Raw genomic sequence first — 55,087 nt, 5'->3', positions numbered from 1 at the left:
CATGGATCTTACCTGTAGCCCCGTCTCATCCTCAACTGAATTTGACTCTAAGCCTAGCTCCCCCGGCTTGTTGCTAGAGCAACTGCCTGATGGCTACTAGCTGGCGCCGCTAAAATCTCCTCCTGCCGAGCAAGCTGCTTGCCTCCCTAGCCAACAAAGAGCAAATCTGGAAAATCGGGGCAAACAGAGCGCTTGCCTCTTTAACTCCTTCCTAGCCCAGCATGAAGCGCGACTTACGGACTCCGTCCTGCTGACCCAAGAAGGCCTCCAGCTTGCTCTTGCAAGAAGACAGCTCTGCTGTCCGTCCTACCCTTGCCCGCTCTGCTTGGGCTAGCGGTGTGGGGCACCAGGGACGACGTTTATCTCTCAGATAGCTCCTCATCTCTAGAGTGGATGATTACTCTTCCCCCCTGCCAATCCAAACTCAGGGGTTTCGCTTCTGCCTCGATACCTAGCTGGGCCCAGGCGCTGACCATGGCCGCTCCTACCCCTTCTCGCTCCTCAGGCGCACAGAACGCCAGGAGGGTAGGCCCAGCCCCGCTGATCACCACTCCGTAGGCTCCTGCAGCCAGGGCTGCCTCCTGGACTGCCTTGAAACCAGGGATCAACTCCATGCGGGCCGGTTGGTGCAGCCGATCCTGCAAAGCCACCCTCAGCCAGTCCACCCGCCCCGACTGCAAGCTGCGGATGAGCAGCCCCAGATGGCTGCTGGAAAAAACGGCATCGGCCAAGCTGACGGACTTGGGCAGGATCTCGCGGGCTGCCTGAGTGGAGAGCTTGAAGTTAGGCACCGCTGCCACAATCCCAATGCGCTCGTGCCACTCCACCGGGCAGAACACCCACTGCCCTTGCTGTCCCTGCACACAGAGCTGACAGCCGCCTTGAAGGGCGGGCACCACGTTGTCGGGGTGACCTTCGAGGACAATGGCTAACTGGAGGAGGGTCTCGGAGGCTAGGTTAAGGGATCCAATGGCATTGGCTCCCAGCAGGCCGCCGACAATAGCAGTGGCAGAACTGCCCAGCCCTCGCGCCAGGGGCACGTTGAGGGTAATCTCAATTTCCACTCCCGGCACAGGCTTGTCCAGCAGCTCAAAGGCCCGGCAGAAGGCGCGATACACCAAGTTGTCCTTGCCCTGGCTGATAGGATCGCCGCCGCGGTAGTGAATGCTGAGTCCAGCAGGGATCTCGCGAAACTGGAAGTGGTTGTAGAGCTGCAGGGCTGCACCCATGCAGTCAAACCCTGGCCCCAGGTTGGCGGTAGTGGCTGGGACAATTACCTCTACTCGCTCTTTGACCAAGGGAAAGCTCCTGAGCGAACAGCGGGCACCTCACACCTACTATCCCACAGACGGTGGATCTCAGGCTCTCAGGGCCTCAATGGGATCCAGTTGCGCCGCTTTGCGGGCGGGGAAAATGCCAAAGACCAGTCCAACCCCCGTCGAGAGGGAAAAAGATATGACCACTGCCACGGGATCGACAGTCGTGGCCAAAGGGGTAAACATTCGCACTGCCACCAGGAGGCCGCTGCTGAGGAGGATCCCGGCCACTCCCCCGCTGACGGCAATCAGGATAGCCTCGGTTGCAAACTGCTGCAAAATTTGCCGACTGTCGGCCCCAATTGCCTTGCGCAAGCCAATCTCAGGGGTGCGTTCTGCCACCGAGATCAACATCACGTTCATGATCCCCACCCCACCCACCAGCAGCGAGAGCGCCGCTGTGCCGCTCAGCAGTACCCGCAGTAGAGTTAAAATCCTGGCTGCCCCATCCAGCAACACTTTCTGGTTGCGGATGACGAAGTCATCTTCTCCTATCAGTTGGTGCCGCTGGCGCAACAGGTTGCGGATCTGGAACTCGGCAGCCGGCAAATCTGCCTCGGAGCGGGCTGAGACAAAGATGGCCGTCAACTCCAGGCCATAGGGAGAGCGCCGTCCAACAAAGCGGTTGGCCACCACGTCTACCGGCAGAAACAGGCGGGCATCGTTGTTGCCAAACACTGTTGGCTTGGGGCGCAAAATGCCGACTACCTCAAAGGGCAAGTTGTTGAGCAGCAGCGTCTCTCCAATAGCGGCGGCGGGATCCAAGCCGAACAGCTCGCGGGCGGCCTCACTGCCCAGCACTACCACCGGGCGCTGCTCCTCAATGTCCGCTGGCAAGAGGAAGCGGCCCTCCTCGACCTCTAAATTCAGCACCGACAAATACTCCGGCCAGGTGCCTATGACCTCATAGCGGCGATCCACCCCGCCCCGCACAGCCCGCACATTGACCGCCAGGCTGGGGACAGCTGCCGATACCGCAGGCACTTCCGCAGCAATCGCCCGCAGGTCGTCGAGGGTAAGAGGACGGACGTTGCTGGCATCCGCTAGGCCAAAGCTGGAAGAGAAGACAATCAGCAAATTGGTGCCCAAAGCCCGAAACTGATCCACGGCCAGCTCCTGGGCAGCATGGCCAAAGCCAGCAATGGCTACCACTGCCGCGTTGCCGATGAGGATCCCCAGCATGCTCAAGCCTGTGCGCAAGCGGTGCCGTCGCACCATTTGCCAGGCCATTTTGGCTGCAACCAGAAAGCTCATGGGTGCGACCTAACTCTCCCACTTCGGCTAGGACGGCGCTCTTGTGGAAGCAAACTCTGCAGGGTTACTCCTGGCGGCAGCGCCGTAAAGACCCGATCCCCCGCCTGCAGGCCGGAGAGGATCTGGGTGATCCCTCCCTGGGTGAGGCCCGTTTCTACTGGCCGATAGACAGGCCGCTGGGTTTGCGGATCCAACAGGATTACCCCCTCTTGGCCCCCCTCCCGCAGGATGGCCACCGAGGGCACCGTGAGGGCTTGGGGTTGCTGCTCCCCGAGAAAATCCACCGAGACGTTCATGCCAATGCGCAGAAAGTCTGCCTCCTGCTCCGGCTCGATCGCGACCCGAAAGACGGTGACCTCCCGCACCACCACCGTGGCAGGGGCAATCCGCTTCACTCGTCCCCGTACCACTCGATCCGGATAGGCCAGGGATCGGATCTCCACCGGCTGTCCCACCCGCACCTGGGCAATCTGCGCCTCCGGCACCTCCGCTCGCACCTCGATCCCCTGGGCCAACGCCAGGATGGAGCTAGAGGAAGCAGCAGTAGCGTCGGAAGCTGCGGTTGTGGGAGTTACAAAGGATCCCACCTCGGCAAAGCGCTGCACCACCACACCGGAAAAGGGCGCCCGGATCTCGGCCTCAGCTAGGCGAGATTGCCGCTGGGCTAGCTCGGCTTGGGCCTGGGCAATCTGGGCTTGGATCTGCTGCAGCGTTTCTGGGCGGCTACCTAACCGCAATCGCTCCAACTCTTGTTGGGCAGCTTGCAAGTCCGCTTGCGCTTGTTCCAAGCGAGCTAGGCGTTGATCCAGCTCGCTGCGGGCTACAGCCCCCTCCTGCACCAGCCCCTGAATCCGTTCCAGCTCCTTTTGGGCCAAACTCACCTGCGCCTGCGCCGCATCCACCCTGGCCTGGGCTGCTGCGATGACCTGGGGTCGCTCGCCGGCTTGCAATTCCGCCAGGCGGGCCTGTAGCTCTTGGATGCGGGCTTGGGCTTGGCGAATGCCGCTAGTTAGATCGCCGTAGTCCATCCGGGCTAGCACCTGCCCTGCCACCACCTCATCTCCCTGATCCACCAATAGCTCCGCCAAACGGCCCGCCTCCCGAGGACCAACATTCACCTGGCGAATGGGCTGCACCTGGCCGCTTACCCGCAGCCGTTGGACTAGATCCACTACCTCGACGGGCACCGTCAACCTTTGTAGGCGCTGTACCCTCTGCTGCTGGAGGTACCGCTGAACCAAGATACCACCCCCTCCCAAGCTAGCCAGCAGCAGACCCAAGAGAATCCAGCCAGTAGGCCACCCTTTCCTAGGGGGTTCGGGCTGGAGCAGGGGTTGGTCTGCAGATTTGGCAGGGGGCAGGGATCCCGTCTGGGGCTTCACGGCGTCTCCCGCCTCTCACAAGAGCCTACAATCTAGCCTATCTAGCAAAGAGAGGGGCGCCAACGCAGTCTTGAGCTCCGGGGTCGTCCGGCCCTTCGAGACCTGTACAAAAAGCAGGGGGATTGCTACGATAGTTAGCCGCTGAGAGCGCGGGAAAGCCATGAACGCTCGCATCAACCCCGAGGCCATCCTCCGCCTTGTGGAGGCGGAATACCTGAAGCCGGACCTACCTGAGATCCACGTTGGGGATCAGGTGCGGGTGGGGGTACGCATTCAAGAAGGTGGCAAAGAGCGAGTGCAAACTTTTGAAGGCACGGTCATTGCCATGCGCCATGCGGGTCTCAACCGCACCATCACCGTGCGCAAGGTTTTCCAGGGCATTGGCGTGGAGCGCGTCTTCCCAGTTCACTCGCCGCGCATCGAGTCCATTCAGGTGCTACGGCGGGGCAAAGTGCGCCGCGCCAAGCTCTTCTACCTGAGGAAGCGAGTAGGCAAAGCCACGCGCATCAAAGCCAAGGAAGATCTCCAGGAGGAGGCCCTTTAAAGCTACAGGGAAACTTGCTAGGCTAGATAGAAAGCTAGTCTCTAGTGCGTCCTTAGTTCAGCTGGTAGAACGTCGGTCTCCAAAACCGGATGTCGGGGGTTCGAGTCCTCCAGGACGCGTTACTTAGAGCTCAAGCTGGCCTTTGCAGTGCAACCTGTATACTCTGCCAAGCTAGGCTTTACCGGCCTCTTTCTTGATCCGCTCCAATTCTGCCTGCAGCTCAGCAATCCGCTGGCGCAGTCGAGCTGCCTCTGACAGCTCAATGGCAGTGCTCCCTTCTGCCTCTGCCTCGCCCATATCTTCAATGGTGATTCTGCGGGGGCCACCGGCAGCCTTTCCCTCTTCCTTGCGGCTGACAGTGGCGGCAATAGCGTCCATGTAGGCTCGCGCCTCCTCGGCTCTCATTGCCCCCAGCTCTACCAATTCATCTACTAGAACCTGTACCTGCTTGCGCAGCTCCAGCAGGCGGTCTCTGGCATTCCCAGCCACCTTGGGGACGTTGTCGGCAACTAGCGCCGCCAGACCCATGCCGAAGTAGAAGGCCTTTTGAGCCAAGTTGGCAAGGGGATTGTCTTTTTCAGCCATAGGGTGTGCCCTGCTAGTGCCCGTGGAACCCAGCTGCGGGAAAAGGGCGACCTGGGTTGACGCGCCTGCTCAGAGCATCCCGTAGTGCTGCTATCTTCCGATCCTGACACGGTTTGGGCGTCCGAGCCGCACGGACCCAGGTCTTCCAGTAGCCTAGCATTTTTTTTCCTGCTTGGCTTGCTGTCTAGCGGTGAGCCTAGGGAGTGCCTGGGGGCTCCAAATAGACTGGGATCCGCTCTCCCGCCCTCTCGCTGCGCTGTACCTCTTCTTTCTGAGCTTGAGGGATCGCCACGGGCAAGGTAACCGGCTGAGCAACAAAACAACTGGCCACCGGCAGGGCCTGCTCCAGTTCGTCGAGGGGGCGTGGGATCACGGCCACGGCGTTTAGCTCGCCGATGCGCTCTGCCTCGTACATGCCCGCATCGATGGCAATGGCCACGTTGGAGACCGTGCCGCGAATGATGACCGTACACAAGCCGTCGCCAATGGTCTCGTAGGCGGCTAGCTGCACATCGGCTGTTTTCAGCATTGTGTCAGCAGCCCCCACCATGGCGGGGAAGCCGCGGGTCTCCAGCAGGCCCACGGCTAGGTTGCTGAGGCGGCTGTAGCCCCGACTTTGGGCCAGCTGAGACAGCTTGCTGCTAATAGGCAGCACCACCTCTAGGTTGGGCAGGGGCCTTGGGATCACCAGACTGGAGATCTCCTCCTGGTTAAACTGGCGAGCCACTTCAATCCCCTCTTCGATGGCAATGCGCACATCGGCGATGTTCCCCCGCACAATTGCCGTGCAGTAGCCGCCGGAGATCTTCTCAAAGCCAATGAGAGTCACGCCGGCCGACTTGGTCATGGCGTCGGCAACGCGGACAATGACGGGGAAGCTGCGCGTCTGAATAAGGCCCAGAGAGGTGGACATGGCACTCTACTTCCTCGATGCCAGGGTAGCTCTCAGAACCGCCCATCCCGCGAGGAGAGAACCTGACGGTGAGGGTAGATCTTGCCCAACAGCCGCTCCAGCTCGGCACGGCCTGGGATCCCGTTGAGCCTGCCTGCCCCCCTCTGTTCTTGCGCTGGCTCCGCCGCTGCTTGCTCCTGAGGGGTTACCTCTGCCTCAGAAGAAGGAGGAGGGGCCTCGGACACCCCTTGGACAGGGGCTGCGGGCAACTCTTGCACCCTCTCTGTCTCTTCTGGCTCTGTCTGGGTTACTCCAGTCGCCTCTTCCTCGCTTCCCCAGGTGGGATCCCCAAGTAGCGAGCCGGGAGGAATGACTGCCTGGCGGAGTATTGAACAGTTGAGCAGCGTGGCTTCCGAGCCAATGCAGGCATTTTCGCTGATGGTGCCTTGCCCAATCACCAGCACCCCCCTTCCCAAAGTAGCCCCCGCCTCCACAACCAGGGATCCCCCACAGGCGTGCAGGATAGAGCCCGCGCCAATACAGACGCCCCGCCCGATGTGGATACGGCAGCCGGGATTGGCGCGCAGCAGCACCCCTGGGCCGATGCTTGCCTCCTCCTCTATGTCTACCTCACCACTGACAACGTAGTGGGCTTTACCGCTCTGCGCAAGCCAGGCTTGGGACCTGAGGGAGGTGGGCAGAGTGGAAGCCAAGGTGCTTCTCATCGCTAGAGGGCTGGCTGGAAACCAACCCGGAACTTCTCAAGGGGTTTGGATAATCTGCTCCAGCACCCGCCGCTTAGATTTGGGGTCAATGCCCAGCAGGCGCACGTACTCGCCGCGATGTTCCTCTAGGCAGGCCTCCAAGGCTGCTACCACTTGGTCCAATTGCGTGGCTTCAATGGGGCTACAGCTTTGCCAAGAGGAGGTGCGAAAGCGGCGCTTGTCAGCGTGTTCAGTGCCGATGCGGTAGCCCTGGCTAAGTAGTTGCTGGACTTGCGACACCACCTCGCTACTAAGTCGCCTAGGGGTGGAGGGAGGGGAAACTGCAGCCACCGGCGCTCCTTGAGCTGCTGGCGCAGAAGTGGGCGGCTTGCCACTGGGGGTCTGGATGAGGCGCTCATAGACCCGCTTTTTCCCTTTGGGATCGATCCCCAGCAGGCGCACGTAGTGGCCCTGGTGCTCTGCCAGCGCCGCCCTCAGCTCGGCCAACACCTCTGGCCCACGGCTAGCGCGAAGGACCGGCCCGCTCTGCCAAGAGGAAGTTTTGAAGCGGCGCTCGTCGGCATATTCGTAGCCGATGCGGTAGCCCTGGGCCAGTAACCGGTGCACCTCTTCCTGCAGCTCCAAATCCGGGCTGCTGCTGTCCCCTGCCCCAGAAGCAGAAGTCGTGCTTGTCGCCGCGCCCGCCTCCGCCGGACTGCTGCCCACCTGACCTTTGGGGGTCTGAATCACCTTCTCTAGCACCCGCCGCTTGGCTTTGGGATCGATCCCCAACAGGCGCACGTACTCTCCCGCGTGCTCGGCTAGGGCTGCCCGCACAGCCGTTAGGATCTCCTGGACCGAGCCGCTGAAAGTACCCAAGGTCTGCCACGAAGAAGTGCGGTAGCGGCGAGCATCGGCCACTTCCAGGCCAACGCGGTACCCTTGGGCCACCAGGCTTTGGATCTCCTCCTCCAGACGCCATTCCCCCCTGCTGGAGCCTGGCATAGCCACCGAAAGGCGGCCAGAGGATCCCGAGGGGGTTGCGGGACCTTCTGGGGTTTGGATAATCTGCTCCAGCACCCGCCGCTTGGCTTTGGGATCGATCCCCAACAGGCGCACATACTCCCCGCGGTGGGCTGCTAGAAGAGCTTCCAGCGATTGCACCACCTCGGCCTCGTGGGTGCCGAGGATTGGGCCTTCGCTCTGCCAAGAGGAGACGCGGAAGCGGCGGGGATCAGCGTATTCCAGGCCCACCCGGTAGCCTTGGGCCAAGAGGGCGCGCACCTGCTCCACCACCTCTGGACTTAGAAGGGATCCGCTGCCGTTGTGCCCATTGGCAAGAGAGGAGGAAGAACCAGAAGCGCGGGCTTGCATCAGCTCGTTGCGAATAGGAGCAATACAGACGAGGTTCTCGCTGCAGTGGTAGCCCTCCAGCAGGGCTTGGTTAATGCCGATAACGTGCTGAGCAAACTTGGCATCGCTATCTTGGACATCCGGCAGCCGGTCGGCCTCAGCTTGGTTGGTGATGATGGAGCCGGAGCGCACATATTTGCCCGGCGGGATCTCCACATCCTGGATGAGGCAGTGCAACATGATGATGCAGCCATCTCCCACCCGCGCATTGAACACGGTGGAGCGGAAGCCGATGAAGCAGTTGTTGCCTATATAGGCTGGCCCGTGGATCAAGGCCATGTGGGCAATGGAGGTGTTCTTGCCAATCCACACCGAGTAGGGCTGGCCATCTTCCCCAATGACCCGCCCTTGCTCCAGGCCGTGGATCACCACCCCATCCTGGATATTGGAGCCGTCGCCAATGTAGAAGGGGGATCCTTCATCGGCGCGGATGGAAGTTCCAGGGGCGATGAGCACCTGAGCGCCGACGCGCACATCCCCGATGAGATTGGAAAAGGAGTGGACGTAAGCAGAGGGATGAATGGTAGGCTCCGCCAAGCGACGTGACCAGGGCGTTGGCGGCGCAGCGTAGGTTTGAGCAGGCATAACCGTGAGCCTCTAGACCCAATCAAAGAGGAAAGGGAAGGATCCCAGCTAGCGTTGCTCGCGCTTGTTGTAGACGGAGCGACCGTCAATGCTAACGGTGTCAATAATGGCCATCACCACGGCATCCAGAGGGCGGGTTTCGTTTCCCCGCGGTTGGCGAGCCGCGCTACCTTGGCTGACCAGCACCCATTCCTCGGCGCCGGCTCCCACTGGGTCAGCAGCCACAGCATAGTCCGGCTGCGGCCGGCCTTCGAGATCGACATACTGCACCACCAGGAACTTCACGCCCGTCAGGCTGGGATCCTTCTGGGTGCTGGTGACGGTACCCCGTACAATCGCAATACGCATCTAGGGACGCGTGAAGGGACGAATGGCATTGACCCCTTCGCGGAACTGGGCCACATCCTCGGTGTAGCGAATGGGCAACACGTACTCCAGGTTTTCGTGGGGACGAGCAATGATGTGCCAGGAGAGCAGCTGGCCGCCGTTGACCCGCTTCACGGCTTCGATGCCGGCAGCTACCGAGGCCTGCACCTCAGAGACATCGCCCCGCACGATCACGGTGACGCGCCCACTGCTAATTTTCTCGTAGCCCACCAAGGTGACGCGCGCTGCCTTCACCATGGCGTCGGCCGCTTCCACTACCGCTGGGAAACCCAGCGTTTCAATCATTCCAACTGCGATGGCCATAGGGACTCCTTACGCTGAGATGGGTTAACCAGCTTCCGGGCTAGGTGCGAAACTGCTCCACCGCTTCGGTGTAGCGAATGGGCAGCACGTACTCCAGGTTTTCATGCGGCCGAGCAATGATGTGGTGGGAGAGCACCTCGCCACCGCTTACCCGCTTGGCAGATTCCAAACCGGCAGCTACCGAGGCCTGCACCTCGGAGACGTCACCCCGCACGATCACAGTGACACGCCCGCTGCCAATTTTTTCGTAGCCCACCAGCGTGACACGCGCCGCCTTCACCATGGCGTCGGCTGCTTCTACTACTGCTGGAAACCCCCGCGTTTCAATCATTCCAACTGCAATAGGCATATCAACTCTCCACCCCTTTGAACGCCTAGTTCCTAAGCACCGTGAAGTTCAACCTAGCAGCTACTGTCTTGCCGATTGGCTGGCTGCTAGGATCTGGCTACTTCGTTGACCTCAAGTGAAGATCCTTCTGTCTCTGCCTCACCTGGTGATCCCTTCAGGAAAACCAACCCTGACTGACCTAGACGCTTCCTCCCCCCTTTTTGCCCAAGAAAGACCTGCTTAGCAACAGACCTCGGACTAGGTTGGGACGAGCCACTAGGAGTCATCGGGATTTCAAGGGAGCCATCGCGCAGCAAGGCAAAGCTATCAACTCTGAGCTCAACCTATCCCTTGCTGAAATCATACAGAGAATTCGGCTGAGATAGCTCAGAGCGAGGATCCCCAACCTAAGCAGAATGATATCCCCAATCACCCCGAATAAAAATCAATATTCTTAATTGGAGTGATAGCTTTTATTAAGAAAGCACGACTGTTGTTAACTGTTAACAAACAGTTCTTGACACTCCTTCTCCTCAGAGTCACCAGCTTAGCCACTCTTTCCCTGACAGCGCAGCGAAGGGGGCACCTCCAGACTATGCGCTTCCAAGAGGTCGGCTTGGCTTAGCAGCTGCCTGGGGGATCCCTGAGCCCAGACGCGGCCTTGATCCAAAAGGATCACCCAATCGCACACCTCAAGGATCAGCTCCAGATCGTGGGAGGCCAGCAGAAAGGTGTGGTCTACTTGCTGGAAAAAGGCGATTAGCTGCCGTCGCGCCCGCAGATCCAGGTTAGCGGTCGGCTCGTCGTAGAGCACCAACTGGGGCTGCATCGCCAGGATCCCAGCGATGGCAATCAGACGCTTTTCGCCACTGGAGAGGCGGTGGGGTGGGCGATTGGCTAGATGCAGGGTGCCAGTCCTCTGCAGGGCTGACTGTACGGCGGCGATAATCTCCGCTTCAGGCCAACCGAGATTGCGCGGTCCAAAGGCCACATCCTCCGCCACAGAGGCGGCAAACAGTTGGTCATCGGGATCCTGAAACACTAGCCCCACCTCGGGCCGAAATTGGCCAGGTTGCAGCGGCTCCCCAAACAACGTAATCTGCCCAGCGCGGAGGGGCAAGAGACCCGCAAGAGCAAGGAACAGGGTAGTTTTGCCGGCACCATTGGGGCCGATAACCCCCACCCGCTGGCCAACTTCAACTCTGAGATCCACCCCTTGCAGAACCAGTGGGCAACCAGGGTAGGCGACCCACAACTGGCTAACCTCCACCGCTGGCCTTGTCTTCATCAGAAAAAAACGCGGCACGGCAGCCCCAGGATCTAGCCGCCCTCCAACGTAAGACGACTACACTACTATGCAGCAAACTCTGACCCTGGTCTGCAAGCTAGCCCCCCAGCGCAGGCAGCCAAGGCCAGGGACAGAGCTACCTTCACACCTGCGGGATGGAGTTGGCTTTAGCCAAGGGAATAGTCTAGCGTTGCTCCAGATCCTTCTGGCGCCTCTGCATGGCGGCAGGGGTAAGCTGCAAGGTGGGCACGCTGGGGCTGCTTAGATCAATCTGGAGAATTTCCTCGGGCGTACACTCGCAGTAGCGGCCCAGATCCCGCATTTGGTTGAGGATTTGAATTTGCAAGGGCAGGCGGTCAGAAAGCGGCCCCAGATAAGCATTGCCCAGCTCAGTGTGTAGGGTAATCCCTCCGCCGGCGTGCCAATCCACTGCCCTGATTGGAACTTCAGACAGTTGCAGGGCTTCGAGCAGTGGCGCCCATTGCTCGGGTGGGTGGCTCTCCCAGCTCAGCACCTCCAACTCGGGCAAGGACTCAAGGAAACGGTAGGGATCCGGGGGCAGCCAGTTGCCCTCTCGATCCACCCAACCCGTTTGGTCGCCTCGGCGAGCACGGGCAATTAGCTGCCGTTCCTGCACCTGGACAACAACTCCCACTGGCAGCAACCGCCGCCGCACCTGGACGCTCTGGAAAGGGGAAGTCGGGGATCCCAGCAAGGCTTTTTCCAACGCTGCTGGCTGCACCTGCCAGATGTTTATCGGATAGGTCAGAGGCAATTGCCCCCGGATCCAGTCGGGATCCACCCAGTGGTTACCGCTGACCTGAATTTGCTCTGGTCGACGAATTTGCCAGTAGGGCCGCTGCAGGCTTTGCACCAGCAGTAGCAGGAGAGCTGTGGAACTGGCCAAGCGCCAGGATCCCTGCCAAAAACGGCGACGCCGCTCTTGGCGCAGAAGTTGCCGCCGTCGCAAAAGTTGCTCGCGGCTGGGCGGAGCAAGAGATACCACTGCCTCCCTCTTTCTTCCGGCAGGGAGCAACCTAACCGGCAATTTCCTCGACCTGATCAACCCGCAGCCAGATCGGAGGGGTGGGAACAGCTCCAAACTTAATCTGGATGTAGTCTCCCTTAATCTCCACCACTTCTCCAGCCGTGTCAAAGACGTAGTTGGGGATCATGGGATCACTGGCTTGGGCTTCCAAGCTGCCCTGCAGCTTCTCACGGATGGCTCTTACCAGGGTGCCTCGCTTGATTGCCATTGTCTTTCCCTTCGGTGCTGATTGATGGGTTGAATCTGGGCGCTAGTCCACTCGCGGCTAGCCTACTTTTTCCGTAAGCTGCGAGCCATCTCGCGGAACCTATCTAGGTCAGATCCTCCTCCGCGGCGTGAGGCCACTCCGCTGCCGCTGTTGGAGGTGGGGGAGCCCTGTTCGGCAACAGGTTCAGGAGCTTTGCTTTTTTCTTCAGTCAACTTAACCTTGCTCAAGGAAGACACCTCCTCCACCACCTCTATCTTGCTGCCAGAGCCAAAGTCTTTAAAGGTGTGCTTCACAGTTCTAGGAGTGCGCATGTATTCGATGTTGCCAAGGGTCTTGGCCTCATCCGGGTCGAGAAAGAAGGTGTTGTCTTTCTTTTTGGCCGGCTGGGAAACCGTTTCTGATAAGCTTTGGGAAGCTGCTCGACCACGAGAGCCGAAAAAGCGCCTGAAGATGCCTACCATTGTCTTTTTGCCTGCAGTGCAAGGAAAGAGGAGCCAATCTCTAGAGGCTGGGTCAGTTAGCTGCGGTTACGTAAGGTAACGCCTGGCCCACCTCTGAAACCATGTTAAGCTATCTTGGGCTAGTGCGCCTCCTACCTACAGCAAGGATTGCTTACTCAAGCGCTCAAGCTGGGAAGACCTTCCCAGGAAAGAACTTTTAACCCAATGGCCCCTTGAGGACAGCCAGCCCACTCTAGAGCCCTAGGGATCTCAGCGGCTGGTCCGTATGCTGCCAAAAAAACCGTTTTGGCTTTCTTCTAGAGATAGGCCTTAACTCTCGAAATCAGTTAAACAGCATTCGATCCAACTCAATCTGACAAAAGCTATCACTATTCAGTCCGTTGTTGAGGAAGTCCTACGAATCCGCCAATTTACCTCAAATAGCCTGCTGCGCAAGCGGCACTTTAGCATTGCTTTCCTGAACGAGGTTAGGCTTCGGGAAATTGCCCACCTCTGGCCCTAAAAACCTACAATACCAGTCTAGGTATAGGTGGTGGGTATCTAGGGGAGGCGGCGGATCCCTCTCAAGCCAAAGAGCTGCTACAAAGCCGCTGGGAAGAACCTTCACCTCTGCACCTAGTAGTGCATCTCCAGCTTGAGGAGTCTGCCTAAGCTTAGGGCAGTGCTAATGGGGCAGGTCCAGATTTTGCCAGAAGCCTCTTGGAAGCTGGCCATGAACGCAGGGGCAATCTGAGGCATGGCCGCCCTACACGTGACATACTCCCAGCGCTGAGTAGGTAGGTGCAGCGTGGGCCTCTCGCTTTAGCGGGGAGCTTTCGCAAGAGCCGTCAGCGAGCAGACCCGGGATGTCCCACCGCGTAGTTTAACTGATTCTGGCAAAGCTGTTTGCTGTAGCTGCCCTCATGATACAGCCTGTGAGGGTATAGGCCCTATGCTTAAAAAGCTCTACGCTTTTTAAAGATGCTTTCCATGCTTAAAGATGCCTAAAGTTGGGTTAAGATAGAGCTGTCACTCCTCCTGCATGACCAGGCACGCTTCACAGCTTGGAAAGCGGTGGCCAAGCAGCAGAAGAGTAAGTGCTGTTACGTTTTGAGAGGGATCCATGTTGTTTGTTTTTAACCTGGCAAAGCGTCTACAGCTTGTTCTCCTCACCCTTGTGCTCGGGATGGCTGCAGGGGCGTTTTTGTCCAACCCTGCTGCTGCTGAAACCTACACGGTCAAAATGGGCTCCGATAAGGCCCAGCTCATTTACGATCCCCCTGTCCTCACCATCCAGCAAGGGGATACTGTTCGGTGGGTCAACAACAAGGTCTATCCCCACAACATTGTTTTCGACAAAGTACCCGGTGGCGATGCGGCCCTGGCAGCCAAGCTCTCCCACAAGGCCCTGCTCACTGCTCCCAGCCAAGTGGTCGAGACGGCCTTTGTCGATGTCCCACCGGGCGAGTACACCTACTACTGCACGCCCCATCGGGGAGCCGGAATGGTTGGCAAGATCATTGTCAAGGGGTAAATCGAACTGTAGGCTAGCAACCCCGACTTCGGCCTGCTGGGGCGGAGCCCTACCCGTAGTAGTATAGAAAAAAAGCTAGCCCTCTCAAGGATGAGGGGGCTTTTTTGCGAAGAGAAGTCTAGCCGGCTTGCTCTTAGGCTGGACAGGCCCTAGCCCCTAACTGTAGTCTCCAGACGGGTTCCCCATGACCACCCCTGTCAAAAGCTACCTGCTCCTAGCGGTTTCCTGCGTCAGCGCCATTGCCGCTGTGGGCTCAATCTTCGAGTTGGCTTCTGGTGAGCCGGACTTTGGCGTTGGCCCCACTAGCATCATCTTGATCGTGGCCGCTCCCCTAGCCGTTTGGCTGTTCCAAGGAGCAGTTGAGGCGGCGCGGGCTGCCAACGCCGGCAAGAGGGGCAAGAAGAGAAAATGAGCAGGTAGAGGTGGGACTCAGCAGGTTTGTTGCAAAGAAACCCGTGATTCTATCTCAGTTTCTGCCGGCTGATGAAACTCAGGCAGCAGCTCTCGTTTTTGCACCGTTCCAAGGGCTGCTTCCAGCTCCGCAGTCGCTAGCGTACAACTGGAGCCGTTGCCGTTTAGCACGGTCTCCGTTACCTGCCCATTTTTGTCGATCCGATACTCGATCTTGACGTACTCGGGCATCTGCCTGCTCAACAACCCTTTTCCTCCTCCCCATTGTATTGGCTCCATGGCCTCAGTGCGTCCCCCCTTGCAAGCTGCCAAAAGAGATCCCGGCATCCGCCGCGATCTGAGATTGGGTGTGGGGGCGCTGCTGGGCGTGGTCCTCATCGGCACTCTCTGGTACCACGGGGTGGAGCAGTGGCCGTGGGTGGAAGCCTTTTACATGAGCGTCATCACCCTAACCACTGTAGGCTTTATGGAGGTGAGGTCGCTTGGGGATCGGGGACGCTTGTTCACAGCGGCCTTGATCCTGATGGGGGTCTTGAGCATCGGGTTTATGGTGAATCGCTTTACGGAGGCCCTCATCCAAGGGCATTTTCAGGAAGAGATCCGGCGGCGGAAGTGGAAGAGACAAATGGAAGCGCTGAACAACCACTACATCGTTTGCGGTTTTGGGCGTATTGGGCGGCAGGTGGCCCAAGAGTTTCAGGCAGAGGGGGTGCCGTTTTTGGTGATCGATCAATCTGCCGAAGCTATTCAGGTGGCGCAAGAGCTGGGATACATCGCTCTCCAGGGAGACAGCACCCTCGATGCCACCTTGCTGGCGGCGCGGGTGCAGCGGGCCGAGGGGCTGATCGCCGCACTCTCCACCGATGCCGAGAACCTCTATGTGGTGCTGTCGGCCCGCACCCTGAACCCTCGCATCCGCACCGTTGCCCGCGCCAACACGGAAGAGGCTTTGCAAAAGCTGCAGCGGGCAGGTGTCACCCACGCTATTTCCCCCTTCATTACGGGCGGAAAGCGGATGGCAGCAGCTGCCTTGCGCCCCCGCGTGGTGGACTTTGTGGATGGGATCCTGTCCGGTCGGGATCGTACCTTTTACCTAGAGGAGTACGAGCTGGTGGCTCAAGAATGCCCCTATGTTGGCCAAACCTTGGGGGCAGCCAATTTGCGAGCCCGATCTGGCGCTTTGGTGGTGGCGATTCGGCGAGCCGATGGCCAGCTTATTGGCGGACCCACCAGCGACACCTTGCTGCAGCCAGGGGATCTGCTGCTGTGTATGGGCACGGCCGAGCAGTTGCGCCGCCTGGGTCAGTTGCTCTATCCCCGCCCCTAGGTGGAGCCGGCTAAATACGCCTGAGGATGCTGGAACCGTGGGAATCGGTGCCACAGGTTTTCAAGAGTCCGTAGGTCTGGGCCAACTCCTCCCCAATCGCCGTCTCTTCTGGGCTGGGAGCCCAAGGTTCCGGATTCTTGTAAGCGTAGTAGACTTCGAGACCGTCAATTCCTAGAGCTGCTGCTGCCGGGACGAGGACTTCTGCAGGCAGCCAGTAGCGAAAGGGATGGGCCAATACCGCCAACCCTCCTGCTGCTTGAATGGCCCCAATGGCCTCAGCAGCACCTAGGCCGGGCACTTGCTCGCCTTGGATGTAAGGCTCCAAAACAGGGTCAGCAGGATCAAACCCGTAGCCAAGAATATGCACCTCGCAGCCCAGCAAGTTGGCTGTAATCTCGATCCCCGGCCACAGGATGGGATCATCGGGGCGATCCAGGTGGGCGCGGGCCTGTTGGTAGCCCTTCAGGGTGTGGTGATCGGTGATGGCCAGCCCCTGGAGGCCATGCCGGCGCGCCTGCTCCGCCAGTTCCACCGGATCCATTTGCCCATCCGAACAGCGGGTGTGCAGGTGAAAGTTGTACTGCCAGGGACAAGAAAGGGGGCCGATCCCTTGCAGCACTCGCCGCAACTCTGCTGCCGAAGCAGTTTGACAGGGATCCCGTTGCAAACTAATCAGCATGACAGCCCTTGAGTCTCAACCAGGCATCTCTCCAGAGAAGTAAACTTTGGAGTTTTATCTTTTGTTAAGCAGGTTCACCCATTCTAGCCAGGGCAAGGGAGGGTCGCTAGGTGTCAAGAGCTACAGAATGGGCCAGGGATCCCTAGGGGTTGGCCAAGATCTCTTCGGCCGCTTTGAGAGCTGCTCCAGGAGAGAAGTCGCTGTAACCCAGGGTGTGCAGGGTCGATTCCAGAGCAGCCAGGGTTGTGAGAATGTCGCGCTCGCTCACGAAGCCCAGGTGGCCGATGCGGAAGATCTTGCCCTTGAGGTGATCTTGGCCCGCAGCAAGGGCAATGTCGAAGTGTTTCTTCAGGGTGCTGCGGAGGGTGTCGGCGTTGATCCCTTCCGGAGCCAGCACGGCTGTTACCGAGGGGCTGGCTGCTGACTCGGGGTTGACCAAAAGCTTCAGCCCCAGGGCCTTGACACCGGCGCGGGTGGCCTGGGCCAAGCGGGCATGGCGGCGGTAGATGGCCTCCAATCCTTCGGCCCGCATTAGGCGCAGGGTAACCTGTAGGGCGTAGAACAGGTTCACTGCCGGCGTAAAGGGAGTGGTGCCTTGGCGCAGGGCTTTTTGGGCAAGCTTAAAGCTCCAGTAGTACTTGGGAAAGCGAGAGCGCTCGGCAGCAGCCATGGCCCGCGGGCTAACAGCTACAAACCCCAGCCCTGGCGGGATCATGTAGCCCTTCTGTGATCCAGAGGCCACCACATCCAAGCCCCACTCGTCCATGGGCACCGGCATGGCTCCCAAACTGGTGACGGCATCCACAATTACCAAGGCTTCCCCATGCTCGCGGGCGGCAGCCGCAATGGCCTGCACATCGTTGGCCACGCCGCTAGAGGTTTCTGAATGGGTGAGGATGACCGCCTTGATGGTCTTCTCCCGGTCAGCAGCCAGCTTCTCCTGGAAGACTTCGACGGGATAGGGCACGCCCCAGGGGGTTTCTATCCGCTCGCACTGCAGGCCAAATTGCTCCGACATCTCGGCCCAGCGCTCGCCAAACTTGCCGTTGACCCCTACCAAGACGCGATCCCCAGGGCTGAGGGTGTTGAGGATCCCGGCTTCCATCGCCCCGGTACCGCTGGAGGCAAAGACAAACACATCCGAAGTAGTCTGGTGCAGCCAGCGCAGCCCATCCGTCACCTCTTCCAAAATGGCGGTGAACTCTTTGCTGCGGTGCTCGATGGGCCCCCGCGCCATGGCCAGCAGCGCACTCTCGGGAACGGGAGTGGGGCCCGGGATCATCAACATTAACTTGTCTTTCATGCGTGTCCCGCTGGGGATGTCAGCTTCAAGAGGTGGCGGCCAGATTCGAACTGGCGCATAGAGGTTTTGCAGACCTCTGCCTTACCACTTGGCTACGCCACCCTACTGCTCATAGATTATCGTAATCCGAAAAGGGGATCCCTCTTCCACTTGCCGTCGTCAATGGTAGCAGCTCTCGGTTCGGCCATACTTATTTTCGCCGGCAACTGCCCGAAAACGTTGCCAAACCAAAAGGCGGCTCGAGCTTCCCCGGTGGCTGCAGTTGAATCCTCGGCATCTCAGGGTGTTTTAAGTTTTGCCCAAGGGGTAGCCGCGGGGGGTGATTAGCCACCTGCCGTAGCGAAAGGTCTGCGAGTTGCCGATCAAGACCAGGGTGAACATGTCCACCGCCTCGGGATCTACCTCCCCCAGCGTGGTGAGGTGGAGGGTCTCGCCGGGGCGGTAGAGGTTGCGGGCCACTGCCACCGGGGTACGGGCAGAGCGGGCTCGGCGAAAGATCTGCAGCGCCTTGAGAAAGGGATCCAAGCGCTGCCGCGAGCGAGGGTTATACAGAGCTACCACAAAGTCAGTCCGGGCAGCCGCCTGCAGGCGTTGCTCGATAGTCGGCCAGGGAGTGAGCTGGTCCGAGAGGGAAATGGCGCAAAAGTCCTGCATCAGGGGTGCCCCTAGCCGGGCAGCAGCAGCCTGAAGCGCAGAGATCCCCGGCAGCACCTCCACAGAGGGGCGGATCCCATCCCAGCCGGCACGGGCCAGGCACTCCAGCACCAGTCCAGCCATGCCGTAGATCCCCGCATCTCCCGAAGAGATCACCGCCACCTGCAGCCCCTGCTGGGCCAGGGCAATGGCTCGCTGCGCTCGCTGCACCTCCTGCGTGATGGGAAAGGCTTCGCAAATCTGGCCGGGGCGCAGGAGGGGCGCCACCAAGTCCAGGTAGAGCTGGTAGCCGATTACCGCGTCGGCTTGGGCCAAAGCCAGCCGGGCAGCCAGCGTCAATTGGGCGGGATCCCCAGGGCCGGTGCCAATCAGCCACAGGTGCCCGGCGCGAGGCGAATACTCTCGGGCAGCGCAGGCAATGGCTAGGGTACAAGCTCCCTCGCTTTCGGAGGCAAAGACCTGCTTGGGGCAGAGGAGAGTAGCTCTCCCTGGGGCTGGATCGCTATCCCCTGAGCAGCGCTGGGCCGCCAAAAGGGCAGCCGCCTCCGCTACCGAAGGGGTGCCCACCGCCTGTTGCACCGCCTCCGAAGGGTGGGGAACCGGGATCACCGCCAGGGCCTCGGCCGAGAAAAACTGAATGGGCCAGCCGTAGGCTTGGGCCAGCTCCACAAGTCCCGCCTCATCCCGTTTCAGCTCTAGGGTCGCCAAGCCGGCAATGGCCTCGAAAGCCAGCCCCTGGCTCTGCAACAGGCGCCGCAGGGATCCCTCCAGCCAGGCGCGGCCAGTGCCCCGCTCGCAGCCCACCCCCACCCACAGCACCCGCGGATGCCAGTGAACAGTGGGGATCTGGTTCTTGTCCAAAGAAGTTGAATACTCGCTGATCCGGATCTGGGCCACCGCCTGGCTAGGAGCAGTGCTCAAGAGAGGGTGATCTGCCGGCCAAGCCCGCCGCCAGAGCTGCGTGCCACAGGTTTGCTCAACAGCCACTGGCTCTCCTCGCGCCAAAGCAGCAGCCACCTCGTTCCAATCGCCAGCGCCCCGCCGCCAACCGTAGGGATCCCCCAGCAAATCCACAGGCGGGATCCCCAGACCCTCCGAGGCGGAGGTGAGGACGGGCTCGGCTCCCAAAGCAGCCGCCACCCGCCGCGCCAAGGCATCGGCTCCCCCCACATGTCCGCCACAGAGGCTGACGGCCCAGCGGCCAGCTTCGTCCACTACCACCACCGCCGGATCCCGGTATTTGTCCCGCAAGAGGGGAGCAATGAGCCGCACCACTGACCCAACGGGCAAGACAAAGATACAGCCCTGCACCTGCGGCCAGCTCTGGGCCACTGCTGCCGCTAGGGATCCGGGTAGGGGATCCCCGTAAGCTTGCCAGGGCGGAGGCAGGGGCTCTCCTTGGGAGTTGGCCTTGCTCCAGCAGAGCCACTCCTCCGGCAGCAGCGACAGCAAAGGCTGGGCCAACTGGCGACCGCGGGGAGTAGGGGCAAACAGGGCAAGCTTCATCACCTGGGAGGGGAGAGTCCTATACTGGACTATAGAGTCACCCACGGACAGTGCCGATGTTGGGCCCCCTTGGACTGCTGCTGCCCCTCATTCCGCTGGAGGCTTTGCTTTCCACAAAGGGGCTAATGTTCTTACTGCTTTCAGCCTATGGCGGGGCGATGTGGACATTTTTGAGCGGCGCACCGCGGGTCTACACCATCATCGTGCCCGATCTGGAGCAGGCAAGGGGGTTCTACGAGAAGGTGTTGAAGCTGCCGGAGGCGGAGCTGCCGCTGCAGTACTACTACGGCTATGAGCAAAGCGTCGTCAGCTCTAGCCTGGGCTCCGTCTACTTCCCGGGGGATCTTGGCCTTGGCTCCCGCCTTGACGCCAAGGGCCAGTCTGCCTCGAAAACCCTCGATACCTCTGGCCTTTGGTACCAGCTCTCTGACGCAGTGCAGCTGCACGTGATCCCTGGCTCTACGGATCCCTATGCGGCTACATCCTCCAGGCCTTTGTCAACCTACGGGACAACGGCAGGCCGCAGCGGCAGCGCTCGCTATCGCCACGCCAGCTATGAGCGGGAGGCTCTCAAGGCCCTCCTGAGGCGGATTAACAAACAAGGGATCCGCAACAGTGTCCGCTCCGAGAAGCCCTTGGTTTTCTGGGTGCGGGATCCGCAAGGCCAAATCATCGAATTTGCCGAGCTGAGGAGCTGAGGCAATCCTGGTACCATAACAGCAACAGCTAAGGAAACGCCGATGAAAGCAACGCAACGGGTGCTGCTGGTGGGCTTGGCCTTGCTTTGCCTGTGGGCAGGGGTTGGACTGCCAGCAACAGCTCTGTCTCGAGCCAAAGACAATCCGGCAGTTACCGCCCCATCCCAAGCCAAGGATTTCGTCACCACCGAGTCGGGCTTGCAGTACTACGACATTGTGGAAGGGACAGGGCCTTCCCCGCAGCCAGGGCAAAAGGTGGTGGTGAACTACGTGGGCAAACTTCAGGATGGTACGGTCTTCGATAGCTCCTACAAGCGCAATCAACCTTTTACCTTTACCTACGGGGCAGGGCAGGTGATCCCTGGCTGGGAAGAAGGTCTGGCCACGATGCGCGTGGGGGGTAAGCGGTACTTGCGCATCCCGCCGGAGTTGGCCTACGGCAGCCGCGGCGCTGGCGGCGTGATCCCTCCCAACGCCACCCTGGACTTTGAGGTGGAGTTGCTGGCCATCCAGTAATCTCGTTGGGCCTGTGCAGCAACTTTCTCTCCCTCAGCTTCCTGCCGCTACAGCAGATCCTGCCTCAGCAAAGGCCTATCTGCGCCAGTACTTTCGCCAGCTACGGCAGGGGTTGGATCGAGCTCTTCTCAGCCAAAAGATCGTGGCTCATTTGGCCTCTTGTCCCCAAATCCTGGCCGCCAAAGCCATCCTGGCTTATGTGGCTTTCGGCTCAGAGGTGGATCTGGGATCCCTATTTGTCCTTTTTCCAGAGAAGCAGTGGGGGATCCCTCGCTGCTTGCCCCAGCGGCAGTTGCGCTGGCACCGCTACAATCCGGCTGAGCTAGTCCCCAACCGCTGGGGTTTGCTGGAACCCTCCCCCACCAGCCCCGTTGTCGACCCGGGCGAGGCGGATTTAATCCTCGTGCCTGCCCTGGCCTGCGATCGCTGGGGGAGGCGCTTAGGCTACGGAGGAGGATACTATGACCGGTTTCTGGCCTCCCTACCAAATCCCGCCGTGCCCAAGTGGGGCATTGTCCCGCAGGCCTGTCTGCTGGAGCAGCCCCTCCCCTGCGATCCCTGGGATCAGCGCCTGGACGGGGTCCAAACCGAAGAGGGGTTTTACCCAGCAAGGAATCCCCTAGACTAAGGGGGTAGGCCTTGGAGGAGAGAGCATGAGCCAAGTTTGGGAGCACAGGCAGCGTCTAGCCCAAAGGTTCTCTTCCCTTGCTTGGAGTCTGGCTTGGGTGGTCTTGGCGGCGCTCCTAGCGGGTTTTGGGAAGATCCCGCTGCAACTTAAGGATCTCCACGTCACCTCCTGCCCCGATACCCCTGAATACACCAACCTGGTAACCAGCAACGGCAACCCCATACCGGCCAGGTGCCTGTTTATCGAGGGCACAGTTGTCAACCGCTCCAAGAATACCGTGCTGAATGCCGACGTCTTTGGTCGCCTCTATGATGCCAACGGCAACGAAGTTCTGCCGGAGCGCACCCGCCTGGGGGCAATTGCCGAAGTTCCTCCTGGGGAAAGCCCCTTCTCCATTCGCATCTCCGTGCCCGTGACCAGCCCCCTGCCCTTGACCCTGGAGCAATTTAAGGCCAGCGGCTTCAGCGGCACCGTGCGCCGTTAGCCTTAAAGCTGACGGGTAAACTCCACCTGGGCTGGGCGCCCTGGAAGATGGAGCTGGGCAACCACCGGCGGGGTTTGGGCAATGAGGCGGCCCCGGCGGAAGACATACAGACAGGGTGGCTTGAGGCGAATGGCTTCGACGGCATCGGCAGCTTGGAGCACCACCAAATCGGCGCGGCAGCCAGGCTGGAGCCCGTAGCCCTCCAGGCCCAGCAGGCGGGCTGGGTTTTCGGTTACCGCTAGGAAGCACTGCCGCATCTGCTCATAGCCTGTCATCTGGGCAGCGTGGACGGCCATGTGGGCCACTTCCAGCATGTTGCCGCTGCCCAAAGGGTACCAGGGATCCATCACACAGTCCTGGCCAAAAGCCACCGTCAGCCCGGCGGCCATCAGCTCTGGCACTCGCGTCAGCCCCCGCCGCTTGGGGTAGGTGTCCTGGCGGCCCTGTAGCACCAGGTTGACCAGCGGGTTGGCGACCACTCCCAGCTCTGCCTCGGCCATTAGGGGGATTAGCTTGCTCACGTAGGCGTTGTCCATCGAGTGCATCGAGGTGAGGTGGGAGGCCGTCACTCGACCCTGCAGGCCCAGCCGCAGCGTCTCATAGGCCAAGGTCTCGACATGGCGGGAGAGGGGGTCGTCTGTTTCGTCGCAGTGCAGATCCACCCGGAGGCCCCGCGCGGCTGCAATCTCGCACAGAGCCCGCACTGAAGCAGCTCCTTCGGCCATCGTCCGCTCGAAGTGGGGGATCCCACCCACCACCTCCACCCCCAAATCCAGAGCCTTCTCCAAAAGCTGCACCGCCCCCGGCGAGCGGTAGTAGCCATCTTGGGGAAAGGCCACCAGTTGCAAATCCAGGTAGGGGGATACTTTTTGCTTGACCTCCAGCAAGGCCCGCACCGCCAACAAGTTGGGATCGCACACGTCCACATGGGCGCGGATGGCTAGGATCCCGCGCGCCACTGCCCAGTCGCAGTAGGTTAGAGCCCGCTCGATGACCGCCTCCGGAGTTAGCAGTGGCTTCAACTCTCCCCAGAGGGCGATCCCTTCCAGCAAGGTGCCCGATTGGTTGACGCGCGGGATCCCGTAGGTGAGGGTGGCATCCAGGTGAAAGTGGGCATCCACAAAGGGGGGCGACACCAAGCGGCCGCTCACATCGATCTCCTGGGGAGCAGTAGCCTGCAGATTTGCCTCCAGGGCAACGATGCGCTCCCCCTCGATGCCGATGTCGATTCCCTTACGGCCATCTGGCAAATTGGCCCGGCGCAAGATTAAATCCATCCCCCTCTTCCCAAGCCAGCTTGACCCTTTTCTTGCTAGCGGCAGCTTTCTCAAAAGCAGCCTTGCCCCGAGATTCCCTAGGGTTTGCCCTCAAGTTCCTGGTAGCCACTAACGTATATGGTAGAGGAAAGCCTGTTTTCGGGTATTTCCTCGTCCCTATGCCCAGGGTTAGCGCCTCTCGCCAGCAGACCGACCTTGGTTTGAGCCTTGCCCAGGCCAAGGGGCTAAAACCCTATCAGCGCAAGCAACTGCAACGTCTTTACCAACTGCGACTGCCTCCCAATCGGCTGGTGACGGTGGAGTTTGCCCAAAGGCTGGGAGCCCTCACTCAAGATCTGGAAAGCCAGCCCATCAGTGTTTACCTCAATCGGCGGGGCCAAGTGATTCGCGTGGGGCTGGGATCCCCTTTTGAAACGCAGATCCCGGCTTGGGAGCTGCCGCGCCAGGGGGCGGAGCGCCTGTCCGGGATCCGCTGCATCACCACCCAAGTGGGCCCAGGGGGTCCTAGCCAAAAAGCGCTGACAGCTATGGCCCTCCAGCGGCTGGATGCCCTCATTACCCTCTCGGTCTCTCCCCTAGAGGGACGGCTGCGCCGCGGCGGGGGGGCCACGGGCTTTGTCAAGTGCGCCTACCTGGCCCATCTGGTGCCGGAGGAAGGGCGCCGCTGGCAGGTTTCTGAGCCTTTGCCGTTGGGGACCCTGGCAGAACAAGATCTGCAGGAGCTGGTGACGGAGCTAGAAGATGGCTTTCGGCGCCAAGCAACTGCCCGCCAGGTGGATCCCAAGCAAGAGCGGGCCATCCTAGTGGGGCTGCAGGGGCCGGGCCAGAGCTACGAGGATCTCATGGACGCCTTGGCGGAACTGGGCCGCTTGGTGGAGAGCGCCGGCGGACAGGTGCTCCAGACCATCTGGCAGCGGCGGGAGAGCCCCGATTCCGCCACGGTCATCGGCTCGGGTAAAGTCCAGGAGTTGGCCTTGCTGGTGCAGGATTTGGGGGCCAACCTGGTGGTGTTCGACCGCGAGCTCACCCCCAGCCAGGTGCGCAACCTAGAGGAGACCCTGGGGGTGCGAGTGGTGGATCGCAGCGAGGTGATCCTGGATATCTTTGCCCAGCGGGCCAGAACCCGGGCCGGGAAGTTGCAGGTGGAGCTGGCACAACTGCAGTATCTGCTGCCCCGCTTGGCTGGTCGCGGTCGCACCATGTCGCGGTTGGGGGGTGGAATTGGCACCCGCGGCCCGGGGGAAACCCAGTTGGAAACGGAGCGGCGGGCCATCCAGCGGCGCATCAGCAAGCTGCGGCAGGAAGTGGAAGAGCTGCGCCGCCACCGCCAGCGGCTGCGCCAACGGCGGGAGGGATCCCAAATTCCTGTGGTGGCCCTGGTGGGCTACACCAACGCTGGTAAATCTACCCTTCTCAACGCCCTCACCCACGCCCAGGTCTACGTGGCTGACCAACTCTTTGCCACCCTGGATCCCACCACGCGGCGGCTGGAGCTGCCCGGCCAGCAGGCGGTGCTCTTGACCGACACCGTGGGATTTTTAACTGAGCTGCCTGAGCAATTGGTAGAGGCATTCCAGGCCACGCTGGAGGAGGTGACGGAGGCCGATGCCCTGCTGCACGTGGTGGATCTCTCCCACCCCAACTGGGAAGGGCAAATCGAGGCGGTGGAAAAATTGCTGGACCAGATGCCCCTGACCACCGGTCCCCGACAATTGGTGTTCAACAAAATTGACCGCCTGGATCCCGAGTGGGTGGAAGATGTCCGCCTGCTCTACCCCAAGGCTTTGTTTGTTTCCGCTGCCACTGGCCAAAACCTGGATCAGTTGCGCCACACCTTGGCCCAGTTTGCGGCTGCCTTTGGCTCCAGCTCCTTGGCGGCAGATCCCTGAAGCATTCCATTAGAAAATCCAAACTTGCCGGCTGTCCTCTCCCTTCCCCCTGCCTCAACATTCAGTTACATTGCAATTAGGTTCAGTTACACGCCAAGTTGCCGTCTGGCAGAGGGGGAGGACATGGCCGCTATGGCAGTTGCACCGCGCTCGGCGCATCTCACACTGCAGACGCTGCCTATTGGCGCCGATACCCTTGCCATCCGCTCCCAGGACTGGGATCGGGATCGGTTTGACATCGAGTTTGCCCTGGAAAATGGCACCACCTATAACTCCTTTTTGATCCGCGGCGAGAAGGTGGCCCTCATTGACACCTCCCACGAGAAGTTTCGGCAGTTGTACTTGGATCTGCTGCGAGGCCTCCTGGATCCCGCCACCATCGACTACCTGGTGGTCAGCCACACCGAGCCAGATCACAGCGGCCTAGTGGGGGACCTGTTGGAGCTGGCGCCCCAGCTGACGGTGGTGGCCTCTAAAGTGGCCGTGCAGTTTCTAGAAAACCTGGTGCATCGGCCCTTCCGGCACCTGGTGGTGAAGCAGGGGGATCGCCTGGATCTGGGCAAGGGGCATGTCCTGGAGTTCATCTCGGCTCCCAACCTGCACTGGCCCGACACCATCCTCACCTACGACTACGGCACCCAGATCCTCTACACCTGCGACGTCTTTGGGATGCACTACTGCGACGACTTGGCTTGGGATGAGCATCCCCACCTGCTGCAGGCCGACTTTAAGCTCTACTACGACTGCCTCATGGCGCCCAACGCCCGCTCCGTGCTCTCGGCTCTCAAGCGCATGGAGTCCTTACCTCCCATTGCGGCCATTGCCACCGGCCACGGCCCCCTACTGCGGCATCACTTGTCTAAGTGGGTAGAGCACTACCGCCGCTGGAGTCTAGAGCAGGCCAAAGCCGAACGGCTGGTGGCCGTCTTCTACCTGTCGGGATATGGCCAGGCGGAAACGCTGGCTCAAGCCATTGCCCGCGGGATCCAAAAAACCGGCGTTGCCGTAGAGCTGGCGGATCTGCGGCTGCTGGATGCCCATGAGGTGCGGGAGCTAACCAGCTTGGCTGCCGGTGTGGTGATCGGCATGCCCCCCCAATCGGGGCCCGAGGCAGCCACCACGCAGATGCTGCTGAAAACTCTCCTGGCTGCTGCCCACGGCAAGCAGGGCTTTGGCCTGTTTGAGTCGGGGGGAGAAGACGACGAGTCGGTCTACCTCTGCCGCAACACTTTGCAGGAGCTGGGTGCCAAGGAAGTGTTTCCGCCCATCCTCCTCAAGCAGCCTGTGAACGAAACCCTGCTGCAGCTGGCGGAAGAGGCTGGCACCGACCTAGGGCAATGGCTGACCCGGGATCGCAGCATTCAGCAAATGAAAGCTCTAGATGCTGACCTGGATCGCGCTCTGGGTCGCATCAGCAATGGCCTTTACATCCTCACCGCCCGCAAAGGGCAGGCCACTAGCGCCATGCTTGCCTCCTGGGTAGCCCAGGCCAGCTCTGATCCGCCGGGGATCAGCGTTGCGGTGGCCAAGGATCGGGCCATCGAGTCTTTCCTGCAAGTGGGAGACACCTTTGTCCTCAACGTGCTGCAGGAGGGCCATCACCAGTCCTTGATGCGCCACTTTCTCAAGCGGTTTCCTCCAGGGGCCGACCGCTTTGCTGGCGTCAAGACCTACCCTGCCGCCAACGGATCCCCTATCCTTGCCGATGCCTTGGCCTACCTGGAGTGCCGCGTGGCCAGCCGCCTAGAAACCAGTGACCACTGGGTGGTCTACAGCATCCTTGAGGCAGGACGGGTCTCCAGTCCCGAGGGCCTCACTGCAGTGCACCACCGAAAGGTGGGGAATCACTACTGATCGTCAATAAGACAGCCGATACCCTAGACCGCTGGGATGTAAGACAAAAGAGCTGTCTTGTTCCAAGGGAATCCCCTCTGCTTTGAGCGGAAAAGGCAGCTTTGGGGCTTCTTGCTCTGCTTGTTGGGCTAGGCGGTAGAAGCTGCTACCCGCAGAGGGAACGGCAGAAGGTGCATGCTGCTGTTGCCAGCGCTGGTAGGGGTTGAGCTGGGCTTCCTCCAAGCTGAGATCCAGGGAGGCGGCGAGGGAAGACAGGGGCAAAGCGGCCACCTGCTCGGGATAAGCCCACCCTCTCAGCCCAAACGCTACAGCTAGAAGGCAACTGATCCTCCAAAAACCAGTGAAATGCCGGAAATGTTGCATAACTAGGCGCCCTGCTGCACTCCAAGAAGGCAGCTCCCAGCTTGCCAAGACGAAACCTAGCAAGGTGTGACCAGGATCCCAGGGCGTTTGTGATCTTGGCTTATCCAGGGCTAGATTTACCTGGGCGATCCCCACGGCCAGGTTGCGTGTAGGCCTGCCAAGCCAGATCCAGAAGTCCATCCAACACCGCCGCTGCTACAGCGGGACCGCCTTTACGTCCCTCGGTGCGGATGTGGGGTACCATCGAATCGGCCAGCTCCTGCTTGGCTTTCACCACGTTCACAAACCCAGCCGGCGTCGCGATCACGAGGGCGGGGGCTACTTCCTTCGCTGTAATCAGTTGCACTAGGGTGGTGAGGGCAGTCTGGGACTGGCCGATGACAAAGATGGCCTCCGGGTAGCGCTGAGCCAGGGTCTGCAGGCCCCAGGCAGAGCGGGTCTTGTCCTTCTGGGGGCGGGTGACAGCTTCGCTGCCGCAGTAGATGGGGTTGGAAAAGGTGTTCTGCACAGCCCGCGCAATGCCCACCTGCACCATTGGCTCGTCCACCACGATGGTGGTGCGCGCTGCCAGGGCTGCCGCCCCTGCTTGCAGAGCCTCGTTGGCAAACCGGATGAGGTGGAGATACTCGAAGTCTGCGGTAGCGTAAATTACCCGACGCACCACCTCGTATTCGGCAGGAGAAAGCCCATGCTTGCCCACCTCTTGGTCGATAATCATCAGGCTTTCCGCATCGGTGACATGCCACTCCATCGGCTTTAGACCTCGCCCGCCGGCTACCCTTAACAGCAGCATTGTATCTTTGACGTCCTCCCCTGCTTAAAGGCGGGGCCTCCACAGAGCTAGAGGTGCTTGTCTCTCCAGCCCCGCTAAGTGCCCTTGGGTAAAGTCTCTGCCAGCCGATGCCCACAGTTGGCACAACTTGCCCTCTACAGCGCTTGCCCAAGCGCGTTCGACACCGGTTGACACGTCTGCACCTTCTCGCCCTGGCGGCGCGGAGCGCTCTATAAAGCCCCCCATTGGCGGCAAAACCGTCGTCTAGCCGGGAGGCCAGCCCATGGGTCGACCGCCGAGAACGTGAATGTGGAGATGAAAGACAGTTTGGCCACCGTCTTCTCCGTCGTTGATGACCAAGCGGTAGCCTTTGTCTAGGCCAGCTGCAGCAGCCACCCGTTGGGCTGTCAACAGTAGGTGCCCCAACAGCGCCTCATGCTCAGGTTTGGCCTGGGAAATCCGGGGAATGGGCTCCTTGGGCACCACCAGGATGTGGACAGGGGCCTGGGGAGCAATGTCTTTGAAAGCAATTGCCCTCTCGTCTTCGTAGACAATTTGGGCGGGGATCTCCCTACGGATGATCTTGCTGAAAACCGTGTCGCTCATGGGTGGTGACAAACAAGTTCTGCCCTTAGCCTACCTGTTTGTGACTCTAAACTGCCGTGGCTGCATGAGCTAGACTCTTTCTTCTATCCAGCTCGGTATCGGATTTTGGACGCTTGGCTTAGCAGAAGAACTAGGAGCAGGAAGGTGGAACTCGAGGCGCGGCCGGCCGACACCGTAAGTGAGGGTGTAGCTCCAGCTTAGGCAGCGCAGCCAGAGGCGCGGGTAGCGAGGCTCCAGCCAGAGCTGCAGGCGCCGCAGCAGCTTGGGGAACCAGCCCCCCAGCAAGGCCGAGAGCAAGGCCAGGCCGGTGTAGCTGAAATAGGTGGGTAGCCACTGGGCAAAGCCTTCCGCCCCCACCGCCTCCCAAATCCACAGCAGCAGCCGTGGGTTCCGCAGAGCTGCCTTGATGGCCATGCGGTTAAAGGCCAGCCAGCCAGCCCGGTCTTTGATAAAGTCGTCCACCACCTCTGGCGGCTCGGTAGTGAGAGTGCCAAAGAAGCTGTTGAGGATGGCGTTGATGCGCTCGGGCGGCAGTACCTTACCGGTGGGCACCATCATGCCGCGAGAAAACAGCCAGGTCACCGCCGAGTTGCCCTGATAGGCGCGGATCTGGGCTAGGTCGGCCGCTTTGAGCAGATCATGGCGCAAGGCTGTGTCCAGTAGGTCACAAAGGCGGGGGCAGTTGCGCACCAGGGATCCAAACCCCGTAAAGCTCAAGGGCGATTGCAGGGCTGCCGCATCCCCAATCAAGAGAACGCGGTCGAAGGGCTCTGCGGAAGCTGGCTGCCGGCCAAAGCGTCCGGGGATATAGCCAAAGGTGGCCTTCTTCCACTGTAGGCGCTCTGGGTCACAGCGGCGGTACTCAGGCAGGATGGTGAAAAAGTCTTCGTACAACTCCAAGAGGGAGCCCGGGTTTTCCGGGTGTACTTGGTGGTAGTAGAACAGGTAGAAGGTGAGATCCTCCCCTGGCCCAGGGAACAGTTCCCAGATCAGTTGTCGACCGCGGCTGATGTCTCCATGGCTGGCCAGGATGTCGCCAAACTGGGGATCCCAAACTCCCGGCTCAAACCCCCCTGCAATGGTAGCTCCCACCGTGGGGCAAACGCTGTCAAAGGCGCGGCGGCCGTAGAGCTGCTGGGCAACGGGGGAAGCTGTCCCCATGGCATCCACCAACAGGCGGGTTCCCAGGCAGAACTCTTCTTGAGTGGTTAAGTCCCTAACCACCACCGTGACGCCTTGCTCCTCGATATAGGCCCGCTGGAACTCACTGCGCTCGTAGATGGCGCCGCCGCAGGCTTTTAGGATCTGGCCGCAGAGCTGCAGGAGTTTTTCGGCATCGATGGCCAGGTTGAGCACCGTCGGCGTGTGCAGGACGGGCGCGCGTACAGGGCTGTTGCCATCAAAAAACTTGTTGAACCCATCGGTGTATTCCCGCAGAATCAGGCTCTCCATCTCCTCAGGGCTGAGGAGGCCGAAGTCCACCAGGGTCTGCAGCTCCCGCCGCGAGATGTTCCACTCCCGATTCATGCGGCCAAAGGGAAGCCGTTCCACCAAGGCCACGCGGTAGCCCAGGCGGGCCATGGCCGCGCCGTAGATGGCTCCCAGGGCTCCGCCCACCACCACCAAGTCCCACTCCAAGGGTGCAGGTTGGGGGGCAGGCTGACGCAACAGCACCGGTGGCCGCTGAGTAGGAGGGGACTGTACCTCCTCCCGCCAGCGCCTCTCCCACCAGTAAACCCGCTGCAGGTCAAACTCGCCGTTGGGGATGCGGCGGAAATACTTTACCGTCTGCGGGTAAAAGGGCTCCAATTGCTCAAAGATGGATCCCTGGCTGAGATCGATAGGGGGCAACTGCGGGTAGCGGTGGGGAAACTGGCTTTGGATAGCCTTTTCCACTTCCTTTAGCCAGCGGCCCTGCTGGGGAAAAGGCCGCTCTGACCACTGGAAGATCTTGAGATAGGTGGTGTTTAGCCCCGACCAGAGGAAAACGGCCAGCTCCGCTCCAGATCCCTGTAGGCGCAGGCCGGTAGAAGTCAGCACCTTTTGGCTGCCCGTAGGCAAAGGCAGGTGCTCCTGCAGCCAGCGCAGCACTTGAGCGGTCTCTGGGCAAGGGATCTCGCGGTAGTACAGAGGCTTGAGCACAGGGCCAAGACACAAAAAGAAGCCAATCTTTACCCATTGTGACACGAGGGGAGGAGCGCTTAGGTTCCCAATGCCTCAGTAAGCCGCTTGGTGGGAGCCGACTCCAGGGCCTCAACCCCCGCCTAGGGGCTCTACGAAGCCGCAAAACATTGCTTCATCTCCTGCAGCACCTGAGCATCTTGAGAGGCAACTCTAGCGCCGGCTTGGGCAGCCCAGCACTTCAGGCTTTCGATCTGCTCGCGGGCAATGGAGGCCAAGGGCACGGTTTCGCGGATGGCCTGCAGGATGTCTTCCTGGGTGAAGTCTCGCCGAGCGCCGCTGCCACTGCCCCCAAAGGCGTTGTACATGGCGTCCACGATAGCCTGCTCGATCTCGGCGCCGCTGAAATTCTGAGCTGCGGCTGCTAGAGCATCCAGGTCGAATTCCCGCAGGCGGTTGGGGCGCAGCCGCTGCAGATGTACCCGGAAGATCTCCTTGCGCTCAGCGTGGGTGGGTAGGTTAAGGAAAAAGATCTCGTCGAAGCGGCCCTTGCGCAACAGCTCCGGCGGCAAGAGGGGCACGTTGTTGGCAGTGGCCACGATGAAGACCGGGCTGGTTTTCTCCTGCATCCAGGTAATGAGGCTGCCGAACACCCGGCGGCTGGTGCCCGAGTCCCCGTCGGCGCCGCTGGTGATGTTGCCAAAGGCCTTGTCAATTTCGTCAATCCAGAGCACACAGGGGGCCATGGCCTCCGCCAGTTGGATCATCTGGCGCACGCGGCTTTCCGACTCGCCAACAATCCCAGCAAACAGCCGCCCAACATCCAGCCGCAACAGGGGCAGCCGCCACTCGTTGGCGATGGTCTTGGCCGAGAGGGACTTGCCGGTGCCCTGGATCCCCACCAGCAGCACCCCCTTGGGGTTGGGCAGGCCGTAGCGCCGCGCCTCTTCGGTAAAGGCTTCCTGGCGCACCCGCACCCAAGCCTTGAGATTGTCCAGCCCACCCACATTTTTCAGGGTCTCGCGGGCGGTGAAAAACTCCAGAATGCCCGTCTGGCGGATGGCCTGCTTCTTCTCCTCCAACACCAGGTCGATATCGGCCTCGTTGACCTCCTGCTTGGCGGCCAGGGCGCGGGCCAAAACGCGGCGGATGCGCTCTCGGCTTAGCCCCTGACAGGCTTTGACCAGTTGCTCGCGACCCAAGGGGCTGAGCTTAAGTTTTTCGGGAGCTACATAGAGCTGGATGAGGCGGCTAATCTCTTCGCTGTTGGGCAGGGGAATATCGACAACGGTGACCTCCTCGGCTAGGTCGCTGGGCACCTCCAGAGTATGGCTGAGCAGGATCAAGGTCTTGCGGGTGCGCTTGAGCTCGCGGCTAAGGTTTTTCAGCTCCCGCAGGATGGGGGCGTTTTTGTCGCTGGTGGCGTTGCGCAACACAAAGTGCGGATCCCGCAGCACAAACAGAGTGTCTTCCTGGGGAGCTGAGCGCCACACCCGCCCTAGGGCGGCCATGAGGGAACCCCGGTCTTCGCCGCTATCCTGCCAGCCCCGTACCACGTCCCAAAACAGCAGCCGCCGCGGCGGATCGGTTCTTTTGGCTACCTGCACGAGCACGGCATCGGCCGGCTCCTCTTCGGGGGAGACTAGGTAGATCAAAGGGTAGCGGGCCCGGATCATCAGATCCAGCTCCTGGATCAGCTCCCCTTGCACCTCAGTGGCAATCCCACTTAGGCTGGGATCGCCGCCGCTTTTCTGGTTGCGATCCGTGAGCTCTCTGAGTTCTTTTGCCAACTCTGCCATCAGGGGGATGAAAAGTAGGCTCTTCCTCTTTCAGGATAGAGCAGGGATCCCTTGCAACTCGGCCAGCATGGCACGGGCGGTCTGGGTGGGATCCGCCGCCTCCATCAGGGCCCGCACCACGGCTACGCGACTGGCGCCTGCCCGCAGCACCTCCGGCAGGTTGTGGAGATCGATGCCGCCAATGGCAAACCAGGGCAGAGAGGCCTTCTCGGCAGCCAGGCGCACGTACTCCAGGCCCGCAGGCGGTTTTTCCGCCTTGGTGGGGGTAGCGTAGACAGGGCCGACGCCAATGTAATCCACGTCGCTGGCGAGGGCCTGGGCCAACTCTTCAGCGTTGGTGGTGGACAGGCCAATCAGGCGTTGGGATCCCAGCAGTTGTCGGGCTTGGGCAACTGGCAAATCCGTCTGGCCCAGGTGTACCCCATCCGCCTGGCTGACCAAGGCCAAGTCCACCCGGTCGTTGACAATCATCAACGCCTGGTAGCGGTCGCACAGTTGCCGCAGCTGTTTGAGATCCCAGAGCATCTCCCTGTCGGCCAGGTTCTTGCGGCGGTACTGGACCAAGGTCACCCCGCCCCGCAGCGCCTTTTCCACTACTTCCAGCCAGTGGGGCACCGGGCTGGTGACCAGGTAAAGACGGGCTGCCAACAGCCGTCGGCGCAGGGATCTGCCCAACAGCTCACTTTCAAGAACGTAGAGGTGGTAGCGCATGTCTTTGGCCAGCTTGGCCAGGCCAGGGGCCACCCACTGCTGGGATTCGGCCAGCTTGCCGTATTCTTCCAGCACCCGCAGCGCCTCCTGCACGCGGCTGCAATTGGCTTGCAACAGGTGGCTGAGATCCCGCCGCTCCTCCTCCTGGGGATGGGAGAGCTGGGTGCCGGGGTCAGCAGGGGTGTCGCGGGCCAACCGCAGTGGGTTACTGTGCCAACGGGCTAGGGCCTGGCGCATAGCTTTGCACTCGCTAGCCAGCTCGCCGTTCTCCAGACCAAAGCGAAACCACTCCTCCAATACCCGGAGCCCTTCGCGAGCGCGGTCAAGGTTGGCATCGAGAATCCGGGCGACGGCTTGTGGTTTCATGTCCCCTGCGCGTGGGAGTTTTAATCCTTACTCTAAACTGGAATAGTCTCTCCGGCACCTGGGCTAGCCCTTGTCCGAAGAGGAGGCAGGCTGTTGCCAAAGGGCGTTGAGGAAAGCCTGCTGGGGCGTGTGTCCCCAGGCAAACTCACGGGGGCCGCTTCCTTCTGGCAGGTAGGCCCAAGCGTAGCGCTCACAGGCAGGAAAGTAGCGGATCTCCCACCAGGGCTGGCCGGCGGCCACATCCTTCACCGCCCGCCAAAAAGGCCCCCGCTGACGGCTAAGACGGGTCTCGACGAAGTAGGGCCCTTCCAGGCGCAAGGCTTCCACCGCTGCAATAAACTCGGCTCGCTGTCGCTCATTTCGGATCATCGCCCCGGCTTTCTCTCTCAGATTGGCCCTATTTTAATTCGGTAGGCTTTGGTAGGCTCGTTTAGTCTGGCTGGAGACGACAACCTCCCCCAGCAATGAACTCCCAAAATCTGGCGCGGGTGCTGTGCCTGAGCAATGGCCACGGAGAAGATGAGGTGGCTAGCCGCATTGCCTCAGCCCTCACCCAACGAGGGATCCCAGTGCAGGCCCTGCCGATTGTGGGGGAAGGGGTGGCGTATCGACGGCGAGGGATCCCGCTGCTGCCCCTGACCCAGGTAATGCCTTCGGGGGGATTTATCTACCAGGATTGGCGGCAGCTGTGGCGGGATCTGCGCGCTGGCTTGTTGGGCCTGACGAGGCAGCAACTGGCTCTGGTGCGCCGCCTAGCCAAGCAGGTGGAGCTGGTGCTAGCCGTGGGAGACATTGTGCCCCTGGCCATGGCGTGGTGGAGCGGGATCCCCTACGTTTTCGTGGGCACGGCCAAGTCGGACTACTACTGGCGGGATGAGCGGGGGCCCTACCGCCGCCCTTGGCTGGGCCAGCCGGCTTCCGATTACTTGCCCTGGGAGCGCTGGCTGATGGCCCACAGGCGCTGCCTGGGTTCTTTTCTGCGGGATGAGCTGACGGCAACTGGCCTACAGCAACGGGGCCTAAGGGCCTTCTACCTGGGCAACCCGATGATGGACGACTTAGAGCCGCGGGGGGAATTGCCTTTGGATCCCAGCCGGCCTGCGGTGCTGTTGCTGCCGGGATCCCGTCCTCCGGAAGCCTACCGCAACTGGGCTTTGATGATGCAGGTGGTAGAGCAACTGCCGCCGGAAATCCAAGTCTATGCAGCCCTCAGCCCCAACCTGGAGCGGGATCCCCTTCAGAAGAAGATCCCGTCTCGGCGCCGCGACCTGCTGCTGGTGTGGGGAGATTTCGGCACCTGTGCTCACCGAGCTACGGCGGTGTTGGCCATGGCGGGGACGGCCACGGAACAATGCGTCGGCCTAGGAAAGCCAGTGGTCACCCTGCCGGGAGAGGGGCCACAATTTACCCCGCGCTTTGCCGAAGCCCAAAGCCGCCTTCTGGGATCCGCCGTCCACCTCACTTCTCCCCAGCAGGCCCCCGCCGTGCTCTGCCAAATTCTGGACCGCCTAGCCAGGGATCCCGATTACGCCGCCCAACTGCGGGCCCACGGGCAACGGCGCATGGGATCCCCTGGGGCCACCCAGCGCATTGCCGACCAGATCGCAGCCCTGCTTGCCGGTCCCCGGGACTAATCTGTGGCGGTCTCAAGGCTACTGAGTCCCGCTCAGCTTGCCCCAATTGCTGCCGCCCTGTTGCCCCTTTGCCTACGCTGGAGAAGGGGGATCCCTTGGGTAGGTAGCCGGTTCTGCCTACTTGGAGGGCGTTTTGGAGCAGCTAGAGATGACCTGGGACTTAGGGCGATTTTGGAACACCCTCACCTACTACGAGGTGCTACCCTTTGCCAGCTTCTGGCGCTGGCTTCAGAATGGCTTTCAAAGCCCAGAAGTTCCCTTTATGCCTCCTTCTCTGACGCCAGCCACTTCCCTTCCTCTGGTTCTTTTGGGCGATGGCCTGCCCGAAGGTTTGACAGAGGGGTTGCGCCAGCAAGGGGCGGAGGTGGGGCAGAGCCAGGACTGTGCGACAGCCAGGGTGATCTTGGGGCTGGGAGCGCCAGAGGTGGCCAGGGCCCACCTGGAACGGCTGCGCCGCAGCGGCCAAACGGAACAGATACTCTTTGACTTCCGCCAGCCCAACCCCCAGTGGAACCAGTTCTGGGGCATCTTGGACGATGTGGTGATGGGTGGGGTGAGCCAAAGCCAACTGCTCTGGGGAGAGGGCGAGCTGCTGTTTACGGGCCAGGTTTCCACGGCCAACTTCGGCGGCTTTGTTTCCACGCGCACGCGCAATTGGCAGCCTCCCTTGGACGCCTCAGGGTTTGCTGGCCTGGAGCTGCGGCTGCGGGGCGATGGACAGCGCTACAAGGTTTTGCTCAGGGATCAAGGCGGCTGGGACAGCCCAGCCTACGCCTACGCCTTCGACACCACCCCTGGGGAGGAGCAGACCGTCCAGGTTCCTTTTGCCGAGATGGTGCCCACCTTTCGCGCCCGCCGGGTTGCCGCTCCCCCCTTGAATACCCGCCAGATCTATTCGCTGCAGCTGATGCTGAGCAAGTTTGAAGTCGACGGCAGCCCTAACCCTCGTTTTCGGCCTGGGCCCTTCCAACTGGGCCTGCGCTGGATTGGGCTTTACCGCAGCGACCCCCTGCCGCAACTGATTGGGGTGGCCCAGGGATCCCTGTCGCCCGCGTGGGTGACAGCCCTGCAGGAGAGCTCCAGCCGCTGGTGTGGGGTGGAAATTCCCGCCGGGATCGAGGGATCTACCTTAGCCGCTCACCTGCTGCGCCTTTTGCGCTCGCCCGAAAGTGTGGGCCGGGTGGTGCCTTTAGAAGCTTTCCCTGGCTAAGCTTTGACCCACTGCTGGGATCCCTTTGGGCTGCTGACAAGGCCCGTCAGGCTGGGCGCTCTGGTCAGAGGTGGAGAGCTCTAGGCGCACTGGTTGGGATCCTAGGATCCCGCCCTGCTACTGCCGGTGGCCAAGAAAAGATTGGCTGCTCTGGGGATTCCGCTTTCCGACCTCTTCGAGACTCCACAGACCTTGGGGCTACAAGGTCTAAGGATGGCGTGTCCCATCGGGAAGAATTGTGCCCGTCAAATCTTTGAACCATCCCCATCCGGGATCAAGCTGGGCACCTTTTAGGTTGGCCCCTCTGAGCTGAGTACCCAACAGTTTGGCCCCCCTCAGGTCAGCCTCACTCAGGTTGGCTCCGCTCAGGTCGGCCTTGCTCAGGTTGGCCTCCCTCAGCCTGGCCTTGCTCAGATTGGCCCCGCGTAGGTCAGCGTTGCTCAGGCTGGCATCCCACAGATCGGCCCCCCTTAAGTCAGCCCAGCGAAAGTCTCGCTTGCCTGCTTCATACTTTGCTTGAACATCTCCAACTTGACGTAGGGGGATCCGGTACGCCTTGGCCGCCTGCACGTGCTGGGGATTATGCGATTTCAGGAGCGCTTCCCAAGCAAGTAAACTTCACTTGCCAATTCTTGTCCTCGTGCAGCGTCTTAATCAGAAGCTGCGCACCTTCTTCCCCGTGTTGGAGAGCATTTCTGAGAGCTCGGATTCTCACTTGAGGATCCGGACTGGCCAGGGCTTGTCGAACAGCCACCAGGCCACCTATGACCGGATCGAATCCGCCAGGCCCTTGTCCGCCTAAAACAGGATCGAAGTTTTCCATCACCGTACTGTCTCCTCGTGAGACGTTAGCTAGCCCGCCGGGATACCCGTTAGCGCTACGCGCTGGGGGAGTGTGGAGGTTACCAGACGCGGCAGCCCCGTGTCCTTATTGTTGGCAGGGATCCGGCAGGCGTCCAGGTGGCGGACTGGGTGGCCACCGCTCTCCTGGCCAAGCTGCGTGCGGCGTTGCGGTGGATTCAAGGGATCCCGTTGGCTTCCTCTTTGTGACGGTTCTGTCCTTTCCCCTTTCCTAGGAGCTATCTTGTAACCCTTCTTCACCTGTGGCCCTACCTTGATCCTGGTGCTGGCGGTTGTTGCAGCATACTCAGGGGGGAGCCGTCCACTTTTTTTCAGGAAGGGTTGGCCCCTATGGGCTGCGCTCGTTTGTACCCTATCTTTGAGATCCGCTGCGGGTTCCTGGCAAGCACGGCGTAGGTGCCCGATTGCCTGGTAACCTGGGATCCCAGCCTGTAGCAGCCCCTTTTGGCTGTCGAAGAATATGGGCCAGTATGTGCTGCGTATTAGCGACCTTCCCCTTCGGGACCGCCCGCGCGAGCGACTGCTCAGCCAAGGGGCCAAAAGCCTCTCCCACGCCGAGCTGTTGGCCATTTTGCTCAACACAGGCCAGGGGCCGGGCAAGCTCTCTGCCTTGGGCCTAGCTCAATTGCTCCTCAAAAAACTGGAAGCGCAAGGAGATCCCCTTGCCCAGTTGCGCCAGGTGGAGGCCGGGGAGCTGCTTCAAATTGAGGGCATCGGCCCGGCCAAGGCGGCAACGGTACTGGCGGCCATCGAGCTGGGGCGGCGGATCTTTTTGGCCCGACCACCTGAGCTGACGGTGATTGAATCGCCAGAACAGGCGGCCATGGCCCTAAGCGCCGACCTGATGTGGGAGGCCCAAGAGCACTTTGCCGTCCTGCACCTGGATATCAAGCACCGCCTCATCGGCCAGCAGATCGTAACGCGGGGAACCGCCACGGAAACCCTCACCCACCCCCGGGAAACCTTCCGCAGCGCCATCAAGCAGGGAGCCAGCCGCATCCTGGTGGCCCACAACCACCCCTCTGGCAGCTTGGATCCCAGCCCCGAGGATCTGGCTCTCACGCGGCAACTGCTGCAGGCGGGACAACTGCTGCAGATCCCCGTTTTGGATCACCTCATCCTGGGCGGCGGTCAGTTCCTCAGCCTGCGCCAACACACCAACCTCTGGCAGGAGTTTCCCCAGCCAGAATGAGCCCCCTGACCTACTCTGCCTGGGGAGAGGAACTATCGGTCTCCAAAAGCGGCTCAAAGCGCATGCCCACCCTGAGCTGGCCGCCGTTGACCAGATCCCAAGCCGACTGTTCTTTTCTGCCAGGCAGCTGGGCCCGCCGGATTAGGAGGGATCCCTCGCCGGTAGCCACGTACACCCCTTCTCCCTTGGCCAGTCCCACGACTTCTCCAGGGCTGCCCTGGGGAAGAGGATTAGGTGGCGGGTGCAACTGAGGAGAGGCGGAGCGGACAATCTTAATCCGCTGCCCCTGCAAGCCGGTAAAGCAGTTGGGGGAAAAGGCGCGGATTTGATTGTGCAAAGCCTGGGCCGAGCGCCGCCAATCGAGCTGGAAGTCCTGTTTTTTGAGCAGGGGGGCGTAGGTGGCCCGCGAGTCATCCTGAGGAATGGGGGTCAGCTCTCCTTTTTCCAACTTCAGCAGCGTCTCCACCAGCAGGCTTGCCCCCAGTTGGGCTAGTTGGGAGGTCAGCTCCAAGCCGGTCTGCTCCGGCCCGATGGGCAGCTTGGCCTGCAGCAAGATGGCTCCTGTATCTAGGCCCTCGTCCATGAGCATGGTGGTGACCCCAGTCTCGGTCTCGCCGTTGGCAATGGCCCACTGGATGGGGGCAGCGCCGCGGTAGGCCGGCAGGAGGGAGGCGTGGACATTGACGCAGCCCAGCCGGGGCATCTGCAGCACCGCCGGTGGCAGGATTTGGCCATAGGCCACCACCACAAACACATCGGCAGCCAGAGCCGCCAGCGCCGCCAGCACCTCTGCATCCCGCCGCAAACGGACAGGTTGCCACACGGGGATCCCCTGGGCTTGGGCAAGGACCTTCGTGGGCGGAGGAAGCACCCTTTGTCCTCGTCCCTGGGGCCGATCCGGCTGGCAGACCAATCCTACTACTTCAAAAGGAGACGGCGGCTGCAGGAGAGCCTGGAGCGAAGGTAGGGCAAACTCCGGCGTGCCAAAGAAGACAACCCGCATGGCCAACCCCCTGAACCCTGCCCTTTAGTCTAGGGCGGCGGGGGAAGGCCGAGGGGGCTCGCCATCGGCAGCGTCGGCTGCTGGAGAAGGAAAGGGAGAAAGCCTGCCTGGGGGAGCCTGCCAAAAGGTGGGCTGTTTGAGATCGAATTCCTGGCTCCAGCTTGGAAAGAAAGAGCTTAGCTTTTGCCCAGAAAGCCGCAGCCGTTGCACAAAGGTCAATTCTAAGCGCGTTAGAACCCGCCGCACAAAATCCTTGGCCCAGGCTGGATCCGGCGCCTCTGCAGCCTGCAAGTTAATCTGCAGCCAGCCCAGCTTGGGATGCAGGTGAACCCGAGCGCGGATTCCTTCTGGGTGGAGCAAGTAGTTGAGCACCTCCTGGAGGGCCTCCTCATCCCCCTGCCGGGCACGGTACAAGGGGCTGTTGGGGTTGGGCGGCGGCTGGTAGCGCCACTCGCGGTGCCATTCCGGGATCCCTTCGTTGGGGGGAAAGCCGAACAGCTCCACCTGGCGCTGCCGGTAGCTCAGCGCCATTTCCTCTAGGGTTGGCAGGAGGCTCTCCAGCAGCCAGTCCGGATCCGGGAGGGGCTCCCCTTCTAAACGCAGTAACAGGCGGTGGCCGGAAAGACGCGCCTGGACTTGGAGAGAGCTCAACCCTAGGGCACTCAGGGCTGCCTGCAGGCGCGCCACCCTCTCCGACAGCGGAGGCTGGGGAGAAGCTGCAGAAGAAGTAGCCACTGGTGGAGATCCCTGGGTAGCTTCGGATCCAACCTAGCTCAGCGCCTAGAGTTGCTGAAAACCACTAGAGGGTTTGAGCAGGCTGAGGTTTAAGTCCCTGCCCCGCCTGCACGCAAACTTGCCCTTGTCGATCAAACAACGTTACCGCCAACGCTAGGGATCGGCCGGCGTACTTTTGCACATAGGCTGCTGCCCGCTCGCAGATTCGGCAAGCCAGGGCCTGCAGCACCGGCTCTGCCCAACCCAGGCTTTCTAGGTACTGCACTGCTGCTTCCACCGTTCCCACCTCCAACAGCCGTCGCGCCTGCTCGGCTGCTCCCCCACAGCGGATCAAGGCTGCCACCAGAATCTCCAGGCGGGCATCGGCCACATGGCTGGAGGTGGTGAAGATGCCGCCTGCTAGCTTGATGAGTTTGCCGTGGTAGCCAATCAAGTGAACGGCCTCCGCCCCCCGCAGCGCCGCCTCCACCAGCAGCGGCCCTACCCAATTGGCTACCCGCAGGATTTGCTCTGCCGGGATCCCTTGCCGCAGGGCTACCTGTTGCCCGTGGCTGCCTAGGCAAAAGGCCAGCTGCCTGTGCTGCTCGAGCTTCTGTTGCAGCTCTTGCCGGGCTTGCTCCAGACTTTCGGCACTGGCAGAAGGCTCCACCTCCGCCCGTGTCCCCACCAGCGCTAGCCCCTCCAGCACCCCGAAAGCAGCATTGGAGGTGCGTTCTGCCAGCAGCTTGCCTTCCGGCAAAATGATGCGCACCCGCAGGCGATAACCCTCCGGGATCCCTGCCAAAAGGTTGACCTCAAACAGACGCCGGGCGTAGGCAGAGATGGCTGGACTGCCGTCAGCGCGTCGCCCTAGCCCCTCGCCCGCTTCTAGAAGCAAAGGGGGAGCGGTGGGATCTTTTTCCTCCAGAGCCACCCACCCCCAGACCGGCGTGTTGCGGGTGAGATCCAGGTGAGGGCCGGGATCCGAGCGGGTGATGGCTAAAGCGGTGTTCTCCGACAACGTGGCCACCTGCTCCACCGGGATCCTGACCGATCCCACCTCAGGCTCCACCTGCACTGCCACGACGGGACAACCACCCTCCTGGGGCAAGGGAATCTTGAGGAGGTGATGAAAGGCTGCCTTGGCAGCAGCCACTGCAAACACGGGCAAGGTGTAACCTCGCTGAGGGGAGGAGGGGAGGGAATCCTGCATTTTTTGTTCAATCGTTAAATGATCTGGGCGAAGGGAGGGAGGGATAGAAACCTGTCTTTTCAATGGGAGTAAAGAGTTAAGAGCGTGGCAGCTATGAGCGAAACCTTGCAGCACTATTTTGAGCGTCTGGAGGGGCAAATTCAGGAGCTGAAAGCTGCCATTGAACGGCTGCCAGAACAGGTGGCCGCTGCCCTGCTGGTGCGGCAAGAGGCCAAAAAAGCTGTGCCCGCCTCCTCCTGCTATAGAACCCTAAACGCCGACTTGGTCGGAGATGGGAGCCATAACTTTTTGCTGGAGGAGGATCCGCCTGTAGTCGGCAACCGCCAGCCGACCTATGATCTTGCCCCTGAGGCCCAGATCCAACGCTTGAGCGCGCAGCTAACTGCTGCTTACAACCGCATTGCCGCCCTGGAGGAGCAGCTCTTGGCCCAGCGCCTGCGCAAATAACCTAGCGAGGTTCCAGGGCAGGAGCGGCAAGGGGATTAGCTCTGCGTTGCACATCCTGCATCTGGAAGCCATGCTTGCGCAGCTCCTGATCCAGCAGCAGTTCGTTTTCCACGTAATCAACAAACAGCACACCGTTGAGATGATCGATTTCGTGTTGGATGACCCGCGCCAGCAAGTCATCGGCTTGGATTGTGCGGGGCCGTCCGCTTTCGTCCTTAAACGACACCACCACTCCCTGGGCGCGTAGAACCTCACAGAAGACGCCTGGAATGCTTAGGCAACCCTCCTGAGCAGCCACCGTTTCGCCAAGGTACTCGCGGATCTCCGGATTAATCAGTACCAGCGGCGGCACTTCTGGCTTGTCGGGATAGATGTCCACCACAATCAAGCGCTTGGGAACGCCCACCTGTGGCGCTGCCAGACCAATGCCATCAGCGCTGTACATGGTCTGCAGCATATCGCGCGCCAATTGGCGGATCTCGTCGTTGACTTGGCTAATCCGCTTGGCCGGTTGCCGCAGCACCTTGTCCCCCATGCGATGGATGCGCAGCGGTGGGTTTTTGAGTTTAACTTTGGGGACAGAAAGCGTGGCCACCATCGGGCAGGTCTCTGAACAAACATCAGGTTGTCTAGCTGGCCCCCTCATTCTACACTTGCTCAAACCCCGGGGACGCCTGGAAGTTAGGCCTGAGGACTCACGACTGCTCAGGGCTGTTCGGGGATCCCTGGGCCTTCTGGTCAAGGGCTTGCTTGAAGCCCAAGGCCACCAAAATGTTGGAGAGAGTGAGAAAAGCCTCTGCCCCTCCATGGAGGGGATCCACATTGGCTAAAGAAGTGCCGTAGTGCTTCTGGGCGTACAACCCTGCTGGGATGCTGACGGCAACAAAAAGCAGCAGCAGCCAAAAGCCCGCCACCGCCAAGCGCGGGATCCGGCGCAGCCGCGACAGGAAGAACAAAAAGAGCAAGTAGGGAAACAGAGAGAGAGCAAACAAGCTGTTCATTGCTTAGCTGGGATCTCGTTCCTCCGCTTGCTCGGCCCGCCAAATGCGGTAGGCTGCCCACGCCAGCGTACAGTTGCCCAGCAGGGTAAACCCAGCCTGAGCAGTCACCAGCCCCTCCAAGTTGGGGTCGTTGTCAAACCAGTGCCAGGTAATGGCACACATGGCTCCCACCAGCGCCGGCAGCATCGCCCAGCTCAGGCTTCGCCATTCGGGGCGCCCCATTCGCTCCCCAAACTGCCACACCCAAACGATGGCCGCCAGCCACTCCAAGACGCTGGCCACGTGAATCCACCAGGTGGGAAATGAAAGGGCATGCATACACCCCTAGGCGTTGAGGAACTGGCGCAGCAACTGGCGGTAGGTGGCCTCCTGCAGCAGCATTTGCTTGTGCAGCTTGACCAGGATGTCCTTAGCTTGCTCCGGGCTCATGCGAGCCACCAGCATCTCAAAAGCCCGCTGGCGAAATTCTTGTTCCAAAGAAAGACCTGGCGTTTCCTCCATTATCGTCACCTCGAGAGGCTTGGGGGTAGGTCAGAGACTTGCTTTGGGCTATTCCAACCCTGCCCCTGACGCGCGACGCAGTCAGGATAACACATATCTTAACAATCTCCCTTAACAAGCTGCAATAAGATGCCAAGTCCTGGTAGCTAGGTGGGGGAGGGAGATCTCAACGAAGTAGCAGAAAAAGTCCAGTTCTACAGATTTGACGAGGGCGCATTTCGGATAGGGAGATGCGAAGCTTTTTGAGCAGGGATCCCTTTACGTCTTGTTATTTTGGGCAAGCGAGCAAGGCGTCATGGTAGAAGTGAAGTACCTTGAGCTGGGGCTGCTGCTCCTCCTGACCTGTGCCTTGCCTTGCTTACATTGCTATGACTATTTTTGTGGGAAACCTAAACTATAAAGCTTCAACTGAAGAGCTCAAAGCCTTCTTCCAGCAGCGGTGGAACGTTAAGTCAGTTACGATCCCGAGAGACCGAGAAACCGGCCAGACAAGGGGTTTTGCATTTGTGGAGTTGGCCACCAAGGCGGAGGAAGAAGAAGCCATTAACGTTGCCAACGGTCAGGAATTTATGGGTCGGCCCTTGCGGCTAGAGTGGGCCCGGCCGCGCCGAGAGACTTAGATCCCAGGCTGGGCCTGGAATTTAGAGAAGGGCGGCTGAGATGGTGAGGCTGTTGCATTTTTCCGATGTCCATTTGGGCAGTGGCCTAGCCTACGGCTCCATCAACCCGGCCACAGGACTGAACACCCGCTTGGAGGATTTTGTGGCTTCCTTGCAGCGGTGCATTGACCTTGCCCTCGATCTAGCTGTGGACTTAGTTCTGTTTGGGGGAGATGCCTTTCCCGATGCGACGCCGCCCCCTCGGCACCAAGAACTCTTTGCCCAGCAGTTTCGCCGGTTGGCCGATGCCGGCATCCCGACCGTTCTCTTGGTGGGTAACCACGACCAATACGGACAGGGCCAGGAGGGCAACAGCCTAGCCATCTACCGGGCCTTAGGGGTGGCGGGGTTTGTCGTCGGGGATCGGCTGCAGACCCATTGGATTGAAACTCGCAGCGGCCCAGTCCAGGTGACCACCCTGCCTTGGCTAAACCGCTCCACCCTACTGGCCCGCCAAGAGGGCTTGGGCCTTGACCCTGAAGGGCTGACCCAGAAGCTGCTACAGCGCTTGGATCTGGCGCTGGAAGGGGAGGCCCGCAGGTTACGGCCCGGGATCCCGGCAATTTTACTAGCCCATGTAATGGTAGATACAGCCCGCCACGGGGCCGAGCGGCATCTTTCGGTAGGCAAAGGCCTGACGGTGCCCCTCTGGTTGCTGGCGCGGCCAGCTTACCAGTACGTGGCTTTGGGGCATGTGCACTGCCACCAGGTGCTCTGTCGGGATCCCTTGGTGATCTATCCCGGCAGCATCGAGCGGGTGGACTTCGGGGAGGAAAAAGAGGAAAAAGGTTGCGTAGTGGCAGAGGTTACGGCCACAGGAGCAAGCTACGAATTTTTGCCCTTGCCCGCCCGCGCCTTTCACACCATCCGCCTCGATCTCACCCCCTATCCCCCCCAAGAAGTGCAAGCCAAACTCCTGGAGGCCATTGCCAAGGCCCCTGTAGCCGGCTCCATCCTACGCCTCATCTACCGCCTTCGCCCCGACCAGCTCGATGGCATTGACGAGCGGGCTCTGCACCAAGCCCTTGCCCCTGCCTTCAGCTACACCATTGCCCCAGAAGTGGTCAGCCCTGGCCGCATCCGCTTGCCGGGCTTGGATCCCAGACATCTAGAGCCCCTGACGGCTCTGGAGCAGTATCTAGCTGACCGCAGCGATCTGGCCCCTTTGCGCAACGAGTTGCTGGCGGCTGCCCGTCAGTTGCTGGCGGAAGCAGCAGATCCCTTGCCGGAAGGGAATGCCAACGAGGAGGAGGTGGATCCTCCAAGCCCCGCCGACTGGGAAGAGCAGCAATTGCCCTTGTTCTAGGGCTCTGCCTCCATTGCTTTGACCTTTGTCGGTCAGAGGTGGGGAGCAGGGCCGCTTCTAAAGAACCTTTGCCGCGTGATCCGGATCACTTCGGGAGGGGGGGGAAACGGCAGAGACTGGAACTGGGTTGAAGTCGTTGGCAACGACGCTCTCAGCTCACTTCCAGGGAACTAACCTAGGCTGGCAGATCTCACCCTGCCAGTCTTTCCTTTTGTAGAGCTGGGGAGCCGTGGAAAGCAAGGGATCCCTGCAGTTATCATGTCACTGCCAGGCTCCGCCTCGACTTCGAAAGAAGCTGGAGGTGGAGTGGATTTGTCTCGAGAAAAGAAGGAGCAAAGGGCATGGAAAGCGTACTGAGATCTCTAGTGATCGGGGCAATTGCCGGTTGGCTGGCAGGGTCTATCCAGCGCGGCTACGGTTTTGGCCTGATCGGTAACATCATTGTCGGCATTTGCGGAGCAGTTGTGGGAGAATACCTTTTCAACTTGCTCGGCTTATGGGCTACAGGTCTGCTGGGGAAATTGTTGATGGCAACCGTTGGCGCTTTGGTTTTGTTGGCGTTGGTCAACTTTCTTCGCCGGGCTTGAGAGTACGTTGCCAGCGGGCAGGGATAGCTGGCGTGACCCTGCTTTCTTGGGTGGCTGTGGATCAAACCCGTGTCTGGTTCAGATTGCTGGGTAAGGAGCACCTCTGCTCAGGCCGGCAGCTGTCCAATGAGAAAAAGGGGGCCATAGAGCCCACCCTTTCCGTGACCTACTCCCGGCACTGAGTACAGCGCAGGGCTCAGCTACCCCCACCACCCCCACGAGCTAAAGCCGGGATGGCAGAGGGGCAGCTAGCGGTGCAGGTAAGTGTAGGCCCGCAGGTTGTCTTCAAAGTGCTGCTGCAGCGCCCTAGCCTGCTCTAGAGTGATCTGCCCCCTTTGTAGCGCGGCTTCAGTGGCGTGGTGCAGGGCTTCCACCAGGTCTTCGCTGGTGTATTGCACCCAGCTCAGCACCTCAGCAATCGTGTCTCCCTTGATCACTTGGGAGACGTGATAGCCGCCAGGACGGGTGCGGACATGCACCGCGTTGGTGTCGCCAAAGAGGTTGTGCAGATCCCCCAGGATCTCCTGGTAGGCACCCCCCAAGAACACCCCCAGCAGGTAGGGCTGCCCGTCGGGATCATGCAGCGGCAAGACCGAGGTGATTTGGCCGTCTTCGCCAAAGAAGCGGTTGATCTTGCCGTCGCTGTCGCAGGTTAGATCCGCCAAGGTAGCCCATTGGCGCGGCTCCTCGTCCAGACGGTGGATGGGCATGATGGGAAAGACCTGGCCGATGGCCCAGCTATCCGGCAGGGACTGGAACAGGGAGAAATTGCCGTAGTAGATGCTGGCCAGCATCTCGTCCAGCTCCAGGAGATCTACAGCCACGGGCTGTCCTGCCTGGTACTGCTCGTAGGCCAAGGTGCAGATCTTGTCGGAGCAGTTCCAAAACAGCCGCTCCACCTCGGCCCGCTCCTGCAAGCTGAGGGATCCCTCGATGAACTGGCGCAGGGCAGCTTCTTTTAGCTCCTGGCAGCGGCGATAATCGGCCACTAGGGTATCGGGCCGGATCTCGTAGTAGAGCTGGTTTAGCTTCTGGATCACCTCTGCATTGGAGGTGAGGTGGGTAGGCATGGGGTAGGGGCTAGCCACATTGACATCCTGCACGTCAAAAACCAACACCGACTGGTGGGACATCAAGGCCCGCCCGCTTTCGGTAACCAGCACCGGTGGCCGGATCCCATGCGGCTGCAGGGTGGTCAGCACTGTCTGCACCACGGTGGCGGCGTAGTCCTCGACGCTATAGCTCTGGGAGAAATGACTGGCGGACTGGGATCCGTCGTAGTCAACCCCTAAGCCGCCGCCGATATCCAGGTAGCCCATCGGCGCTCCCAGCTTGACGAGTTCAATGTAGATCTGGCTGGCCTCCCGCACAGCCCGCCCGTGCACACTCGCCATCGAGATCTGCGAGCCGATGTGGTAGTGCAACAGGCGCAGACAGTGCAGCTTGCCGACTTCCCGCAGCCGTTCCACCACCTGCAAAATCTCCGTCGCTGTAAGGCCAAACTTGGCCCGATCCCCGGCCGAGGTGCCCCAGCGCCCGCTGCCTTGGGTAGAAAGCTTGGCCCGCACCCCCAGCATGGGATCAATGCCCAGGTGCTCGGCAGCCTGCAGCACCAGCTCCAGCTCCTGCAGCCGCTCCAGGACGATGATGGGCGTGCGCCCCAGCCGCTGGGCCAAGAGGGCCGTTTCCATAAAGTCGCGGTCTTTGTAGCCATTGCAGATTAGCAAAGCCCCAGGAGTGTCCAGCAGAGCTAGGGCAATCAACAGCTCCGGCTTCGATCCCGCTTCCAGGCCAAAATGGTAGGCGCGGCCGTGCTTCACCACCTCTTCCACCAGGTGGCGCTGCTGGTTCACCTTGACCGGGTAAACCCCCCGATAGACATTGGGGTAGCCAAAGCGCTCAATGGCCTGCTGAAAGCTCTGGCAAAGCTGCCGCATGCGGTCGGCCACAATCTCGGGAAAGCGAATCAACAACGGCAACTGCAAACCCCGCGCCACCAGATCCTTCACCAGGTGGTACAGGTCAATGCCCGGTTCCTGCTGCTGTAGGCCCTGTGGGGTTACCTCCACATGACCGGCGGCGTTGATACGGAAGTAGGGCTCCCCCCAGTAGCAGATGCGATAGAGCTTTTCGCTGTCTCGCAGTGTCCAGGGAGAACGAGTCAAAGTCGGCATAGCAGTCCCCCAGATACCGAGATGTGAACAGCGCAGGATTTCCGCACAGAATCCACAATATATTGCTCTATTTCAGAAGGCGTCAAGATTTTTCCCAAGCAGGGAGGCTGTGCCGGAAACCGCCTAAGCCTTGCCAGATAAGGCTTTGGGCTTGAGAGCTCCTTGAAAAAGGCTCTAGCGGCAAGCTCTCTCTTTCTCTTTCTTTTGCTGTTTTTCTTAGTCTTTCTCACTAATGCTCTTTTTTGCCTCGATGGATCCCCGCTGTAACCCTGCGGGGAAGGGCACGAACGCCTGGCTGCTCCTCAGCAAAGGGGTGATTGGCGACGTGAAGTTGGTCTGGGCCTGCAACTCTTGCGGTGGCGGCCCTGGATGAGTTTTTCTCCCCACTCCCGAAGCTTCGACTCCCCAACCCCGCAGGTACGGAGATCCGTAACAGGTCGGCTTTTCAACCCCCAGAAATGGGCGGCATTCTCGCCCTAGCGTTGCCAACCACCTGGTTAAGATCGGCTCAGGAAATGGCTAAGCCTTTGCCAGATTTTCGCAAGTTGGCTGCCCAAGCTACCCCACAAGCGGATGGGCTGGCGGCGGTAACCGAAGTCCTGTACACACAAAGAGGAGAAGAAGGAGCCGATGGGAAAAGTTGTAGGAATTGATCTGGGCACAACCAACTCGGTTGTCGCCGTAATGGAGGGGGGTGTCCCCACGGTTATTCCTAATGCCGAGGGGAGCCGCACCACACCCTCGGTAGTTGCCTTTACCAAGGATGGGGAGCGCCTGGTGGGTCAGATGGCTCGTCGCCAGGCAGTGCTCAACCCCGAGAACACCTTTTACTCCGTCAAGCGGTTTATCGGGCGCAAGTACGACGAGGTGGGCGCCGAGGCCAGGAGGGTTCCCTACCAGGTGCGGCGGGATGAACGGGGCAATGTCAAGTTGTACTCACCCCGCATGAACAAGGAATTTGCCCCCGAGGAAATCTCGGCCATGGTGCTGCGCAAGCTGGTCGAAGATGCCAGCCGCTACCTGGGTCAACAGGTCACCCAAGCCGTTATTACCGTGCCTGCCTACTTTAACGACTCTCAGCGGCAGGCCACCAAAGATGCAGGCCGCATTGCTGGCTTGGAGGTGCTGCGCATCATCAACGAGCCGACCGCGGCTTCCTTGGCCTACGGCTTGGATAAGCGCACCAACGAGACCATCCTTGTCTTTGACCTGGGCGGTGGTACCTTCGACGTCTCCATTCTCGAGGTAGGAGATGGGGTCTTTGAGGTGAAAGCCACCAGCGGCGACACGCAACTGGGCGGCGACGACTTCGACAAGAAGATCGTCGACTGGATGGCCGAAGAGTTCAAGCGCATGGAAGGGATCGACCTGCGGCAAGACCGACAGGCCCTGCAGCGGCTAACAGAAGCTGCGGAGAAAGCCAAGATTGAGCTGTCCAGCGTCTTGGAGACCACCATCAACCTGCCCTTCATCACTGCCACTGCCGACGGTCCGAAGCACCTGGAGCTGAAGCTCTCGCGCGCCCACTTTGAGCACCTCTGCGCCGACCTGCTAGAGCGCTGCAAAGGTCCGGTGGAGCAGGCCCTGCGGGATGCTAAGCTCACCAAGGCTGACATCAACGAAGTGGTGCTGGTGGGCGGTTCCACCCGCATTCCGGCGGTACAGCGGTTAGTGAGGGAACTGCTGGGCAAGGAGCCCAACCAAACCGTCAACCCCGACGAGGTGGTGGCTGTCGGCGCTGCCATCCAAGCCGCGGTGCTGGCGGGCGAGGTGAAAGACGTGCTGCTCTTGGATGTCACTCCCCTGTCGCTGGGGGTAGAAACCCTGGGCGGTATCGCCACCAAGCTGATCCCGCGCAACACCACCATTCCCACCCGCAAGTCGGAGATCTTCTCCACAGCGGAAGATGGGCAGACCTCGGTGGAAATCCACGTGGTTCAAGGGGAGCGGGAGTTGGCTCGCGACAACAAATCGCTGGGCCGCTTCAGGCTGGAAGGGATCCCACCCGCTCCTCGCGGTGTGCCCCAAATTGAGGTGACCTTTGATATCGACGCCAACGGCATCCTCAAGGTAACGGCTAGAGACAGAGGAAGCGGCAAGGAGCAGAGCATCTCCATCACCGGCGCCTCCACGCTCGATAGCAAAGAGGTGGAGCGGATGATTGCCGAAGCGGAAAAATACGCCGCCGAAGACCGCGCCCGCCGCGAGAAAATCGAGCGCCGCAACAAGGCCGACTCTCTGGCCTACCAGGCCGAGCGGCAGTTGAAGGAGCTGGGAGACAAGATCTCCTCCAGCAAGCGCAGCCAAATCGAGACCCTGGTGCGGGAGCTGCGGGAGGCCATCCAGCGCGATGACGACAGCGCCATCCAAAGCAAGGAGCGGGAGCTGCAGGAGGCTCTCTACGCCATGAGCAGCGAGCTCTATCAGCAAGCTGGCGCTTCCTCTAGCTCCACTGCTAGCGCAGGGAAGACTGCCGGCGGCAGCGATGACGTCATCGACGCCGATTTCACTGAGGCCAAGTAACCCCTGCGGGATCCCTCTAGGAAGGAGGGATCCGGCTTCTGGTGCCAGTTTCAACAGGAGGAGGGAGGGGATGGGCAAGGGTCACTAGCCCGCCTCCTTCCTTCTTCGGGGTTGGTAGCCCTCTGCCTGCGGATGCCTCCATGCAAAGCTTCAAGGACTACTACAAAATTCTGGGGGTTAGCAAGACAGCCACTGCTGAGGAGATCAAGCAGGCCTATCGTCGCTTGGCGCGGAAATACCACCCAGACGTCAACCCCAACGACAAAACTGCTGAGGAAAAGTTTAAAGACATCAACGAAGCCTACGAGGTTCTCTCCGATCCCAGCAAGCGCAGGCAGTACGACCAATTCAGCCAGTACCACCAGCAGGGTGGCTTTCGCTACCGGCGAGAGACCTACAGCAGCCCCTTTGGCGAAAGCTCCTTTGGCGAGGACTTTGGCTTGGGGGGAGGGGGCGTCGATTTCGACCAGTTTGAAGACTTTCAGGATTTTATCGATCAACTGCTAGGGCGAGTGCGCAGCTCTGGCAAAGACCGCAGCAGTCCTTCGGCCAATGCCAACTACGACGCGGAGGCCACCCTCCACCTTTCCATCTCGGAAGCGTTTGAGGGGGGAAAGCGCCGCCTGCGGGTGGGCGGGGATCGCGTGCTTGAGGTGAGCATCCCACCGGGAATCACGCCGGGCAAGCGAATTCGCCTGCGCGGCCAGGGCCACCCCAAACCCAACGGGGGCGCTGGCGATCTCTACCTCAAGATCGAGTTGAAGGAGCATCCCTTCTACCGCCTAGAGGGGTTTGACGTCTACTGCGACCTGCCGCTTAGTCCCAGCGAGGCGGTTTTAGGTGCCCAGGTGGAGGTGCCCACGCTAGACGGGCTGGTGAAGCTGCGCATCCCGCCAGGGACGCAACCAGGGCGAAAGCTGCGGTTGGCAGAGCGGGGCTTTCCCAAGGGCAACGGGGAGCGGGGCGACTTCTACGCGGTAGTTCAGATCTATTTGCCCACGCGGCTTTCGGAGGAGGAACGAGAACTCTACGAAAAGCTGCAGCGCATCCAGTCCTACGATCCCCGCGCCGCTCTCAAGCTCTAGCTAGGCAGTTGCCTTGGCTAGCTCTGGAGTGGGCGGTTGGAGAGCCCGGTCCAAGAGCTCCATGGGGTGGTAGATGGGGATCCTGGCCTTGCCTTGCAGGCGCAGGTGCTTTTGGATTTGCAAGCGGCAGCCGATGTTGGCGGAGACGATCCCCTGGGCGCCGGTGTTGAGGAGGTTGGCCACCTTTTGGGATCCCAGCTCGTCCGCCACCTCGGGTTGCAACAGGTTGTAGACGCCGGAGCTGCCACAGCAGAGGGCAGCATCGACGGGATCCCGCAGCTCCAGGCCCGGGATCTGCCGCAGCAGTTGGCGCGGCTCCTGGCTAAGGCGCTGCCCGTGCAGCATGTGACAGGCATCCTGATAGACCAGCACCAAGGGATCCGGCTGCAGCGGATGGAGAGGAGCGGTCAACCCCACCTGAGCAAGAAACTCCTGGATGTCCTTGACTTTGGCCGCAAACTGGGCTGCTTTCTCTTGGTAGTGGGGATCCTTACCCAGGATGTGGCCGTACTCCTTCAGCGTATGCCCGCAGCCAGAGGCAGTGATGAGAATGGCATCCAAGTCGTAGACAGCAAAAGCATCCACCATCTGGCGGGCCAGAGTTTTCGCCTGCTGCAATTGCCCTTGGTGGTGGGGCAAGGCTCCGCAACAGCCCTGGGCAGGTGGGATCACCACCTCACAGCCATTGTGGGTTAAGACGCGCATGCTGGCCTCATTTACCTGGGGGGCAAACAGGCGCTGCACACAGCCAAGAATCAGCCCCACGCGAAAGCGGCGCTCGCCCACCGCCGGGATCCGCTCCGGATAGCGCTTGGGCAAAAGGTGCTCCACCTGCAAAGGGGGCAGCAGCGATTCCATGGCCGCTAGCCGCGGGGAGATTTTTTCCAGCCCCTTGTGGACCCAGGCGCCGATCCCCATCTTTTGGTAGAGCCAGAGGGGCCAGAGCAGCGGTCGCAGCCGCTCCGGATAGGGGAAGAGGAAAAAAATCAACTGGCGGTACAGTCGATCCCAGAGGTTGCGGCGGTAGTTGCGCTCAATCTGAGGTCGGGTAGCGGCAATCAGCCGGTCGTAGCGCACCCCCGAGGGGCAAGCCGTTACACAGGCCAAACAGCCCAGGCACGTGTCGAAGTGGGAAACCACTGCCGCTGAGAGAGAGATTTGGCCCTGATTGAGGGCGTCCATCTGGTAGATGCGGCCCCGCGGCGAATCCGTCTCCTTGCCGAGGACGCGATAGCTGGGGCAGGTGGTCAGGCAAAACCCACAATGCACACAGGCATCGATCAGCTTCGGATCCGGGGGATCCACCCCATCAAAACCCGGCCCTTGCGATAAACTCATTGGCTTCGACCTATCGCGCTCTCAGCTCTACATGGCCATGCAGGGAGACCATTGGCAGCTTGCCATCCTGCCTGCAGTTTTTCTGCATCTTAATCCCAGAGTGAGGGGGCTGATTACATCCCACGGCAGAGCAAAGCTGCCAGGCCTGGCCAGAGCCTCCCAAAAAGGTCAGCTCCCGCCCTTGGGAGGCGGCACCCGGAAGCCACTTGGCAGCTTCTCGCCCTGGGCAGCCGCTTCCAGCGCCGCTAGGAGGAAGGCTTCGAATTGACGCACCGCCCCTAGGTCGAAGTACAGGTGCGTTTTGGCTGCTGCTACAGCCTTGCTGGCAAAAGCGAGGCAGCGTTCTTGGTCACGAGCAAAAGCAAGGGCTGTGGGCGCATAGTCCTCGATGGAGGGGGCAATAGGCGCAATCTCGGCGATCCCCATCTGCTCGTAGGCTGCTGCCACAAAACGCGCACGGGCAAAGCGCCCAGGCCAGGTGACAATTGGTTTGCCGTAAGCCATGGGCTCGTAGAGAGTGTTGCCTGAGCCGAAATGAATGGGATCCAGCAAAACATTACAGTGGGCCACCAAAGCCATGAAGCGATCAAGCGGCTGGTACGGCAGGAAGCAGACCCGTTCGTTGAGGATAGGGGCACTCTTTGCCCAGCGCGCCCTGAGCTGCTCGCTCCAAGCCTTGGCGAAGTTCTCAATCATGACAATGTGGCCCTCGGGGTCGCCCTCAGCAATGGCTGCTAGCACCGCGTCGAAGTCAGGGTGCAGCTTAAACAAAGATTGAGGGCAGCCGTAGAGCCGGCCGTGCTCTGGCAGGCCCAGTTCTGTGCGGGAGGGAATTGACGTTGGCAAGCTGAAAAGTTGGTAGCAAAAGGGGAGGCGGGTAAAACGCACCAAGCGCTCACTGTAGTAGGCTTCTGCTCCTTCCGGTTCCATCGGCGCATCTCCCCCTAGGAAGTAATCAACTGTATCGATGCCGGTGGTATCCGGATGGCCGTAACTAACCATCTGCACAGGCGCAAGCCGCGCATAGGCCAGAAAGTAGGTGGATGGCCACATGCCAATGTCGGGGTAGAAGAGGGCATCGAGTTCAAGGGCTGCAACTTGTGCTTGCCACTGGGGAAGTCGACCGCTGAGGGTCACCGTTCGGTCGCAAGCAGCTTCCAACCTAGCTCGCAGTTGGTCACGCTTGGCTTGTGGTGGGTAGATGAGGATGACCTCAAAGCGGGAACGGTCAAGCTGAACCAGAAGGCCCTGGTAGAGCTTGCCGATGGTGTGGTTGACAAGCAACTGGGAGCAAAAGCCAACCCGGATGCGCCGACCTGTAGGGAACTGCCAGCGGGCAACATGCGGCGCTTCAAAGTTCAACTGCGGCGCCTTAGCCCGAAAGAGCCGACAGAGACCTTCCATGAGCGCTCGGTCGTCGGCGTTGTGGTAGGCAAGGTAGAAGGAAAGAGAGCCGCTGAAGTA

Annotated in this window: 56 protein-coding genes, 2 tRNA genes and 1 other RNA gene; 20 read left to right on the top strand and 39 right to left on the bottom strand. The window is 60.7% G+C overall.

Going from position 1 to position 55,087, the window contains the following annotated elements:
• Positions 1-359 precede the first annotated feature (359 nt).
• Genes thrB through NW814_RS03790 form a run of 3 tightly spaced genes read right to left on the bottom strand, consistent with a single transcriptional unit; the run spans position 360 to position 3,952 of the window.
• Complete coding sequence (gene thrB / locus NW814_RS03800) at positions 360-1,298, bottom strand: homoserine kinase (RefSeq protein ID WP_414405263.1); 939 nt, start codon at positions 1,296-1,298, stop codon at positions 360-362.
• 60 nt (positions 1,299-1,358) lie between these two features.
• Positions 1,359-2,570, bottom strand: a complete 1,212-nt coding sequence (locus NW814_RS03795; protein ID WP_414405262.1) for an ABC transporter permease — start codon at positions 2,568-2,570, stop codon at positions 1,359-1,361.
• Positions 2,567-3,952 (bottom strand): efflux RND transporter periplasmic adaptor subunit, encoded by a 1,386-nt coding sequence (locus NW814_RS03790; protein WP_414405261.1) that lies wholly within the window; start codon positions 3,950-3,952, stop codon positions 2,567-2,569. Before NW814_RS03790 ends, NW814_RS03795 begins: the two co-directional genes overlap by 4 nt.
• 160 nt (positions 3,953-4,112) lie before the next feature.
• Here NW814_RS03790 and rplS point away from each other — a divergent pair, with 160 nt between their 5' ends.
• Entirely contained in the window at positions 4,113-4,496 is a 384-nt protein-coding gene (rplS, locus tag NW814_RS03785) for a 50S ribosomal protein L19 (RefSeq protein ID WP_414394941.1), read from the top strand.
• Positions 4,497-4,542: 46 nt separating this feature from the next.
• A tRNA-Trp gene (locus tag NW814_RS03780) sits at positions 4,543-4,615 on the top strand.
• A 52-nt stretch (positions 4,616-4,667) separates the two neighbouring features.
• On the opposite strand, the gene NW814_RS03775 is transcribed toward NW814_RS03780, so the two are convergent.
• From NW814_RS03775 to NW814_RS03720, 12 genes are all read right to left on the bottom strand, one after another.
• A complete protein-coding gene (locus tag NW814_RS03775; protein WP_414405260.1) occupies positions 4,668-5,081 on the bottom strand; it encodes a hypothetical protein in 414 nt (137 codons plus the stop codon).
• Positions 5,082-5,126: 45 nt separating this feature from the next.
• Positions 5,127-5,224: signal recognition particle sRNA small type (gene ffs / locus NW814_RS03770), an RNA gene on the bottom strand.
• A 53-nt stretch (positions 5,225-5,277) separates the two neighbouring features.
• A complete protein-coding gene (locus tag NW814_RS03765; protein WP_414394944.1) occupies positions 5,278-5,994 on the bottom strand; it encodes a carbon dioxide-concentrating mechanism protein CcmK in 717 nt (238 codons plus the stop codon).
• A 32-nt stretch (positions 5,995-6,026) separates the two neighbouring features.
• Positions 6,027-6,698, bottom strand: coding sequence for a hypothetical protein (locus NW814_RS03760; protein WP_414405259.1), 672 nt, complete (start codon positions 6,696-6,698; stop codon positions 6,027-6,029).
• A gap of 36 nt (positions 6,699-6,734) precedes the next feature.
• The gene (locus tag NW814_RS03755; RefSeq protein ID WP_414405258.1) at positions 6,735-8,675 is read right to left on the bottom strand and encodes a ribulose bisphosphate carboxylase small subunit; all 1,941 of its coding nucleotides are present in this window, start codon (positions 8,673-8,675) and stop codon (positions 6,735-6,737) included.
• A 48-nt stretch (positions 8,676-8,723) separates the two neighbouring features.
• Complete coding sequence (locus NW814_RS03750; RefSeq protein WP_414394949.1) at positions 8,724-9,023, bottom strand: EutN/CcmL family microcompartment protein; 300 nt, start codon at positions 9,021-9,023, stop codon at positions 8,724-8,726.
• Positions 9,024-9,365 (bottom strand): carbon dioxide-concentrating mechanism protein CcmK, encoded by a 342-nt coding sequence (locus tag NW814_RS03745; RefSeq protein ID WP_414361188.1) that lies wholly within the window; start codon positions 9,363-9,365, stop codon positions 9,024-9,026.
• 40 nt (positions 9,366-9,405) lie between these two features.
• Positions 9,406-9,714: a carbon dioxide-concentrating mechanism protein CcmK gene (locus NW814_RS03740; RefSeq protein ID WP_414361187.1), complete on the bottom strand. Its 309-nt coding sequence runs from the start codon at positions 9,712-9,714 to the stop codon at positions 9,406-9,408.
• Positions 9,715-10,240: 526 nt separating this feature from the next.
• A complete protein-coding gene (locus NW814_RS03735; RefSeq protein WP_414405257.1) occupies positions 10,241-10,999 on the bottom strand; it encodes an energy-coupling factor ABC transporter ATP-binding protein in 759 nt (252 codons plus the stop codon).
• A 166-nt stretch (positions 11,000-11,165) separates the two neighbouring features.
• Positions 11,166-11,987, bottom strand: a complete 822-nt coding sequence (locus NW814_RS03730) for a cell division protein FtsQ/DivIB (protein ID WP_414405256.1) — start codon at positions 11,985-11,987, stop codon at positions 11,166-11,168.
• A 31-nt stretch (positions 11,988-12,018) separates the two neighbouring features.
• Positions 12,019-12,237: an NAD(P)H-quinone oxidoreductase subunit O gene (gene ndhO, locus NW814_RS03725; protein WP_414394954.1), complete on the bottom strand. Its 219-nt coding sequence runs from the start codon at positions 12,235-12,237 to the stop codon at positions 12,019-12,021.
• A 62-nt stretch (positions 12,238-12,299) separates the two neighbouring features.
• The gene (locus NW814_RS03720) at positions 12,300-12,698 is read right to left on the bottom strand and encodes a hypothetical protein (RefSeq protein ID WP_414405255.1); all 399 of its coding nucleotides are present in this window, start codon (positions 12,696-12,698) and stop codon (positions 12,300-12,302) included.
• A 1,102-nt stretch (positions 12,699-13,800) separates the two neighbouring features.
• Between NW814_RS03720 and petE the strand changes: the two genes are divergently transcribed.
• Positions 13,801-14,211, top strand: a complete 411-nt coding sequence (gene petE, locus NW814_RS03715) for a plastocyanin (RefSeq protein WP_414394956.1) — start codon at positions 13,801-13,803, stop codon at positions 14,209-14,211.
• 184 nt (positions 14,212-14,395) lie between these two features.
• On the top strand, positions 14,396-14,623 hold the full coding sequence (locus NW814_RS03710; protein ID WP_414405254.1) for a hypothetical protein: 228 nt from the start codon (positions 14,396-14,398) through the stop codon (positions 14,621-14,623).
• A gap of 17 nt (positions 14,624-14,640) precedes the next feature.
• Here the strand turns inward: NW814_RS03710 and NW814_RS03705 are convergent, their stop codons facing one another.
• Complete coding sequence (locus tag NW814_RS03705; protein WP_414405253.1) at positions 14,641-14,865, bottom strand: DUF2997 domain-containing protein; 225 nt, start codon at positions 14,863-14,865, stop codon at positions 14,641-14,643.
• A gap of 34 nt (positions 14,866-14,899) precedes the next feature.
• On the opposite strand from NW814_RS03705, the gene NW814_RS03700 reads away from it, so the two are divergent.
• Positions 14,900-15,949, top strand: coding sequence for a potassium channel family protein (locus NW814_RS03700; RefSeq protein ID WP_414405252.1), 1,050 nt, complete (start codon positions 14,900-14,902; stop codon positions 15,947-15,949).
• 10 nt (positions 15,950-15,959) lie between these two features.
• Here the strand turns inward: NW814_RS03700 and NW814_RS03695 are convergent, their stop codons facing one another.
• From NW814_RS03695 to cobJ, 4 genes are all read right to left on the bottom strand, one after another.
• On the bottom strand, positions 15,960-16,628 hold the full coding sequence (locus tag NW814_RS03695; protein WP_414405251.1) for a PHP domain-containing protein: 669 nt from the start codon (positions 16,626-16,628) through the stop codon (positions 15,960-15,962).
• A 142-nt stretch (positions 16,629-16,770) separates the two neighbouring features.
• Entirely contained in the window at positions 16,771-17,931 is a 1,161-nt protein-coding gene (locus tag NW814_RS03690; RefSeq protein WP_414405250.1) for a pyridoxal-phosphate-dependent aminotransferase family protein, read from the bottom strand.
• Positions 17,932-17,961: 30 nt separating this feature from the next.
• Positions 17,962-18,033 (bottom strand) — tRNA-Cys (locus NW814_RS03685).
• A gap of 186 nt (positions 18,034-18,219) precedes the next feature.
• Entirely contained in the window at positions 18,220-20,091 is a 1,872-nt protein-coding gene (gene cobJ, locus NW814_RS03680) for a precorrin-3B C(17)-methyltransferase (RefSeq protein ID WP_414405307.1), read from the bottom strand.
• A 125-nt stretch (positions 20,092-20,216) separates the two neighbouring features.
• Between cobJ and NW814_RS03675 the strand changes: the two genes are divergently transcribed.
• The 4 genes from NW814_RS03675 to NW814_RS03660 are packed head-to-tail and all read left to right on the top strand — an operon-like array spanning position 20,217 to position 22,417.
• Positions 20,217-20,789: a hypothetical protein gene (locus NW814_RS03675; RefSeq protein ID WP_414405249.1), complete on the top strand. Its 573-nt coding sequence runs from the start codon at positions 20,217-20,219 to the stop codon at positions 20,787-20,789.
• Between the two features lie 42 nt (positions 20,790-20,831).
• Positions 20,832-21,305 carry an FKBP-type peptidyl-prolyl cis-trans isomerase gene (locus NW814_RS03670; protein WP_414405248.1) on the top strand — a complete coding sequence of 158 codons (474 nt, stop codon included), beginning with the start codon at positions 20,832-20,834 and terminating at the stop codon, positions 21,303-21,305.
• Between the two features lie 13 nt (positions 21,306-21,318).
• Positions 21,319-21,933, top strand: a complete 615-nt coding sequence (locus NW814_RS03665; protein ID WP_414405247.1) for a 5-formyltetrahydrofolate cyclo-ligase — start codon at positions 21,319-21,321, stop codon at positions 21,931-21,933.
• Between the two features lie 25 nt (positions 21,934-21,958).
• Positions 21,959-22,417 (top strand): FxLYD domain-containing protein, encoded by a 459-nt coding sequence (locus NW814_RS03660; protein WP_414405246.1) that lies wholly within the window; start codon positions 21,959-21,961, stop codon positions 22,415-22,417.
• A gap of 2 nt (positions 22,418-22,419) precedes the next feature.
• Here the strand turns inward: NW814_RS03660 and NW814_RS03655 are convergent, their stop codons facing one another.
• Positions 22,420-23,694 carry an amidohydrolase family protein gene (locus NW814_RS03655; protein WP_414405245.1) on the bottom strand — a complete coding sequence of 425 codons (1,275 nt, stop codon included), beginning with the start codon at positions 23,692-23,694 and terminating at the stop codon, positions 22,420-22,422.
• Positions 23,695-23,852: 158 nt separating this feature from the next.
• Here NW814_RS03655 and hflX point away from each other — a divergent pair, with 158 nt between their 5' ends.
• A complete protein-coding gene (gene hflX / locus NW814_RS03650) occupies positions 23,853-25,583 on the top strand; it encodes a GTPase HflX (protein ID WP_414405244.1) in 1,731 nt (576 codons plus the stop codon).
• A 123-nt stretch (positions 25,584-25,706) separates the two neighbouring features.
• Positions 25,707-27,437 (top strand): diflavin flavoprotein, encoded by a 1,731-nt coding sequence (locus tag NW814_RS03645; RefSeq protein WP_414405243.1) that lies wholly within the window; start codon positions 25,707-25,709, stop codon positions 27,435-27,437.
• Between the two features lie 3 nt (positions 27,438-27,440).
• Here NW814_RS03645 and NW814_RS03640 read toward each other — a convergent pair whose 3' ends face one another.
• From NW814_RS03640 to NW814_RS03610, 7 genes are all read right to left on the bottom strand, one after another.
• On the bottom strand, positions 27,441-27,698 hold the full coding sequence (locus NW814_RS03640; RefSeq protein ID WP_414405242.1) for a hypothetical protein: 258 nt from the start codon (positions 27,696-27,698) through the stop codon (positions 27,441-27,443).
• Positions 27,699-27,900: 202 nt separating this feature from the next.
• Positions 27,901-28,551, bottom strand: a complete 651-nt coding sequence (locus NW814_RS03635; protein WP_414395151.1) for a precorrin-8X methylmutase — start codon at positions 28,549-28,551, stop codon at positions 27,901-27,903.
• Positions 28,552-28,836: 285 nt separating this feature from the next.
• A complete protein-coding gene (locus NW814_RS03630; RefSeq protein WP_414394984.1) occupies positions 28,837-29,178 on the bottom strand; it encodes a histidine triad nucleotide-binding protein in 342 nt (113 codons plus the stop codon).
• Positions 29,179-29,247: 69 nt separating this feature from the next.
• On the bottom strand, positions 29,248-31,320 hold the full coding sequence (locus tag NW814_RS03625; RefSeq protein WP_414405241.1) for an NAD(P)/FAD-dependent oxidoreductase: 2,073 nt from the start codon (positions 31,318-31,320) through the stop codon (positions 29,248-29,250).
• Between the two features lie 131 nt (positions 31,321-31,451).
• Positions 31,452-32,975, bottom strand: a complete 1,524-nt coding sequence (locus NW814_RS03620) for an AAA family ATPase (protein ID WP_414405306.1) — start codon at positions 32,973-32,975, stop codon at positions 31,452-31,454.
• A 153-nt stretch (positions 32,976-33,128) separates the two neighbouring features.
• On the bottom strand, positions 33,129-34,175 hold the full coding sequence (locus NW814_RS03615; RefSeq protein WP_414405240.1) for a thiamine phosphate synthase: 1,047 nt from the start codon (positions 34,173-34,175) through the stop codon (positions 33,129-33,131).
• Positions 34,176-34,238: 63 nt separating this feature from the next.
• Entirely contained in the window at positions 34,239-34,544 is a 306-nt protein-coding gene (locus NW814_RS03610; protein ID WP_414405239.1) for a hypothetical protein, read from the bottom strand.
• 95 nt (positions 34,545-34,639) lie between these two features.
• On the opposite strand from NW814_RS03610, the gene NW814_RS03605 reads away from it, so the two are divergent.
• On the top strand, positions 34,640-35,809 hold the full coding sequence (locus NW814_RS03605; protein WP_414405238.1) for a lipid-A-disaccharide synthase-related protein: 1,170 nt from the start codon (positions 34,640-34,642) through the stop codon (positions 35,807-35,809).
• A 148-nt stretch (positions 35,810-35,957) separates the two neighbouring features.
• Complete coding sequence (locus NW814_RS03600; protein WP_414405237.1) at positions 35,958-37,019, top strand: CIA30 family protein; 1,062 nt, start codon at positions 35,958-35,960, stop codon at positions 37,017-37,019.
• A 207-nt stretch (positions 37,020-37,226) separates the two neighbouring features.
• Here the strand turns inward: NW814_RS03600 and NW814_RS03595 are convergent, their stop codons facing one another.
• The gene (locus NW814_RS03595; RefSeq protein ID WP_414405236.1) at positions 37,227-37,589 is read right to left on the bottom strand and encodes a pentapeptide repeat-containing protein; all 363 of its coding nucleotides are present in this window, start codon (positions 37,587-37,589) and stop codon (positions 37,227-37,229) included.
• Between the two features lie 751 nt (positions 37,590-38,340).
• Between NW814_RS03595 and radC the strand changes: the two genes are divergently transcribed.
• Entirely contained in the window at positions 38,341-39,072 is a 732-nt protein-coding gene (gene radC / locus NW814_RS03590; protein ID WP_414395154.1) for a RadC family protein, read from the top strand.
• A 10-nt stretch (positions 39,073-39,082) separates the two neighbouring features.
• Here radC and fmt read toward each other — a convergent pair whose 3' ends face one another.
• From fmt to cbiD, 3 genes are all read right to left on the bottom strand, one after another.
• Entirely contained in the window at positions 39,083-40,075 is a 993-nt protein-coding gene (fmt, locus tag NW814_RS03585; RefSeq protein ID WP_414405235.1) for a methionyl-tRNA formyltransferase, read from the bottom strand.
• A 24-nt stretch (positions 40,076-40,099) separates the two neighbouring features.
• Entirely contained in the window at positions 40,100-40,810 is a 711-nt protein-coding gene (locus NW814_RS03580) for a hypothetical protein (RefSeq protein WP_414405234.1), read from the bottom strand.
• Positions 40,811-40,874: 64 nt separating this feature from the next.
• Positions 40,875-42,002 (bottom strand): cobalt-precorrin-5B (C(1))-methyltransferase CbiD, encoded by a 1,128-nt coding sequence (gene cbiD, locus NW814_RS03575; RefSeq protein WP_414405233.1) that lies wholly within the window; start codon positions 42,000-42,002, stop codon positions 40,875-40,877.
• A 93-nt stretch (positions 42,003-42,095) separates the two neighbouring features.
• Between cbiD and NW814_RS03570 the strand changes: the two genes are divergently transcribed.
• A complete protein-coding gene (locus tag NW814_RS03570) occupies positions 42,096-42,449 on the top strand; it encodes a hypothetical protein (RefSeq protein WP_414405232.1) in 354 nt (117 codons plus the stop codon).
• A 1-nt stretch (position 42,450) separates the two neighbouring features.
• Here NW814_RS03570 and def read toward each other — a convergent pair whose 3' ends face one another.
• The 4 genes from def to NW814_RS03550 form a co-directional block, all read right to left on the bottom strand.
• A complete protein-coding gene (def, locus tag NW814_RS03565) occupies positions 42,451-43,047 on the bottom strand; it encodes a peptide deformylase (RefSeq protein ID WP_414405231.1) in 597 nt (198 codons plus the stop codon).
• Positions 43,048-43,144: 97 nt separating this feature from the next.
• Complete coding sequence (locus tag NW814_RS03560) at positions 43,145-43,450, bottom strand: DUF3593 domain-containing protein (protein ID WP_414395000.1); 306 nt, start codon at positions 43,448-43,450, stop codon at positions 43,145-43,147.
• 3 nt (positions 43,451-43,453) lie between these two features.
• Entirely contained in the window at positions 43,454-43,768 is a 315-nt protein-coding gene (locus tag NW814_RS03555) for a DUF2499 domain-containing protein (protein WP_414405230.1), read from the bottom strand.
• A gap of 6 nt (positions 43,769-43,774) precedes the next feature.
• Positions 43,775-43,951, bottom strand: coding sequence for an NblA/ycf18 family protein (locus NW814_RS03550; RefSeq protein WP_414395003.1), 177 nt, complete (start codon positions 43,949-43,951; stop codon positions 43,775-43,777).
• 368 nt (positions 43,952-44,319) lie between these two features.
• Here NW814_RS03550 and NW814_RS03545 point away from each other — a divergent pair, with 368 nt between their 5' ends.
• From NW814_RS03545 to NW814_RS03535, 3 genes are all read left to right on the top strand, one after another.
• Complete coding sequence (locus tag NW814_RS03545) at positions 44,320-44,571, top strand: RNA recognition motif domain-containing protein (protein WP_414395004.1); 252 nt, start codon at positions 44,320-44,322, stop codon at positions 44,569-44,571.
• Between the two features lie 40 nt (positions 44,572-44,611).
• Complete coding sequence (locus NW814_RS03540; RefSeq protein ID WP_414405229.1) at positions 44,612-45,916, top strand: metallophosphoesterase family protein; 1,305 nt, start codon at positions 44,612-44,614, stop codon at positions 45,914-45,916.
• Positions 45,917-46,257: 341 nt separating this feature from the next.
• On the top strand, positions 46,258-46,503 hold the full coding sequence (locus tag NW814_RS03535; protein WP_414395007.1) for a GlsB/YeaQ/YmgE family stress response membrane protein: 246 nt from the start codon (positions 46,258-46,260) through the stop codon (positions 46,501-46,503).
• 248 nt (positions 46,504-46,751) lie between these two features.
• Here the strand turns inward: NW814_RS03535 and speA are convergent, their stop codons facing one another.
• Positions 46,752-48,677 carry a biosynthetic arginine decarboxylase gene (gene speA, locus NW814_RS03530; protein WP_414405228.1) on the bottom strand — a complete coding sequence of 642 codons (1,926 nt, stop codon included), beginning with the start codon at positions 48,675-48,677 and terminating at the stop codon, positions 46,752-46,754.
• Positions 48,678-49,307: 630 nt separating this feature from the next.
• Between speA and dnaK the strand changes: the two genes are divergently transcribed.
• Together dnaK and NW814_RS03520 are read left to right on the top strand one after the other, a co-directional pair.
• On the top strand, positions 49,308-51,200 hold the full coding sequence (dnaK, locus tag NW814_RS03525; protein WP_414405227.1) for a molecular chaperone DnaK: 1,893 nt from the start codon (positions 49,308-49,310) through the stop codon (positions 51,198-51,200).
• Positions 51,201-51,340: 140 nt separating this feature from the next.
• Positions 51,341-52,285: a DnaJ C-terminal domain-containing protein gene (locus tag NW814_RS03520; protein WP_414395011.1), complete on the top strand. Its 945-nt coding sequence runs from the start codon at positions 51,341-51,343 to the stop codon at positions 52,283-52,285.
• Here NW814_RS03520 and NW814_RS03515 read toward each other — a convergent pair whose 3' ends face one another.
• Both NW814_RS03515 and NW814_RS03510 read right to left on the bottom strand, forming a co-directional pair.
• Positions 52,286-53,623, bottom strand: a complete 1,338-nt coding sequence (locus NW814_RS03515; protein ID WP_414405226.1) for a (Fe-S)-binding protein — start codon at positions 53,621-53,623, stop codon at positions 52,286-52,288.
• Positions 53,624-53,791: 168 nt separating this feature from the next.
• On the bottom strand, positions 53,792-55,087 hold a 1,296-nt coding region (locus NW814_RS03510; RefSeq protein ID WP_414405225.1), incomplete at its 5' end, for a hypothetical protein.

Origin of the sequence: Synechococcus sp. R65.1 (assembly GCF_047461755.1) — a bacterium.
Classification (GTDB): Bacteria; Cyanobacteriota; Cyanobacteriia; order Thermostichales; family Thermostichaceae; genus Thermostichus.
The sequence above is the reverse complement of the archived record's forward strand: the minus strand, read 5'-3'. Positions and strand labels throughout refer to the sequence as shown.

Coding starts and splice junctions, on each gene's coding strand:
- NW814_RS03795 (WP_414405262.1), bottom strand. CDS start 2,570: ATGAGCTTTCTGGTTGCAGCCAAAATGGCCTGGCAAATGGTGCGACGG.
- rplS (WP_414394941.1), top strand. CDS start 4,113: ATGAACGCTCGCATCAACCCCGAGGCCATCCTCCGCCTTGTGGAGGCG.
- NW814_RS03775 (WP_414405260.1), bottom strand. CDS start 5,081: ATGGCTGAAAAAGACAATCCCCTTGCCAACTTGGCTCAAAAGGCCTTC.
- NW814_RS03765 (WP_414394944.1), bottom strand. CDS start 5,994: ATGTCCACCTCTCTGGGCCTTATTCAGACGCGCAGCTTCCCCGTCATT.
- NW814_RS03760 (WP_414405259.1), bottom strand. CDS start 6,698: ATGAGAAGCACCTTGGCTTCCACTCTGCCCACCTCCCTCAGGTCCCAA.
- NW814_RS03755 (WP_414405258.1), bottom strand. CDS start 8,675: ATGCCTGCTCAAACCTACGCTGCGCCGCCAACGCCCTGGTCACGTCGC.
- NW814_RS03750 (WP_414394949.1), bottom strand. CDS start 9,023: ATGCGTATTGCGATTGTACGGGGTACCGTCACCAGCACCCAGAAGGAT.
- NW814_RS03745 (WP_414361188.1), bottom strand. CDS start 9,365: ATGGCCATCGCAGTTGGAATGATTGAAACGCTGGGTTTCCCAGCGGTA.
- NW814_RS03740 (WP_414361187.1), bottom strand. CDS start 9,714: ATGCCTATTGCAGTTGGAATGATTGAAACGCGGGGGTTTCCAGCAGTA.
- ndhO (WP_414394954.1), bottom strand. CDS start 12,237: ATGGCAATCAAGCGAGGCACCCTGGTAAGAGCCATCCGTGAGAAGCTG.
- NW814_RS03720 (WP_414405255.1), bottom strand. CDS start 12,698: ATGGTAGGCATCTTCAGGCGCTTTTTCGGCTCTCGTGGTCGAGCAGCT.
- petE (WP_414394956.1), top strand. CDS start 13,801: ATGTTGTTTGTTTTTAACCTGGCAAAGCGTCTACAGCTTGTTCTCCTC.
- NW814_RS03710 (WP_414405254.1), top strand. CDS start 14,396: ATGACCACCCCTGTCAAAAGCTACCTGCTCCTAGCGGTTTCCTGCGTC.
- NW814_RS03700 (WP_414405252.1), top strand. CDS start 14,900: ATGGCCTCAGTGCGTCCCCCCTTGCAAGCTGCCAAAAGAGATCCCGGC.
- NW814_RS03695 (WP_414405251.1), bottom strand. CDS start 16,628: ATGCTGATTAGTTTGCAACGGGATCCCTGTCAAACTGCTTCGGCAGCA.
- NW814_RS03690 (WP_414405250.1), bottom strand. CDS start 17,931: ATGAAAGACAAGTTAATGTTGATGATCCCGGGCCCCACTCCCGTTCCC.
- cobJ (WP_414405307.1), bottom strand. CDS start 20,091: ATGAAGCTTGCCCTGTTTGCCCCTACTCCCCGCGGTCGCCAGTTGGCC.
- NW814_RS03675 (WP_414405249.1), top strand. CDS start 20,217: ATGTTCTTACTGCTTTCAGCCTATGGCGGGGCGATGTGGACATTTTTG.
- NW814_RS03670 (WP_414405248.1), top strand. CDS start 20,832: ATGAAAGCAACGCAACGGGTGCTGCTGGTGGGCTTGGCCTTGCTTTGC.
- NW814_RS03660 (WP_414405246.1), top strand. CDS start 21,959: ATGAGCCAAGTTTGGGAGCACAGGCAGCGTCTAGCCCAAAGGTTCTCT.
- NW814_RS03655 (WP_414405245.1), bottom strand. CDS start 23,694: ATGGATTTAATCTTGCGCCGGGCCAATTTGCCAGATGGCCGTAAGGGA.
- hflX (WP_414405244.1), top strand. CDS start 23,853: ATGCCCAGGGTTAGCGCCTCTCGCCAGCAGACCGACCTTGGTTTGAGC.
- NW814_RS03645 (WP_414405243.1), top strand. CDS start 25,707: ATGGCCGCTATGGCAGTTGCACCGCGCTCGGCGCATCTCACACTGCAG.
- NW814_RS03635 (WP_414395151.1), bottom strand. CDS start 28,551: ATGGAGTGGCATGTCACCGATGCGGAAAGCCTGATGATTATCGACCAA.
- NW814_RS03630 (WP_414394984.1), bottom strand. CDS start 29,178: ATGAGCGACACGGTTTTCAGCAAGATCATCCGTAGGGAGATCCCCGCC.
- NW814_RS03620 (WP_414405306.1), bottom strand. CDS start 32,975: ATGATCCGGGCCCGCTACCCTTTGATCTACCTAGTCTCCCCCGAAGAG.
- NW814_RS03615 (WP_414405240.1), bottom strand. CDS start 34,175: ATGAAACCACAAGCCGTCGCCCGGATTCTCGATGCCAACCTTGACCGC.
- NW814_RS03610 (WP_414405239.1), bottom strand. CDS start 34,544: ATGATCCGAAATGAGCGACAGCGAGCCGAGTTTATTGCAGCGGTGGAA.
- NW814_RS03605 (WP_414405238.1), top strand. CDS start 34,640: ATGAACTCCCAAAATCTGGCGCGGGTGCTGTGCCTGAGCAATGGCCAC.
- NW814_RS03600 (WP_414405237.1), top strand. CDS start 35,958: ATGACCTGGGACTTAGGGCGATTTTGGAACACCCTCACCTACTACGAG.
- radC (WP_414395154.1), top strand. CDS start 38,341: ATGGGCCAGTATGTGCTGCGTATTAGCGACCTTCCCCTTCGGGACCGC.
- fmt (WP_414405235.1), bottom strand. CDS start 40,075: ATGCGGGTTGTCTTCTTTGGCACGCCGGAGTTTGCCCTACCTTCGCTC.
- cbiD (WP_414405233.1), bottom strand. CDS start 42,002: ATGCAGGATTCCCTCCCCTCCTCCCCTCAGCGAGGTTACACCTTGCCC.
- NW814_RS03570 (WP_414405232.1), top strand. CDS start 42,096: ATGAGCGAAACCTTGCAGCACTATTTTGAGCGTCTGGAGGGGCAAATT.
- def (WP_414405231.1), bottom strand. CDS start 43,047: ATGGTGGCCACGCTTTCTGTCCCCAAAGTTAAACTCAAAAACCCACCG.
- NW814_RS03560 (WP_414395000.1), bottom strand. CDS start 43,450: ATGAACAGCTTGTTTGCTCTCTCTCTGTTTCCCTACTTGCTCTTTTTG.
- NW814_RS03555 (WP_414405230.1), bottom strand. CDS start 43,768: ATGCATGCCCTTTCATTTCCCACCTGGTGGATTCACGTGGCCAGCGTC.
- NW814_RS03550 (WP_414395003.1), bottom strand. CDS start 43,951: ATGGAGGAAACGCCAGGTCTTTCTTTGGAACAAGAATTTCGCCAGCGG.
- NW814_RS03545 (WP_414395004.1), top strand. CDS start 44,320: ATGACTATTTTTGTGGGAAACCTAAACTATAAAGCTTCAACTGAAGAG.
- NW814_RS03540 (WP_414405229.1), top strand. CDS start 44,612: ATGGTGAGGCTGTTGCATTTTTCCGATGTCCATTTGGGCAGTGGCCTA.
- NW814_RS03535 (WP_414395007.1), top strand. CDS start 46,258: ATGGAAAGCGTACTGAGATCTCTAGTGATCGGGGCAATTGCCGGTTGG.
- speA (WP_414405228.1), bottom strand. CDS start 48,677: ATGCCGACTTTGACTCGTTCTCCCTGGACACTGCGAGACAGCGAAAAG.
- dnaK (WP_414405227.1), top strand. CDS start 49,308: ATGGGAAAAGTTGTAGGAATTGATCTGGGCACAACCAACTCGGTTGTC.
- NW814_RS03520 (WP_414395011.1), top strand. CDS start 51,341: ATGCAAAGCTTCAAGGACTACTACAAAATTCTGGGGGTTAGCAAGACA.
- NW814_RS03515 (WP_414405226.1), bottom strand. CDS start 53,623: ATGAGTTTATCGCAAGGGCCGGGTTTTGATGGGGTGGATCCCCCGGAT.